Here is a 57,671-nt window from a genome sequence, read left to right on the forward strand (position 1 = left end):
TACTGCTGCCTCCCGTAGGAGTCTGGGCCGTGTCTCAGTCCCAGTGTGGCCGATCACCCTCTCAGGTCGGCTATGCATCGTCGCCTTGGTGGGCCATTACCCCACCAACTAGCTAATGCACCGCAAGGCCATCCCAAGGTGACGCCGGAGCGCCTTTCATCATCAGACCATGCGGTCTGAAGAACTATTCGGTATTAGCTCCGATTTCTCGGAGTTATCCCAATCCTTGGGGCAGGTTCCTTACGTGTTACTCACCCGTCCGCCGCTCATTCCCTTCACTTCCCTCCGAAGAGTTCCGTGAGCTTCCTGCGCTCGACTTGCATGTATTAGGCACGCCGCCAGCGTTCGTCCTGAGCCAGGATCAAACTCTCCATAAAGTGTTTGACTTGCTCGTTTTTGTGACCGGAGTCACGTTGACGAAGCTTGCGCTTCATTCATTGTTTGTATCCGAAGATACGTTTTTTGCCTCATCGTTCAGTTTTCAAAGTTCGTCCGCGCCTGTTTTGGCGACTCAATTAGAATACCAAGTCTGAAACAATAAGTCAACAACTTTTTAAAAGAAGTTTTTTTCTTGTTTCGTGCAGTGCGCTCGTCCTCTTAAGGACAAGAAATAATATACCATGGGATTTATTATTGTACAAGTGTTTTTTATAAAAAAAGAAAAACTCTTTTTTTCATCAGATTTATGACAAAAAAGAGAGTGTTCCTTCTATATATAATGCAGATGATACAGATCTTTAATCCATGAGCTGAATGATGTTCAGCTGCCGGTCCTCCATCAAATCTTTAACGATACGCCGGTTATGTTCTTCATACGCAATCACCGGGCGGTCAAATATACTGTTTTTTCGAAGGACTGTTGCAATCTTTCCATTACTCATCAAGACACGGTCACCCGGTTCAATCGGTAAGAGCAACTGTCCAAGGAGCATCACATATTTCGAATCATATTGCATAGGCCGCGCTTTTAAATGGCAGTATGCATCATATACCTTATATGCTTCACGGTACGGACGCCAACTTGTCATGGCTGCAAAGACGTCTGCCACGATGAACAATCTTGTATGATCCATGATTTTATCCCCTTTGACTTTCAAGGGATATCCGGAACCGTCCAACCGTTCATGATGTTGAACAATCAAGCGTTTGACTGTATCGGAAATGATGTTTTCCTTTTGTAAGGCTTGGAACGCCATTGCAGGATGACGGTGAAAGATTTCTTGTTGCATCGCTTCATAACGTTTTGTATGACGCCATTCCATGATTCGCGCTAATCCACAATCGGCAAAATAGGACGCGACCCATAAATCGTGAATCATCTTGCGCTCTTTTCCCGCTGCCTCTGCGAGCAGTTGCGCAATTGCCCCCCGGTAAATCGCATGTCGAACCGTATAAGCTTCTGTTCCGCGCTCTAGGAAATACGGTAAGATGTCGTCCCGACGCATCGTCTCCGGCATCGATTCCTTCACCCATCTCAATGCATCGTATACATTTGGAACCAATCCCTGCTCCCAGGAAGTGAACACCTGATTATAAGTCTCGATCAATGAATCAAATATACTGTCTTCTATCATGTCGTCCAGTTCTTGATCCATCATCGAAGCTTCGCTCATACCTTCAGGTCGTTTCTCGATGTCCACCTCTTTGATCAAAAATCGTTTGATTCGTCTTAACTCATCTGCCCCGATTTTTTTGCCTGCCTCGACGATTGGAATATCTGTATGTAAAAACAAAGACTCGGTTATCCGGTCACCAAGAATAAGTCGCTCACTTGCCACACGCATCGTTGTCTCGTCCCTTTCCCTAAATGATTTTTAGAAAAACAGCAGAGTAAAGACAAGTTGTCCCCACTCTGCTGTACGTCGTTCTGCTTCGTTTATTCTTCTGTCTGCTCAGATTCACTGTTCATCTCAGAAGTGGAAACCGGCTGTTCTTCCGAACCCGTTTCGCCTTCTTCCAGTACAATACCCTCTTCCTCGACAGCATCTTCTTTTTTCAGTTTCGCAACTGTTGCGACACGGTCGCCTTCTTCGATTCGAATCACTTTAACCCCTTGTGCATTACGTCCGACACTGGAGATATTTTGTGAATCTGTTCGAATGACGATGCCGCTTTCCGTCATGATCATGATGTCATCATCGACATCCACAATCCGGAGTGCCACGATTTGTCCGACCCGGTCCGTTACTTTACTAGCGATCAATCCTTTACCACCACGTGATTGTGTCCGGAACTCTGTCATTGGCGTCCGTTTACCGAAACCTTTTTCCGTAATGACGAGTACATCCTGTTCATCACGGGCAAGTTCCATTCCGATGACGATTGCGTCTGCCGATAAGTTCATCGCTTTGACACCGCGGGCACCACGACCCATCGAGCGCACGTTCGTAATCGGGAAGCGGATCGCTTTTCCGGTATTTGAGACAGTAAAGACTTCATCTTCTGTCGAAGCAAGACGGACAGATGTCAATTCATCATCTTCAAACAGACGAATCGCAATCAATCCATTTTTATTGATTCGGGCATAAGCAGATAACGGTGAACGTTTGACACGACCTTTACGCGTCATGAAGATCAACGATTTCTGTTCATCCTGCATCACTTCTTCTGCATCAAGCGCTTCTTCCGGTTCTTCAAGACCATCCGGTGCATCTTCTGCAGTGACTTCGACATCAATGATGTTTTCGGTTGCTTCCGCTGCCTCTTGTTCTTCGAGGTAACGTTTAAAGTTGACCGGAATCATCGTCTCGACCTTCTCATCACGTTCGATTTGAATCAAGTTGATGATTGGAACACCTTTCGACGTCCGGCTCATCTCCGGCACTTCATAGCCGCGAATCCGGTAGACTTTTCCGCGGTTCGTAAAGAACAGAATCGTATCATGCGTCGAACATGACAAGAGACGTGTTACATAATCCGCGTCGTTTGTACCGATTCCTTGGACACCACGTCCACCACGTCGTTGAGCACGGTACGAATCCGTCGTAAGACGTTTAATGTAGCCGCTGCTTGTCAACGTAATGATGATATCTTTTTCCGGAATCAAATCTTCATCTTCAAATTCGATGTGGTCCATCCGAATTTCGGTCCGGCGCTGGTCATTGAAGCGTTCTTTCACCTCTTCAAGTTCTGTCCGGATCAATTCGAGCAAGACTTCATCACTTTCAAGGATTCGTTTGAGTTCTGTAATCAATGCCATGATCTCATCGTACTCGGCATCGATTTTCTCACGTTCGAGACCAGTCAAACGCTGTAGACGCATATCAAGAATTGCTTGTGATTGTTTCTCGGACAATTCAAACCGTTCCATCAACTGTTCACGGGCAGCATCTGCTGTGCGGTTGGCACGGATGATCTTAATGACTTCATCAAGGTGATCAAGCGCAATCCGCAGGCCTGCAAGAAGATGTTCCCGTGCTTCTGCTTTCTCGAGATCAAACTGTGTCCGGCGACGGACGATTTCTTTTTGGTGCTCGAGATAGTGGTACAACATTTCCTTCAGCGTCAGGGTACGCGGACGTCCACTGACGATGGCAAGCATGTTGACACCGAACGTCGTCTGCATCGATGTCTGTTTGTAGAGATTGTTCAGGATGACACTCGCATTCGCATCACGACGGATCTCCATCACGACACGCATACCACGGCGATCAGACTCATCACGCAAATCGGTGATACCTTCGATTTTTTTCTCACGGACAAGATCGGCAATTTTTTCAACGAGACGGGCTTTGTTGACCTGGTACGGCAACTCCGTCACGATGATCCGTTCGCGATCTTTTTTTGTCTGTTCGATTTCGGCTTTCGCCCGGACGATGATTGATCCACGACCGGTTTCATAAGCGCGGCGAATTCCGCTGCGACCCAAGATTTCTCCAGCTGTCGGGAAGTCAGGTCCTGGAATATGCTGCATCAGTTCAGAAATCGTGATGTCCGGATTATGCGATAACGCAAGGACTCCATCGATGACTTCACCGAGCTGGTGCGGTGGGATATTCGTTGCCATCCCGACTGCAATCCCGCTCGAACCGTTGACAAGCAAGTTCGGGAAGCGGGACGGTAACACTTCCGGTTCCCGTTCTGATCCATCGTAGTTATCTTTAAAATTAACAGTGTTTTTATTGATATCACGTACAATTTCCATTGCGATTTTTGACATACGGGCTTCCGTATATCGCATGGCTGCAGCGGAGTCGCCGTCGACCGAACCGAAGTTTCCGTGACCGTCGACGAGCTCATACCGGTAGCTGAAGTCCTGTGCCATACGAACCATCGTGTCGTAAACAGCAGAATCACCGTGCGGGTGATACTTACCGATAACTTCACCGACGATACGGGCAGACTTCTTGTGCGGTTTATCCGCGCGGATCCCGAGGTCATTCATCGCATATAAAATACGACGATGACCCGGTTTTAAACCGTCACGGACATCCGGTAAAGCACGTGCGACGATAACGCTCATCGCATAATCCATGAAGGATGTACGCATTTCTTGACTGATGTTGATATCTTTAATGATTCCTTGTTGATCGGACATTCGTATGGCCACCCTCTCTATTCAACGTTAAATATCCAAGTTCTTCACATAGTGGGCGTGCGACTGGATAAAGTCACGACGTGGTTCTACCTGGTCTCCCATCAAAATGTCAAAGACCTCATCTGCTTCGATCGCGTCCTGTAATTCGACACGCAGCATTTGACGACCACTCGGATCCATCGTGGTTTCCCACAGTTGCTCCGGATCCATCTCACCGAGACCTTTATAACGCTGAATGTCGTATCGTGCGTTTTCCGGAAGTGCTGCCAGTGCTTCGTTCAACTCACGCTCGTTGTGGACGTACGTGATGTTTTTTCCTTGCTTGATTCCGTAAAGCGGCGGCTGGGCAATATAGACGTAACCGTGCTCGACCAGCGGACGCATGTAACGATAGAAGAATGTCAATAACAGTGTCCGGATGTGGGCACCATCGACGTCGGCATCGGTCATGATGATGACTTTATGATACCGGGCTTTCTCGATGTTGAATTCAGAACCGATACTCGTTCCGAGCGCCGTAATGATCGTCCGGATTTCGTTACTGCCGAGAATCTTATCAAGACGTGCTTTTTCGACGTTCAAAATCTTACCTCGAATCGGTAAAATCGCTTGGAAATGACGATCACGTCCAGATTTTGCTGAACCACCCGCCGAGTCACCCTCAACGATATAGATTTCAGAAATCGTCGCATCACGTGATGAACAGTCGGCAAGTTTCCCTGGAAGTGAGCTCACTTCAAGAACGCCTTTACGTCGTGTTAATTCACGGGCACGTTTCGCAGCCATCCGGGCACGAGACGCCATCATTCCTTTTTCGACGATGGCACGGGCACTTGTCGGATTCTCCATCATGAACTGTTCAAACGCAGACGAGAACAACGTATCCGTTGCTGTCCGTGCATCCGAGTTGCCGAGTTTCGTTTTCGTCTGTCCTTCGAACTGTGGATTCGGGTGTTTGATCGAGACGATCGCTGTCATCCCTTCACGTACATCTTCACCGGACAACGTACCATCGGCTTCTTTCATCAGACCGAATTTTTTCGCGTAGTCATTGATGACACGTGTCAAAGCCGTCTTAAAACCGGTTTCGTGTGTTCCGCCCTCATGGGTCGGGATATTGTTCGTGAACGAATAGATGTTGGCTGCAAAACCATCGTTATATTGCAACGCGACTTCGACTTCAATCCCGTCGCGGTTCCCGTGTACATAAACGGGTTCTTCATGGACGACTTCTTTCGAACGGTTTAAATGCTCGACGTAAGACTTAATTCCGCCTTCGTAATGGAAGCTGCGCGTAATCGGTTCATCCGCACGATCATCCGTAATTTCGATCGTCAGTCCCTTATTTAAAAATGCGAGCTCACGAAGACGTGTCGCCAGCAGATCATAATCGTATTCAAGAGTTTCCTGGAAGATTTCATCATCCGGGAAGAAACGGATCATCGTCCCGGTTTCTTCTGACGTGCCGATAATTTCTAAATCGGCAGCAGGTACACCGCGGTGATACGCTTGGTAATACAACTTTTCATTCCGTTTGACGAATACTTCAAGTTTCGTCGACAGGGCGTTAACGACAGATGCCCCGACTCCGTGAAGTCCACCGGATACTTTGTATCCGCCGCCGCCGAATTTACCGCCGGCATGAAGTACGGTCAAGATGACCTCAACTGCTGGACGTCCCATCTTCTCTTGGATATCGACCGGGATTCCCCGTCCGTTATCTTCGACCAGAATCGAGTTACCCGGTTCAATCGTGACTTTGATTGTATCGCAATATCCTGCAAGTGCTTCATCGATCGAGTTATCGACGATTTCCCACACCAAATGGTGAAGCCCCTTCGATGCAGTCGATCCGATATACATACCCGGACGTTTCCGAACGGCTTCTAGACCTTCAAGCACCTGAATTTGATCGGCACCGTACCCTTGTTCTAATTCCATATCTTCATGATTACTCATCGGTTTTCTCACCTACTATTTCTTTGTATGATGTCTCTTCCAAAATGACGGCCCCCTGTTTCACGTGGAACAACTTCGCCTGTTTGATCGTTTCATGTGCGATTCCATCGACACTCGTTGTCGTCAGAATGGTCTGCACCTTTTGTTGCATCGTATCGAGCAAATGGGTTTGACGATGATCATCGAGCTCGGATAAGACATCGTCTAGAAGTAGCAATGGATATTCCCCCACTTCTTCATGAATCAATTCAATCTCTGCTAATTTCAAAGAGAGTGCTGCCGTTCGTTGCTGTCCTTGTGAACCATAAGTCTGGACATTCCGACCGTTGACTTCCATTTCGAAGTCATCCCGGTGCGGACCGAACAACGTCACACCTCTTCGGATTTCGTTTGTCTTCATTTTACCAAACTTCTGCATGTAAGAAGCAGTCATTCCTTCAACATCGAGCAAATCATTGCTGAATGTATCCGAACGGTAAATAAGGACGAGCTGTTCCTGTCCGCGACTGATTCCTTCATGAATCGGACGTGCCCACTTTTCGAGCTGGGCAATGAAGTGATGACGGCGCTGAACGATTTTAACGGCAAGCGTAATCATCTGCTCCGTCAAGACATCGAGGAACGTCTCGTCCCCACCTTTCATCGATAACTGCTTAAGCAATGCATTTCGTTGTTTGAGGACTTTTAAATACTGACTTAATTCATGTAGATAGACCGGGCTGACCTGACCAATTTCCATATCCAAAAAACGACGTCTGATTTGAGGACTGCCTTTGACGATGTGTAAGTCTTCCGGTGCAAACAGCACGATATTCAACGCACCAACATAATCACTGAGCCGGCGCTGTTCGAGATGATTTAGCTTCGCTTTTTTACCACGGCTTGAAATCGCGATTTCCTGCGAGTGAGATCCTCTTTTTTTATGAATCCGTCCTTCGACACGAGCTGTCTCGGCATCCCACTGGATCAATTCTTTGTCATGCGTCGTCCGGTGAGACTTCGCAAGGGCAAGAACATAGATCGCTTCCAGGAGATTTGTCTTCCCTTGCGCATTCTCTCCAATCAGCACATTCGTCTTTTCGGAAAAAGATAATTCCAACGACTCATAGTTGCGATAGTGACTGAGCCGGACCGAATCTAGTCGCACGTTAGTTTCCCTCGTTCTTAATGATGAACTGACCGTAATCTTCTACGTCAATCACATCTCCATCCCGTAATTTACGACCGCGTCGCTGATCGACTTCACCGTTGACAAGAATGGGTACCTCGGCGAGGAACGGTTTAGCTTGTCCACCGCTCGAGATGATATCAGAAAGTTTCAGGAACTGACCTAATGTGACATATTCTGTTGAAATCTTGATTTGATTCATGGTTTGACTCCTCCTACCTACATATTATAAATGACGTACTCTTTATTGTACTAAAAAACTTACGATTTGGCAAAATGAACGAACGTATATACGGATTTCAAAAAAAGCCCAAGGAACATAGAGGGTTCCTTGGGTATGAATCATGCTGTCCGAACAGGAAGAATCAGTTGCAGGACGTTGTCTTGGTCAACCGGATGCAGGATGAACGGTCGGATCGAACCGGTGAACTGGATTTCGATATCCGTCGCATCGAGTGCCTTTAACGCATCCATCATATATTTCGAGTTGAAAGAGATTTTCAGTTCTTCTCCTTCAAGCGATAAGATACTGACTTGTTCCGACACTTTACCGACTTCCGGTGAGTGCGAAGAAATTTCGACTGCCGTCGTGCCTTCTGCTGCGAACTTGATGACGTTGTTGCGGTCTTCCCGTGCAAGCAGTGACGCACGATCGATTGCTTGAAGTAATTCCTTCGCATTCATGCGGACTGCCGTGCGGTACTCTTCCGGAATCAAACGGGATGTATCCGGATAGTTGCCATCAAGCAGACGCGAGAAGAATAAGACGTGTTTCATCTTAAACAGGATCTGTTGATTCGTAATCGTAATGTCGACGTGACCATCACTAAGTAATTTAGATAATTCGTTTAAGCTTTTTCCAGGTACGATGACGTTTTGGAACGAAATCTCATTGTCCGTCTCAAATTGTGCCCGTCGTAACGCCAGTCGGTGACTGTCTGTCGAGACGCATGTCAGGATGTCCTTGTCCGCCGAGAAGTTAACACCCGTCAATACAGGACGTGTTTCCTGTACAGCAACGGCAAAACTCGTTTGACGGATCATTGACCGTAACAAATCAGCCGGTAAACGGAACTGTTGTCCGCCGTCAACTTGCGGTAAGCGCGGGAATTCATCAGGATCAAGTCCGTTCAGATGAAATTCTGCCGTACCCGATTGAATCCGTGTCATGAAGTTTGGTGAAACTTCAAGGATCACTTCATCTGTGGGTAACTTCTTGACGATATCCCCAAAGAAGCGGGCATTCAAGACGACACTGCCTGCACGATGGACCGTGACATATGAAGTACCATTCTCTTCCGCATAGATCGTCCGTTCGATTGAGATTTCCGTATCGCTTCCTGTCAGCGTCATACCGTCTCCGTGGGCTTCGAGTTTGATTCCCGTTAAGATCGGAATCGTTGTCCGGGATGAAACAGCTTTTGCTACATCTTGAATTGCTTGGATTAAAGTATCCCGTTGAATTGTAATATGCATATTGTCGTTAAGCTCCTCTCAAAATGGGCGTTACATCATCATAACATAATAATATATTTTTTTAATAATAGTATTAGGGGCTGTGGATAGTGTGGATAAGTCGGTGGATAACTTGGTATAGAGCCAAAACGCGTGTGGATAACTTGTGGATAACTAGCCTCTTTTATCCACAGCTTATCCACAGGTTTACGAATGTTTCAATTCATGCTTGATTTGTTCGATGACTTTTCCCGTTTCTCCATCCGATTTGACAAGTGTACTGATTTTTTCGTGTGCATGAATGACGGTCGTGTGATCACGTCCCCCAAACTCCTCACCAATCTTCGGCAATGAGCTTTCTGTCATCTCCCGCGACAGGTACATGGCAATCTGCCGGGGGAAAGCAATCGACTTCGTCCGTTTTTTAGCTTTTAAGTCATCAAATGGCAGATTAAAGTGTTTACTGACCGATTCCTGAATATCACGAATCGTGACTTTCCGTGGTTCACTCGCAGGCATGATATTATGCAATGCTTCAGCGGCAACATTAGGATCAATGGTGCGTCCGACCAGGTTGGCGTAGGCAATGACGCGGGTTAAGGCCCCTTCGAGTTCCCGAATGTTCGTATCGATCTGGCTCGCGATATAGAGCATGACTTCATTGGAAACATCCAGTTGTTCCGCATTCGCTTTTTTACGAAGAATCGCAATTCGTGTTTCGAGATCCGGTGGTGTGATGTCTGTAATCAAACCCCACTCGAAACGGGAACGCAACCGGTCTTCAAGCGTCGGAATTTCTTTAGGTGGACGGTCACTCGAGATGATGATTTGTTTCTGATCGTTATGCAAGGCATTAAACGTGTGGAAAAACTCTTCCTGCGTCTGCTCTTTTCCGGCAAGAAACTGAATATCATCGATTAATAGAACATCGATGTTGCGATATTTATTGCGGAACTGAACCGTTTTATTATCCCGAATGGAGTTGATGAAGTCGTTCGTAAACTGTTCAGAGGAAACGTACGCGATTTTTGTCCCCAGCTTCTGGTCCTGAACATATTGACCAATCGCATGCATCAAGTGCGTTTTCCCCAGTCCGACGCCACCATAGATGAAAAGCGGATTGTACGCTTTAGCCGGGGCTTCCGCTACAGCTAACGAAGCAGCGTGTGCAAAACGATTCCCTGATCCGATGACAAACGTATCGAACGTATATTTTTCATTCAACTGTCCGAGTTCACTCATGACCAGTTCATCAGAGGACTTACGGGCCTTTTGTGTTTTAGTCTTCGCCGGTGCGACTTCGATCACTTCTTCTTCCTCATTTTGACGATCGAGCATATGTTTTGCTTGACCTTCCTCGATGAACTGAATATCAAGCCGGCTTCCTGTCACTTCTTCGACGGTATCTTCTAATAGAGATAAGTACTGACGTTCCAACCAGGTGACGGTAAATGCGGCTGGTGCCGAGACGATTAACGTCGTGCCGTTGAGCGTGACCCCTTCGGTAGACTTTAACCACATGTCGTAACTCGCTTTTGGGGTACGTTGTTCTTCCTCGATTACAGATAATACATTGTGCCAAAGTTCGGCAGCGTTTTTCATAAATACCCCCCTTTTTCTATCATGATATAAAAAACTATACACAGCTTTATGCACAGGACAAGGTTAATGAAGGAACAAGACTTATCCCCAGAACATAAAAACTGTGGATAACGTTATCCACAGGGGCTGATTTCTGTGTATAAAGTTATCCACAGGTTGTGTATAACTTGAAGAATCAATTTGTCTTACGTTCTTGTTATGCACAATTAGTGTATCAAATGAAATGAGGTCTGGCAATGCTTAGAACGATTTATCCACAAGTAAATCCACATATACACAGGCAGTTACCCACAGGCTGTGGACAGTGTGGATAAACTGTGGATAAGGTGTGTATAACTTTTCGAAAGAGGAAGCGTTCAGAAATAGTTATGCACAAAATGAAAAAAGTGGCGTTAAAAATTCTAAAAACAAACCTTGACGTTGATTTTAAAAAATACTATTGTAGACAAAGTGATGAGTTATCCACGGAAAGTGTGGATAGTGTGGATAAGTCTGTGGATAGTTTGAAAAAGGGATTGTTTGATTCGTTTTCCATTCCATCCGATCGACAAATCGTATCGTATGATATGAAACCGACTGGGGAATCCTATTTTCACGAATCCCGTCATTTTTTGCTGAAAATGCTTGTGATAATTCTTCTGAACTTTCATTGACAAGGTCACTTTTGCTTTATATAATGTACAAGACTGCCTTAAAGTAGAAAACGATGATTTTTATAGAGTAATTTTTAAAGGAGGTGCAGACTAATGAAACCAACTTTCAACCCAAACAACCGTAAGCGCAAAAAAGTTCACGGATTCCGTGCGCGCATGGCAACGAAGAGTGGCCGCCGGATCTTGGCTGCTCGCCGTCTTAAAGGCCGCAAAGCCTTGACTGTATAATCGAGCGATGATGAGATCACTTCTGGCGCTGCCTGAAGTGATCTTTTTTTTGTAGTTTTAAGGGATGTTCGTGCTTTTGTCACAAGACCCCTCTCGCAGAGCGGGTTTGTTCTATGATATGATGAAAGACGACGAATTTTCGTGATGACAGGATGGAGTGTGATCAAGGTGAAGAAGGAATACCGCGTCAAGAAAGACAAGGAGTTCCAAGCGGTGTTTACTCGGGGAGCCTCTGTCGCAAATCGGCAATTTGTCGTATATGCACTAAAGAAAGAGCAGCAAACTCACTTTCGGATTGGTTTATCGGTGAGTAAGAAAATCGGGAATGCCGTCGTTCGCAACCAGGTCAAACGGTATGTGCGTGAAGCATGTCAGCTTCATGAAGCCTCGCTTGCCCCGAATTATGATTTTGTGATCATCGCACGCAATCCGGCTGCGAAGATGACTGCTCAAGAAGTTGCTGACAGTTTACGCCATGTCTTTAAACGATCCGGTGTCTGGAAGCGACAGGTAAAATAAACGTGTAGTATATCCTGTTGATTTGTAGCGGCCACTCGCCTGCTTCTATATATAGATAGAACTTCGAGGACCGACCACGTGTAAACATTACTAGGAGGAATTATGAACAAGAGAACTAAGATTTGGCTGACTCTCGGATTGATGTCCGTACTCGCGGTCGTTCTATCCGGTTGTACACCTGGGACATACGGAACAGGTGAACCGATTACTGGTGACACAGAAGGCTTCTGGAAACATTACTTTGTTTGGCCGATGGCTTGGCTCATTCGTGAAATTTCGCATTTCTTTAATGGGGATTACGGAATCGGAATCATCGTCACGACGTTACTTGTTCGTCTCGTCATCTTGCCGTTGATGATCAAACAAACGAAAAGTATGGGTGGTATGCAAGTTATCCAGCCAGAAATGATGAAGCTTCGTGAGAAGTACAGTTCGAAAGATCAGGAAACACAGCAAAAACTGCAACAGGAAATGATGAAGCTGTACCAAGAGCACAATGTCAATCCGCTTGCCGGCTGTTTACCGATCTTGATTCAAATGCCGATTTTGATTGCCTTCTACAACGCAATCATCTATACACCGGCGATTTTCCAACATACGTTCCTCTGGTTCGATCTTGGAAAACCGGATCCGTACTTCATCTTACCGATCCTGTCTGCTATCTTTACGTATCTGCAGCAGAAACTCTCGATGGCGGGACAAGATGACAATCCACAGATGAAAATCATGTTGTACGTCTTCCCGATCATGATCTTCGTCATGGGTGTAACGTTACCATCTGCCTTGTCGCTGTACTGGGTCGTCGGTTACATCTTCTCGATCATCGTCACGATTGCCATCATGAAGCCAATGCGTGAGAAAATCAAAGCGCAGACGGAAGCAACGATTGCTTCAAAACGCGAACAAGAAGCGGCGAACGCTGCTCCTGCTCCGAAAAAACCGAAAAAGAAACGTTAACAATAAGTAAGAGCGATACTCCGTTTTACAGAGTGTCGCTCTTTTTCTTTTGCGCTATTTCGTGTATAGTTGTCACGTTATACCCATTTAAATAGTCCTGAACATTAAATATAGAAAAGATTGCAGAAAACGAGGTGTGAATAACTGATGATGGAATTTGATACGATAGCCGCGATTTCGACGCCGATGGGTGAAGGTGCAATTGCGATTGTCCGTTTGTCCGGTCCTAAAGCAGTCGAAACAGCCGATCGCGTCTACCGCGGTGCCAACCGATTGAACAAAGTCCCGACACATACGATTCATTACGGCAAATTGGTTGAACAGACGACAGAACAGGTCGTCGATGAAGTGATGGTCAGTGTCATGCGGGCACCGAAAACCTTTACGCGGGAAGATGTCGTCGAACTGAATTGTCACGGCGGAATCGTTGCCGTCAATCGGGTACTCGAACTGATTCTCGAACAACCGGATGTCCGGCTCGCAGAACCGGGTGAATTTACGAAACGGGCTTTCCTGAACGGTCGGATTGACTTGTCACAAGCAGAAGCCGTCATGGACTTGATCCGGGCGAAAACAGACCGGGCGATGACGGTTGCCGTCGGTCAAATCGAAGGACGCCTGTCAAAACTGGTCCAAGATTTACGGGAACAATTGTTGCAGACGATTGCTTCGATTGAAGTTAACATCGACTATCCGGAATATGATGCCGAAGAAATGACGCAGCAAATCGTCCAAAAAGATGCAGGCGAGGTCCGCCGGATTCTAACGGAACTGTTGTCGACAGCGCGACAGGGAAAAATCCTGCGGGAAGGCTTGTCGACAGCGATCATCGGACGTCCGAATGTTGGAAAATCGTCTTTGCTCAACACATTGGTGCAAGAAGCAAAAGCCATCGTCACCGATATCGCGGGGACGACACGGGATACGATTGAAGAATACGTCAACGTCCGCGGTGTCCCGCTGAAGTTAATTGATACGGCCGGCATCCGGGAGACGGAAGATATCGTCGAACGGATGGGTGTCGAGAAGTCCCGTCAGGCCCTTAACTCAGCGGACTTGATTTTACTTGTCTTAAACGGGAACGATGCATTGACGGAAGAGGATGTCTTGTTATTCGAAGCGATTCGGGGCATGAACGCCATCATCATCGTCAATAAAAGTGATTTACCGCAACAGATTGATCTCGAGCGCGTAAAACAGTTGGCAGATGACCGTCCGATTGTCACGACGTCCCTGCTGGAAGAAGCCGGAGTCATGGATCTTGAAGCGGCCATTGCGGCTCTCTTCTTTGAACAAGGGGTCGAGGGGCAGGATATGACGTACGTCTCGAATGCCCGTCACATTCAACTCATTAAACAGGCGAGCCAAATGATTGAAGATGCACTTGGTGCGGCAGAAGCATCGATGCCGATTGATATGGTCCAGATTGACTTACGCCGGGCGTGGGATACACTCGGTGAAATCAATGGCGATACGGCACAGGACAGTTTACTCGATAAATTATTCTCACAATTTTGTTTAGGAAAATAAATGTTGTCAGGTTGTTGATTTTTAAAAGGAGGAACCACAGTTATGGCTTATCAAGCAGGCGAATTCGATGTCATCGTCATCGGAGCCGGTCATGCAGGAATTGAAGCATCTCTTGCAGCCGCCCGTATGGGTTCAAAAACCGTCATGTTGACGATGAATCCCGACATGGTCGGATTCATGTATTGTAATCCGTCAATCGGCGGTCCGGCAAAAGGAATCGTCGTCCGGGAAATCGATGCCCTCGGCGGAGAAATGGCACGGGCAATCGACGCGACGTATATTCAAATGAAGATGCTCAACACATCAAAAGGTCCGGCTGTTCGTGCACTTCGGGCACAGGCGGATAAATTCGAGTATCAAAACCGGATGAAAAAAGCACTTGAAGACGAACCGAATCTGTTGTTACGTCAAGCACTCGTCGAGCGGTTAATCATCGAAGACGATACGTGTGTCGGCGTCGTGACGAATACAGGAGCCGAATACCGGGCAAAAGCGGTCATCATCACGACCGGAACTTTCATGCGTGGGAAAATCATCATCGGTGAATTGTCGTATGAGAGCGGTCCGAACAACCAGATGCCGTCAGTCAATCTTTCGAAACATCTGGAAGAACTCGGTTTCGAGCTCGCCCGTTTCAAAACGGGTACACCACCCCGGATCGACGGGAAAACGATTGATTATTCGAAAACGGAAATTCAACCGGGTGATGCTGTCGCATTGCCGTTCAGTCATGAAACGACACAGATGATCACGGAACAGATTCCATGCTGGTTGACGTATACGACTGAATATACGCACCAATTGATCGATGCGAATCTCCATCGTTCCCCGATGTTCTCGGGAATGATCAAAGGAACGGGTCCCCGTTATTGCCCGTCGATTGAAGATAAGGTCGTCCGGTTCAGTGATAAACCGCGTCACCAGATTTTCCTTGAGCCGGAAGGCCGTGATACGGAAGAAGTCTATGTCCAAGGACTGTCAACGAGTCTGCCGGAAGATGTCCAACACGATATTTTACGGTCGATTCCAGGACTTGAGAAATCAGAGATGATGCGTCCCGGTTATGCGATCGAATATGATGCAGTCGTTCCGACGCAACTCTGGCCGACACTGGAAACAAAACGGATCGCCGGACTGTTTACAGCCGGACAAATCAACGGGACAAGCGGCTACGAAGAAGCAGCCGGACAAGGCATCATGGCCGGAATCAACGCGGCACTGAAAGTTCAGGAAAGAGATCCGCTCATTCTGTCCCGTTCACAAGGGTATATCGGTGTCATGATCGATGATCTCGTCACAAAAGGAACAAACGAACCGTATCGTCTGTTGACGTCACGTGCCGAATACCGGTTATTGTTGCGTCATGACAATGCCGATTTGCGTTTATCGGATATCGGATACGATCTCGGATTAATCAACGAGACACGCCATGCGAAACTGGCTGAGAAAAAAGAAGACATCCAACGGGAAATGAAACGACTCGAAAAAGTCGTCATTAAAGCAACGAGTGAAGTGAACGAGCGCTTGACGGAAATCGGTGTTTCGCCGTTGAAAGAGGCATTACATGCGATCACGTTACTGAAACGTCCGGAAATCACGTATGCGATGATTGCCGACATGACACCGCCACCGGTCGCTTTGTCTCCGGAAGCAGCGGAGCAGGTCGAAATCCAGGTCAAATATGCCGGTTACATCGACAAACAGCTTGATCAAGTCGAACGGATGATGCGGATGGAGAAAAAACGGATTCCGGAACGTCTCGATTACGATGTCATCAGTGGTCTCGCAATTGAAGCAAAACAAAAACTAAACCAAGTGCGTCCGCTTTCGATCGGACAAGCATCACGGATTTCAGGGGTCAATCCATCTGATATCTCGATTTTGCTTGTTTATATCGAGCAAGGCCAATACGCATTGACTGCGGAGTGAAGAGAATGAACCAACAGCAATTCGTAACCGCATTAGCGGAGCAAGGATTAGACGTCTCAGACCATCAATTGCAACAGTTCCGTAAATACTATGAACTGCTTGTCGAATGGAATGAGAAAATGAATTTGACGGCGATCACGGATGAAGAAGGCGTTTATTTGAAACACTTTTATGATTCGATCACAGCGGCGTTCTATTTTGACTTCACAAAAGTCGAAACGGTGTGTGACGTCGGTGCCGGCGCCGGTTTTCCGAGTCTGCCGATCAAAATCATGTTCCCGCATCTGAAAGTGACGATCATCGACTCACTCAACAAACGGATCGGCTTCTTGAATATGCTCGCAACAGAACTTGGACTTGAAGGCGTTGCCTTCCACCACGGACGTGCCGAAGAATTCGGGAAAAATAAACAGTTCCGGGAACATTTTGATGTCGTGACGGCGCGTGCCGTTGCCCGGATGTCCGTTCTTGCGGAATACTGTTTACCGCTTGCCCGAGTCGGCGGCCAATTCGTCGCGTTAAAAGCAGCGAAGCTCGGTGAAGAACTCGAAGAAGGCGCGACAGCCTTGAAGGTGTTAGGTGGAAATTTGCGGGAAAGTTTCCAATTCCAATTGCCAGGTGAAGAAAGTGAGCGTAATATCGTAATTGTCGATAAAAAACGATTAACACCCGGGAAATATCCGCGTAAAGCGGGGACACCGGCAAAAGATCCACTGGGTTAAACACCGTTTCACGTGAAACGATGACTGATGAAGGCGAGGTACACCAACGTGAAGAATGCAATTGCCAAACTGCTCGGTAAGGGAGGACAACCCGTTTCCCTAGAGCTAGATCCACAAGATACTGTCCGTGAGTTGAAGTTAACGGAACTGGTCGCCAACCGGTTCCAGCCGCGGACCGTCTTTGACGGGGAACGGATTACCGAACTAGCGACCACGATTGAAGAACATGGTTTACTGCAACCGATTGTCGTCCGAAAACAAGGCGAAGGATATGAAATCATCGCCGGCGAACGCCGTTTTCGGGCAGTTCAATCGCTCGGATGGGAGACAATTCCCGCTATCATTAAAAAGATGACAGACGAGACGACGGCTGCCCTCGCACTCATCGAAAATCTACAACGTGAAGAACTGACACCAATCGAAGAAGCGGAAGCGTACGCGCGGTTGCTTGCGATGCAGGAAATCACACAGGAAGTGCTGGCACGCAGACTCGGACGGAGCCAGTCAACGATTGCAAACAAGCTTCGTTTGCTGCGGTTACCGGAAACGGTCCGGGAAGCCCTGAAACAACGGAAAATCACGGAACGCCATGCCCGGGCTCTCCTGCCGTTAAAAGCAGCTGATTTACAGCTTCAGGTTTTGGTTGAAATCATCGAACGCGAATGGAATGTCAAAGAGACGGAACAACGTGTCGAACGGTTATTGACCCCAAAAGTTCCGAAAAAGCGTCACAAAAGTTTTGCCCGGGATACACGGATCGCTTTAAATACGATCCGTGATTCTGTCGATATGATTGAACGGACCGGTTTGACGGTCGAAAAAGAAGAAGTTGATTGTGAAGAATATGTCGAGGTGCGGATCCGCATCGTGAAGGCACGTCCGTAAACTAGCGGTCGTGCCTTCCGCTACGTTTAGGAGAGATACGTATGAATGAAATACCGATTGGAGCCATCCGGCCGAACCCGGGGCAGCCACGCAAACAGTTCCACGAGAAGGCACTGACTGAACTGGCCAATTCCTTGACGCGGCACGGAATGATTCAACCGATTGTCGTCCGCCCGCGCGAGGGATTTTATGAAATCATTGCCGGGGAGCGTCGTTATCAGGCAGCAAAACAAGCGGGATTCAGTCGTGTTCCGGTCTTGATTATTGAAGCGAACGAAACCCGTGTCATGGAACTGGCACTGATTGAAAACATTCAGCGTGCGGATTTGAGTGCAATTGAAGAAGCCATGGCCTATGCCGAGATGTTAGAGGAATTTAACATCACACAGGCAGAGCTTGCGAACCGTGTCGGAAAAAGTCGTTCCCATATTACGAACAGTCTCCGTTTATTACAGTTACCGGTTGAGGTCCAACAAGCCGTCATGGAAGAACGGTTATCGATGGGTCATGCCCGGGCCTTGTTGGCGTTAAAAAATCCATTGAAAATCGAACGGATGGCGGAACGTGTTATGCGTGAAAATTGGAATGTCCGTCGTCTCGAACAAGAGTTACGTGAAAAAAAACAAGTCCGTCCGGCCGTCAAACAGTCAACGGAGCTGGATTTCATCGAAGAAACGTTACGGGAACGAATCGGAGCGACTGTCCGGATCAAAACCACAAAACAAGCCGGGAAACTCGAAATTGATTTTACGGACGAGGCCGATTTGAATCGGATTCTCGAACTGCTTTTACCGGAAGAAGAGTAACAGCAAAGGATCCATTCCAGTGTCAGACTTGAAATGGATCCTTTTTTGACAGGTGCAGGATAAAAGAAAGGAAAAAAGTTGCCCTTAAATCGAGCGTGGTGTGAAGGAGATGGTCGTACGTGTCGTTTCAGCCGCAAGCTTCGTATCGAGCAAGGCAAAACTGTCGGCGACGAGTTCCGCCAACTCATAAACGAGGTGGAGCCGTGTATTTTGAAGAATCATCATTTCCATGAAGCCGCTGACGTTCACGACCGCTTTAATATTAAAGTCACCGACAGCCGGTAATTCTTTTTGGACACCGGCACCAGGAGCAAGCGGACCTTCGGAGAAGAAGACATGACCGACACTGGACAGACGGCCGAGACAGGCGTCAATGGCGATGACAAGCGGACGGTAATGTGTCGTTTGAATCGAATGAATCGTTTCCGCTAGATTCAAGGCATGAACTGGTTTGGCTAATGTCCCGTAGACATGCATGTTCGAAGGACGGTTTTTTTCTAAAAAGGTCCCGACAAGCGGTCCAAGTGAGTCGCCGGTCGACCGGTCGGAACCGATACAGACAAGAACGACAGGACGATTTTCTTTCATGGCACTGACTTGTTCATGCAACTGTTCAGCCAGCCGTTCCTTGGCGAATGGTTCCGTATATTCTAAAAAGAAAGAATAGGGCTTTTTTTCGTGAGAATGAAAACGGAAATTCATCTGGATCATCCTTTCTTCTCCTGGTGTCAGCATCCTGGTGTCATGGTGAGAGTGAAGGCATTCTGTAATGATTTTCCTTTCCCGGTTTTTGTGAAAATCTAACGTCGAAATTGGTTCTTTGGTTGAAAGTCATTTAAAATCACGTATACTGTCGTAATAGAGAGAAGTCGAAAGGATGGAGAGAATGGCTACCAATAAAGACGTACAGGATTCAGTCGCTCAAGTGGATCGGATTTTTGCACAAGTCATGGACGCAGACATGTGGATCCGCTTTGGGCTCAAGCTATTAATCGCCCTGATTATCATCGCCGGTTTTTATATACTGATGCGTATTTTAACAGGCGCGGTTTCACGACTATTTACGATTCGAAAGATTAATGAACACGATTCCCTGGCGCAACGCCAAAATGAAACGTTGCTGAAATTACTTCAAAATGCGATCCGTTACGTTCTTGGTATCGTCATGCTTCTGACGGTCCTCAGTCAGTTCGGGATCAACATCACGGGATTGGTCGCCAGTGCCGGTATCGCTGGTCTTGCCATCTCGTTTGGGGCAAAGAACCTGGTTCAGGATATCATTACCGGGGCCTTCATCATCTTTGAGCGTCAGTTCAAAGTCGGTGACTTCGTCCGTGTTGGTTTGATTGAGGGTGTCGTCACGGAACTCGGAATCCGGACGACGAAGTTAAAAGGATTGAATGGAGAAATCCATATCATTCCGAACGGACAAATCCTGCAGGTGACGAACTTCTCCGTCGACAACAGTTTTGCGTTGGTCGATGTGCAAGTTTCGTACGAAGAAGATTTGGAACGGGTCGAACAGGTCTTGCATCAAATCGCGAATGCGACGACTGAAAAATATACAGATATGTTTATCGAGCCGATTCAAATGCTTGGCGTTCAGACACTTGGACCTTCGGAAGTCGTCTATCGTCTGATGGCGGAAGTGCCGCCGATGCAACATTTCCAGGCCGGACGATTGATCCGGAAAGAACTCAAGCAAGGACTCGAACTGGAAGGAATTAAGATTCCGTATCCACGGATGGTCATGATGAATACAGAACAAGGGAATGGTGGTCAAGCCGATGGTGCCAAAAACATACAATCTTCATGATTATGTCGAAATGAAAAAACAACATCCTTGCGGAACGAACCGTTGGCAAATTATCCGTGTCGGGATGGATATCCGGATTAAATGTCAAGGATGTGGCGCCAGTATCTTGATGCCGCGTCGTGACTTCGATAAGCGTTTGAAAAAAGTTTTACCTGAGTGAATATAGACAAATCCCTGGCGACCGTTACCGGTTGCCGGGGATTTTTTACTAAAAATAAAACGATTGCGTTGAATTACGGCCAAACCTGCGTGAAACAATCTTGTCTGTAAAAAAAGAAGACGCATCTCCTTGCTTAAAAAAATTGAACTATCTATAATTGTGAAAGATGTGCTGACGTGGTGTAATCATTCTACCCACTGCGGCCGCTAGCACGGATTTCCTAGGAAATACCGAAAAGGAGGAATTCCAAGTGGGATTAACAGCCGGAATCGTTGGCTTACCAAACGTAGGAAAATCAACACTTTTTAACGCAATTACACAAGCAGGTGTCGAGGCGGCGAACTATCCGTTCGCAACGATCGACCCGAACGTCGGTGTCGTCGAGGTGCCGGATGCACGTCTTCGTAAATTGACGGAACTCGTCAATCCGAAGAAAACAATCCCGACGGCATTCGAATTCACGGATATCGCCGGAATCGTCAAAGGAGCTTCAAAAGGAGAAGGGCTCGGAAATAAATTCTTGGCCAACATCCGTGAAGTGGATGCGATTTGTCAGGTCGTCCGTTGTTTCATCGATGAGAACATCACACACGTTTCAGGAAAAGTCTCACCAATCGATGATATCGAAACAATCAACCTTGAATTGATTCTTGCGGATCTCGAATTGGTCGAAAAACGGATTCAACGTGTTCAAAAACAAGTCAAGTCACGCGATAAAAATGCAGCGGGTGAACTCGAAGCACTTGAAATCGTTTTGGCATTACTGGAAGACGAAAAGCCGGCACGTCTTGCCGAGTTAACGGAAGATCAGGCAGCAATCGTCAAGCATTTCCAATTGTTGACGATGAAACCGATGCTGTATGTCGCAAACGTCGGCGAAGATGAAGTCGCAGATGCAGACAGTAACGAAAACGTTCGTCTCGTTCGTGAATTCGCAGCAAAAGAAGGCGCGGAAGTCATCATCATCTGTGCCCGGATTGAAGAAGAAATTGCTGAACTCGAGCCGGAAGAACGCCAAGAGTTCCTCGTTGACCTCGGAATCGAAGAATCGGGTCTTGATCAGTTGATCCACGCAGCATACAACACGCTTGGTCTTGCGACATACTTCACAGCAGGCGAAAAAGAAGTCCGTGCCTGGACGTTCAAAAAAGGTATGAAAGCGCCGCAATGTGCCGGTGTCATTCATTCGGACTTCGAACGCGGATTCATCCGGGCGGAGGTTGTCGCTTACGAGGATTTGGCAGCAGCCGGAAACATGGCAACTGTTAAAGAACAAGGGCGCTACCGTTCTGAAGGAAAAGAATATGTCTTCCAAGACGGCGATGTCGTCACATTCCGCTTCAACGTTTAAGCGAAGCGAACGAATGGTTATTGCATAAACCAAAATACTTTGATAGTATTAACAAATGTGAGTAATGAATTATTGCTCCTTGCTCGATGAATCGAGCCGCCAGTCCAAGAGGAGGTGACAGATATGCGTAAATACGAAGTACTTTACATCATCCGTCCGGAAGTTGATGAGGAAGCACGAAAAGCTCTAGTTGAGCGTTTCAACAAAGTCCTTACTGACAACGGTGGTACAGTTGAAAAAACAACTGAAATGGGTAAACGTCGTTTTGCTTACGAAATCAATGATATGCGTGAAGGTTTCTACGTTCTTCTTAACGTGACTGCTGAACCAGCAGCTACTAAAGAACTTGACCGTCTCATGAAGATCAGTGACGATATCGTTCGCTTAATGATCACAAAAGACGAGAAATAAGCTGAAACAGGAGAGTGATTCTGATGATTAACCGCGTCGTTTTAGTCGGTCGGTTAACTCGTGACCCTGAAATGCGTTATACGCAGAGCGGGATTGCGGTAACGCGATTCACACTCGCTTGTGACCGTCCGTTTACAGGACAAGATGGGAAGCGAGAAGCTGACTTCATCGATTGCGTCGTATGGCGCAAGCAAGCAGAGAACGTTGCTCAGTATTTGAAAAAAGGGAGCCTTGCAGGAGTTGAGGGTCGCCTTCAGATTAGTAGCTATGACGATAAAGATGGTCAACGTCGTTATCGTGCAGAAGTCGTCGCGGATAGTGTTCGATTCCTTGAATCACGCAATGCAAGCCGTTCTTCCGATAGTGATAGCTACTCTTCGAATTCAAATACAGGTGGAAACGGAAATGCTGCAGGATGGGGTTCACAGCAACAGCAGAACAACTCTTCCTCGCCAGCACCCGCTTCATCTTCATCGAATTCGGGCTTCGGCGCTGATCCGTTCAGCGGCGGCAGTTCGATCGATCTTTCAGACGACGATCTTCCATTCTAATGGAAACGTCGGACTGAAAAATTTACTCTAAAAAGGAGGTTAATCACATGGCACGTCGTCCAGGTGGAAAACGTCGTCGTAAAGTATGTTACTTCACGTCGAACCACATCACTCATATCGATTATAAAGACGTAGAACTTCTCAAACGTTTCATTTCGGAACGCGGTAAGATTCTTCCACGTCGTGTGACTGGTACTTCAGCGAAATACCAACGTCCACTTACAATCGCAATCAAACGTTCACGTCAAATGGCTTTAATTCCATACGTAGCTGACTGATTACGGTCCAGCGCTTTTCCTTTTCGAAGGAAAGGCGCTTTTTTTCGCTTCGCTTTCAACCGGTCCGCCTTTTCGGTTATAATATACAAGTTACCGAATTTTTCATACGAGTATATTTAGTATACAAGGAGGACGCGATGGGGTTAGGTCAGCAAGTATCACCTGAGCGAGAACAGCGCTTTTTTCGCTTCGTTCCGTATCTGTTAATCGTGGCTCTACTTTTTGTCATTGCCGTCGATCACCCAATCATCGCAGCGGTTGGAGCCGTCTTGACGACGGCACTGTTTGTCCTTCATCTGCTGGAGGAACGACGTGGTCGGAAGTCTTGGGAAAGCTACGTCGCCGGTATATCGATTCAAGTCGAAGACACCGGTCAAGATGCTTTGACGAACATGCCGATTGGAATTTTACTTTATGATGAAGAAGCACGTGTCACCTGGTTCAATGATCCGATGCGTGAAATTTTCGGAGATCTGGCCATGGGACACGTTTTGACGGATCTTGATCCTTTGTTCGTGGAAATGATCGGTGTCGATGAAGATCAAGCGACACTTGAAATCGGCGAATCGGTTTACCGTGTCTTTTCAAACAGCGAAAACCGGACCTTCTACTTGTTCGACATGACAGAAGAAGCCCAGGTCGAGCAGCAACTGGTCGATAATCAAACGGTGATCGGCGTCATCTATCTCGATAACTATGACGAGATGACACAAGGGATTGAAGATCAGCTTCGCAGCGAACTGAACAGCCGCGTCACCCAATTGTTGAATCACTGGGCCGCGGATCACGGCACGTATATCAAACGGACTGCTTCCGACCGTTACTTCATTGTGACGACGGAAGAGAACTTACGGATTTTGGAACGGTCGAAATTTACGATTCTCGATACCGTCCGGGAAGAAACGAGCCAACGCGGTGTCCAGTTGACGCTCTCGATCGGAATCGGATGCGGCAGTGATCCGATTCCGGCACTTGGTTTGATGGCTCAATCGAGTCTCGATCTGGCCTTAGGTCGCGGGGGCGATCAGGTCGTCATCAAACGGGACGGGAAAGTTCGTTTTTACGGCGGAAAAACCAATCCGACCGAAAAACGGACCCGTGTCCGGGCCCGTGTCATTGCCAATTCCTTGCGTGATTTAATGCAGGAATCAAGCCGTGTCCTTATCATGGGACACCGGAATCCGGATATGGATTCCCTCGGCTCCTCGATTGGAATTTTAAAATTAGCCGAGATGAACGATAAAGAAGCTCATATCGTTCTACCGGAAGCCGATATCGGACAAGGGATCCGGCGGATGATGAATGAAATCAGCCAGGAACCAAAACTCGAGACCCGTTTCATCAATGCATTCCAAGCCGATCAGTTGATTGATGATCAGGCACTTCTGATTATCGTCGACACTCATAAACCGTCGCTCGTCGTCGTCCCGGCATTGCTGGAGCGTTTTGAACGCCTGGTCGTCATCGATCATCACCGGCGGGGCGAAGACTTTATTGAAGAACCGGTTCTCGTGTATCTCGAACCGTATGCGTCATCGACGTCAGAACTGGTCACGGAACTGATTGAATATCAGCCGACGAATCAGAAACTGGCGATGCTTGAAGCGACGGCCTTACTTGCCGGAATCATCGTCGATACGAAAGGCTTTACGTTACGGACCGGTTCCCGGACGTTCGATGCGGCATCGTATTTACGTTCGCAGGGCGCCGATACGGTCCTCGTGCAAGAGTTTCTCAGTCAGGACCTCGAGACGTACGTCGAGCAGTCGCATATCCTCGAGCGGACAGAAGTCTACGCTGCCGGGATGGCGATTGCGACGGCCGAGCCCGGTGTCATTCATGATCAGGTCCTGATTGCCCAAACGGCAGATCAGCTGTTATCGCTCCAAGGCATCCGTGCCGCGTTCGTCATTGCGGAATTACAGGACGGCAGGACGGCGATCAGTGCCCGTTCACTCGGTGAAGTGAACGTTCAACTGATTATGGAGACACTTGGCGGCGGCGGTCATTTAACGAATGCAGCGACACAGATGACCGAATCGGTCCTGACCGTCGCAACCGAATTAAGAAAAGCGATTGACCACTATTTAGAAGATGAGACAAAAGGAGAGGAAACAGAATGAAAGTTATTTTCTTACAAGATGTAAAAGGCCAAGGTAAAACAGGAGACGTCAAGGACGTCGCTGACGCATACGCAAATAACGTATTGTTCAAAAAGAAATTGGCACGTCCGGCTACAACGGGAAACCTCAAGCAGCATGAAGCACATGAGCGTAAAGCGGCAGAAGAAGCGAAACAAGCATTACAAGATGCGCAAGCATTAAAAGAAAAGATTGAAAAAGAAACGATCATCGTTTCAACAAAAACAGGTGAAGGCGGTCGTGTCTTCGGTTCTGTCACAAGCAAACAGATTGCAGATGAGTTGAAACAGATGGGGTACAAAATCGATAAACGTAAAATCGAACTCGAGCACCCGATCAAGACACTCGGCGTCACGAAAGTACCACTAAAACTGCACAATGAAGTCACAGCAACGTTAAATGTCCAGGTTAAAGAAGCGTGAGTAGAAAAGGGGACCGGTGATGAGTGATGTAATGCAAAATACGCCCCCCCAGAGCATTGAGGCGGAACAAGCCGTCCTTGGGGCGATCATGATCGATGCGGATCGACTGATCAGTGCGTCCGAACGATTATTGCCACAAGATTTTTATCGTGCGGCCCATCAACGGATTTTTGAAACGATGCTTGTGTTGTCGGATCGCGGAGAAGCCATCGATCTCGTAACCGTTACGGCGGAACTGAGTACGCTTGGCATCCTCGAGGAAGTCGGCGGTTTGCCGTATCTCGGTGAACTGGCGGAAGGAGTTCCGACTGCCGCAAACATCAATTATTACGTCAATGTCGTCGATCAAAAGTCGACCTTGCGCCGATTGATCCGGACCGCCAATGAAATCGTCACGGATGGTTATGAACGGCAAAATGAGGTCGACGTCCTGCTGAATGAAGCGGAACGGAAGATTCTCGAAGTATCACAAGGAAAAGGCAGTGCCAGTTTCATTCCGATTTCGGATGTCCTGACGAGTGCCTATGCGACGATTGATAAATTGCACAAACAGAGCGGCGAGACGACCGGAATTCCAACCGGCTTCCGTGATCTCGACAAAGTGACGGCCGGATTCCAGCGCAATGATTTAATCATCGTGGCCGCCCGTCCGTCTGTCGGGAAGACGGCGTTTGCCTTGAATATCTCGCAAAACGTCGCGACCCGTGCTGATGAGAATGTCGCCATCTTCAGCCTTGAGATGGGTGCGGAGCAGCTCGTCATGCGGATGCTCTGTGCAGAAGGCAATGTCGATGCCCAGCGTCTCCGGACCGGACAACTTGAAGACGAGGACTGGGGTAAGTTATCGCTTGCGATGAGCAGTCTGTCACAAGCCGGCATCTACATCGACGATACACCGGGTATCCGTGTCAACGACATCCGGGCGAAATGCCGCCGTTTGAAGCAGGAACATGGTCTCGGGATGATCATGATTGATTACCTCCAACTGATTCAAGGGAACGGCCGTTCAAGCGATAACCGGCAACAGGAAGTCTCTGAGATTTCCCGGTCCTTGAAGTCGCTCGCCCGTGAACTTGAAGTCCCCGTCATTGCGTTATCGCAGCTGTCACGGGGAGTTGAGAGCCGGCAGGATAAACGACCGATGATGTCCGATATCCGGGAATCCGGAGCAATCGAGCAGGATGCCGATATCGTCGCTTTTTTATACCGCGATGATTATTACAACAAAGAAACGGAAGATGCGAACACGATTGAGATCATTATCGCGAAACAGCGGAATGGTCCGACCGGTACCGTCAAACTCGCTTTCCGGAAAGAGTTCAACAAGTTCGTTGACCTCGAACCGAATAATTCGTATGCCCCACCCGCCTAAACGGGTTCAAAACGCTTCTGTCTTCCCGGACAGAGGCGTTTTTTCAATCATTATGTTTGAATATCTTGAAGAGAAAGGAAAAAAATGAATTAAAAACGTCTTTTAAACGAACGAAAAAGAAATGTAACATTTAATTGTTCGGTATTTGGTTGACTTCTTTTTTTTTCCGCGTTACACTTAGTCGTGGTTTTGAATCGTACGTGGAGGTGGATGAGAATATGTCATCAGTAGTAGTAGTCGGAACACAATGGGGCGACGAAGGAAAAGGAAAGATTACCGATTTTCTTTCGAAAAAAGCCGATGTCGTTGCTCGTTATCAAGGTGGAGACAATGCCGGACATACAATCGTATTTAATAATGAGACGTATAAGTTACACCTGATTCCATCTGGAATTTTTTACTCGGACAAGAAATGTGTCATCGGGAACGGACTCGTCGTTAACCCGAAATCGCTCGTCAAAGAACTGAAGTATCTGCACGATCGTGGTGTTTCAACGGATAACTTACTGATTTCGAATCGTGCGCATGTCATCTTGCCGTACCACCAGTTGCAGGATCAGCTCGAAGAAGAAGCAAAAGGCGATGCAAAAGTCGGAACGACGCTCAAAGGAATCGGACCGTGCTACATGGATAAAGCAGCACGGATCGGAATCCGGATGGCTGATTTACTCGACAAAGAAACATTCGCTGAAAAATTAAAAATTGTCCTCGAACAGAAAAACCGGATGTTCACGAAGATGTATGACGCGGAAGCGATTGCGTTTGACGATATCTTCGAAGAATACTACGCGTACGGTCAAGAGTTCGCGAAGTATGTCTGCGATACATCGGTCGTCGTCAACGACAGCCTCGATAAAGGGGAAAAAGTCCTCTTTGAAGGCGCACAGGGCGTCCTGCTCGACCTCGACCACGGAACGTACCCGTTCGTCACGTCATCGAACGCATCAGCCGGTGGTGTCGCTTCAGGTGTCGGCGTCGGTCCAGCCCGGATCGATCACGTCGTCGGTGTCTGTAAAGCGTACACGTCACGTGTCGGTGATGGTCCTTTCCCGACAGAACTGTTTGACGAAATCGGTCATCAGATTCGTGAAGTCGGCCGTGAATACGGTACGACGACAGGCCGTCCGCGCCGTGTCGGCTGGTTTGACTCGGTTGTCGTGCGTCACTCACGCCGCACAAGCGGTTTGACGGATCTTTCACTCAACTCGATCGATGTCCTGACAGGAATCGAAACACTTAAAATCTGTACGTCGTACGAATTCAACGGCAAACAGATTGATGAGTATCCGGCAAGCTTCCGTGATCTCGAAGCATGTGTCCCGGTTTATGAAGAGTTACCGGGCTGGAAAGAAGACATCACGCATATCCGTAAGTTTGAAGATCTGCCGATCAATGCACAGAACTATGTCAAACGGATTGCGGATTTGACAGGGATTTCGCTTGTCACGTTCTCGGTCGGACCGGGTCGTGAACAAACGGTCGTTCTCCGTGATTTATACGAAGAAGCTTAATGTTTTAAAGACGGCAACTCCGGATTTTTTGAATCTGGAGTTGCTTTTTTCATCTCTGATTAAGCGAAATCATTCACAAGATCGATGGAACGGGCGTATAATGAAGATAATGTTTCACGTGGAACGCATGACGTGAACGTATGATGAAGTCAACAGAGTGGCGTCGGGAGTTTCCGTCGCCACCTTTCTATATGCCTGAAAAACAGGTAAAATAGATTGAATAGAAATTATTAAGGGGGAACACCCAGTGACGGAACGTAAAATCCTCGTCGTCGATGACGAGCAACCGATTGCCGATATATTAAAATTTAAATTAGAAAAAGAAGGTTATAGTGTCGCCGTAGCAAATGATGGAGTGGAAGCACTCGAGAAAGTCGAAGAGTTCAATCCCGATTTGATTTTGCTGGATATCATGTTGCCCTTGATGGATGGCATGGAAGTTTGCCGGGAAGTCCGGAAAACTTCAAAAGTTCCGATCATCATGCTAACAGCAAAGGATTCCGAAATCGATACGGTCCTTGGCCTTGAGCTTGGTGCCAATGATTACGTCACGAAGCCATTCAGCTCACGCGAATTATTAGCACGCGTGAAGGCACATTTGCGGAACGTCAATACCGTCGAAGCGGCACCTGCCAATGCAGGACCGGGTCCGCTCAAAGTAGGAGAACTGTATATCGATACGAATTCTCATACCGTTACACGACAAGATCAAAAAATCGAGCTGACGCAACGTGAGTTTGAACTGTTGCATTACTTGGCAAAAAATATCGGGCAAGTCATGACCCGGGAACACTTGCTTCAAACAGTCTGGGGATACGACTACTTCGGTGATGTACGGACCGTCGACGTCACAGTGCGCCGTCTGCGTGAAAAAGTCGAAGACAACCCGAGTACACCAATCTATATCATGACCCGCCGCGGTGTCGGCTACTATCTCCAAGACGGGGAGAATGAATAACGATGTTAAAAGGAACGAACTTCTTTAAATCGATCCAGTGGAAGCTTGTCGTCATTTATGCGTTGTTGATTTTAGTCGCGATGCAAGTCATTGGGGTTTACTTCGTTCGTTCTCTTGAAAAACAGTACATTACGAACTTCTCAAAATCTGTTGAAGACCGGGCCGGACTTGTCGCGTACAATGTCGGGAAGGAATTCGATAAGACAGGCGATGATGAGGCCTCCAAACGGCAGTTGTCTGAATCTCTTGGACAGCTGCTGTCTGAGTTTAGTAGTGGCTCGACGTCAAGGAACGATATTCTCGAAGTACAAATCATTGATCAGGACTCGATCATTCAAGCGACATCCGACGAAGACAATCAGTCAGCGGTCGGACAACGGGCAACAAATTCACTGATAAAAAAAGCACAGGCCACGAGTTCGTCTCGTGTCGATACCGTCCTTGATCCGACGACGGAAGACAAGATCCGCATCTTTGCCGTCCCTGTCACCTCCGAGCGGACCGGGGCGACGACCGGCATGATTTATGTCCGGGCGTCGATGGAGTCGATCTATTCTCAAATGCAACAAGTCACACGGATCTTGGCAACGGGGACAGTGATTGCACTTGTCATCACCTCGATTCTCGGTGTCCTGTTATCGCGGACAATCACCCGTCCGATTTCGGACATGCGGCGTCAAGCGATCGAGATGCGGCGCGGGAACTTCTCGCGGAAGGTTAAAGTATATTCCGACGATGAAATCGGTCAGTTGGCGCGTTCCTTCAACGAACTGACGGATGAATTGCTCGAAGCGAACGCGACGACGGAAGCCGAGAGGCGGAAATTGACGAGCGTCCTCGAAAATATGACGGATGGCGTGATTGCGACAGACCGGACATTACGGGTTATCCTGATGAACGACCAGGCGAAGGATATCGTCGGTGTCGATGAATCTGGTATCGTCGGGACGAACTTAAAGGATCTCCTCGCACTTGGAGACGACTTCATGATTCCGGAAGACGGAACGATGCCGCCCCGTCTGCTCGATTTCAGCAGTGAGGATGAACTGTTCCTTGTCCGGGCCTTCTTCTCGCCGGTCAAAAAGCACAGTGGTCCGATTACCGGGATGATCATCGTCCTGCATGACGTCACGGAGCAGGAACAGGTCGAGCAGGACCGACGCGAATTCGTCGCGAACGTCAGCCACGAACTCCGGACACCGCTGACGACGATGCGGAGTTATCTGGAAGCCCTGGCGGAAGGCGCATACCAGGATGAAGAACTGGCACCTCGTTTCCTTGAAACGACACAAAACGAAACGGAGCGGATGATCCGCCTCGTCACCGATCTGTTGCAACTGTCGAAAATGGACAGCAAGGAATATAAGATGAACAAAGTCCGCTTTGATTACATTCAATTCTTAAACGATATTCTGGACCGTCACGATATGACAAAACCGGAACGGATTCGGTTCCGGCGCAAGATCATGAAGCGGAAAGTCTACATCCGCGGGGACCAGGATAAATTGATCCAGGTCGCGGACAATATCCTGACGAATGCCATCAAGTATTCACCGGAAGGCGGTACGATTACCGTCCGGACGATGTTACGGGCAAAACGAATCGTCATCAGCATCAAAGACGAAGGTGTCGGGATTCCAAAAGCGAACTTACAGAAAATCTTTGAACGTTTCTATCGGGTTGATAAAGCACGGGCCCGGAAGATTGGCGGAACCGGACTCGGTCTCTCGATTGCCAAAGATGTCGTTTCGGCGCATGGCGGTGACATTTGGGCAGAAAGCGAGTGGGGACGCGGCACGACGATTTACTTTACGCTTCCGTATGAGGTGATCGAAGAGGTGGACATCGGATGACGAAACAGCGACTGAAATCCATCGCGTTGATTCTTCTGGTCAGCGCTTCGATTGTCCAGACGGCGATGTTATGGACGTATCATCCAAGCAGTGAGTCGATTGAGCAGGAGCAGGTGTCGTTTAATGAAATCGATGCCTCGAAGACGGTTGAAGGAAATCAGCTGATTAATCCGGAACTTGTCGTCTACTCGAACGGTGAAAGTGCCTATCAGACCCAGATCATCGGTCGAACGATTCTAAACCGGATCGGCGCCTCGTTTGATGTCGGTGTTCTTGTTTTGACCGATAAGGCATCCAACATTCCGGTCAGTAAACGGAGTGTCGAGATGATTTTCCCGACGCCGATCAGTTCGAAGATGCTCGAGGAATTACTCGGGGAAAAACAAATTGCGATGTCTGAACCAATCAAACGGCTTTATCTGCTCGATTATGAAGGACCGATCCTTCGGCTGGAGTCGACGACCGGACGATTTAAAGACTTTAAGTTAATCGGCGATGAAACGGTCTTAAAACGGTTATTCGCCTATGACAAGAAAAAACCGATGACGAAAGTCGAGCTCAAGGGCGGTGACTATACGTATGTCCCGAGCGGTGCAACAAAACTGGAAGAAGTCTTCGTCTACGATGACATCGCACAGGATCCGAAACCGCTGAGCCGGATCGAGAGTGCGTTCTTTACGGAAAACTCGAACGTGCAGCAAATCAAAAGCCGGGATGATCTCGACGTTCTGACGGACGGTGTCAGTGTCTCGACCTATGACCGGGATTACAATGCGTTCCGTTTCAATACGTTGTCGCCGAACACCCAGACCTCGTCCATCGATTACAGTACTATCGTGAGTTATATCAACATCCATGGCGGATGGCTCGATCCTGTAACGCAACGCAGCGGCTTCCGGTATTACTTTGATCAGATGTCGAAAACGGATGAAGAACAGGCGGCGACGTTCCGCTTGTATTTGAACCGGTATCCGATCTTCGGTGAAACAGGACCGTTGCTCGAACAACCGGACTTCGATCTCGCGACCATTAAGGTCACGTTCGAAGAAAATCAAATCCGTTCGCTCAGCCGCAGCATGATTCGGGCGGATCGGAAGTTGTTGCTTCGGGAAACGACCTTGCCGTCGATTGATCAAATCGAAAAGCAGCTTCAATCCGCTGATCTGTTGGATGAGATTTCCGGTATCCGGATGGGGTATGAGATGACGTACGAAATTGAAACGAGTCGTTATGCCTTGTTTAAGCCGGCCTGGTTCGTCAAACACAACGGGAAATGGACGACGGTCGATCAAGCTATCGGAAAAGAGGGGTAAGGATTCATGGATTGGAGTAAAGCAAAAACGTTACTGATTTTGACGTTCCTGATCCTGAACGCCTATCTTGCCGTTCAGTTGATGGACCGAATGATCGATCCCCGAATCGTCACGACGAACGCGGACGGGAAAACTGTTTTGAAAGAACGAAAAATTGATGAAAAGAAACTGCAGACCGTCTCGAAAGACATCGGTTATTTGACGGCGGAAGTCGATACGAGTTCATTGGCACCGAAATCAGGTTCACCGATCCAGGATGCCGTCACGTCTGTCAAAAATCAAATCGAGTGGTCGGTTCGTCTGACGAAACCGTTCCCGCTCGAAGCGAAAGCGATGCGTGATTCGGCGACATCGTTTGTCCGGTCATCGGCTGCGTACGGGACCGACTATACGTTTTGGAAATATGACAGTAAACATAACGAGATGACGTTCGTTCAGACATACAAGGAGCAACCGCTGTACTCGACACCGCAACAGTCGCGCGAAGATGACGCGATGATCGGTCCGTCCCTGCTCGTACTGCAGTTGAACGAGCAGAAGGAAATCATCAGTTACAAACAACGTCACTTAAACAAAGTCGTCCGTCAGGCACAGGATGTCACGTTATTATCGGCGAGTGAATCCGTCATCCAACTGTCGGAGCAGGGTCTGTTCCCCGCTTCGAAACGAATGACGAGCCAAAAACTCGGTTACTTCTGTCTCGTGACGGAAGGAACGAAATCGGTGCAGATTTTACCGCCGACATGGCAGATTGAACTGAACGGAGAAGAACTGTATTTCGTCAATGCAATCGACGGCGGAGTCCAGACCATCGAACGGCTTGATACCGTTTCAGAGAAATGAGGAATGCACGATGAGCCTACACTACAGCGTCCTTGCCAGTGGCTCGACGGGGAATGCCCTCTATATCGAAAGTGAACAGACCCGCCTGCTCGTTGACGCCGGCCTGACCGGGAAAGCGATGCTCGCGCTGTTTGACCAGATTCACCGGTCACCGGAAAAAATCGACGGCTTGTTCGTCACACACGAACATTCCGATCATATTAAAGGTGTCGGCATCATGGCCCGGAAGTACAACATTCCGCTCTACGCGAATGAAAAAACGTGGGCGGCGATGGAAGCGAAGATCGGAAAGATTGATCCCGCACTGAAGTTCCTCTGGGAAGTCGGCGAGGTCAAACAGTTCGGCGATATCGAAGTCGAATCGTTTAACGTCAGTCATGACGCGGCCGATCCGATGTTCTTCCAGTTTGCACACGAAGGCAAACGGCTGGCCCACATCACGGATACCGGCTACGTGTCGGACCGGATGAAGAGTTTCATCCGCGGAGCCGATGCCTACATCTTTGAAGCGAACCACGATATCGGAATGCTTCAGATGGGGCATTATCCGTGGAGCGTCAAACGGCGGATTCTCGGCGATTACGGACACGTTTCAAACGAAGATGCCGCCATCGCGATGAGCGAAGTGCTCGACGACCGGACGAAACGGATCCACATGGCCCACTTGAGTAAGGACAACAACATGAAGGAACTGGCCCGGATGAGTGTCTCACAGACGCTCGCAAGCCGCGATGTCGACCTCAGCAAAATCCAGTTGCTCGACACGGATCCGGTCATTCCGACACCGCTTTTGAAGCTTTGATTATGGGAAATTACTGAATATGCTCAAAAGACCCCCACATTTGGCTAACTCGCCACGTGATGGGGGTATACTTGTGTAAAGAGAGTCTAGAAGGAGGCGTGTGTCGATGGATCGACCAGAAGAACCACGGAATGAATCAGATCAGCCTTACGCATCGACCGATGAGACAGGCGGCTTTCCGCCAAGACGGCCCAGTGAAGACGAGCCGGTCAGTCCCTATCGTGAACCATATGAAGAAGAACCGCAGGAACCAAAACGCCGCGGCGGCGGGAAGGCCTTTTTTGTTGGCCTGATCGGCGGGATTATCGGTGCGCTGTTGATTGCCCTGATTGCCTGGCCGTTCGTCCGTGACGAAATGACAAGTCCGACGCCGGTCTCAAACGCGACGCCGGAACAGGCGGCGACGAAAGCAACGGAATCGGAAAACGATATCGTCAGTGCCGTCGGTCAGACGAAGGAAGCGGTCGTCAGCGTGACGAACCTGCAAAGCTCGTTCCAGGGTGCCGATCAGGAGACCGGAGCCGGATCGGGTGTCATCTATAAAAAAGACGGCAACAAAGCGTATGTCGTAACGAACTATCATGTCGTCGAAGGTGCAAGCCGGCTGTCGGTCACGTTGTCCGACGGAACGGCACTCGAAGCGAAAGTGCTCGGGGAAGATCCGACATATGATTTAGCCGTGTTGTCGATCGATTCATCAAAAGTGACACAAGTCGTCAAACTTGGAGATTCGGATACGTTACGTGCCGGGGAGACGGTTCTTGCAATCGGAAATCCGCTCGGAATCTTTGCGAACTCGGTCACACGTGGTGTCATCAGTGCCCAGGAGCGGACGGTGCCGGTCGATACGAACAAGGACGGTCAGCAGGACTTCAACACCGAAGTCATTCAGACCGATGCCGCAATCAATCCAGGTAACTCAGGCGGAGCGCTCATCAATACATCCGGTCAATTGATTGGAATCAACTCGATGAAGATTGCGGAAGCCAGCGTCGAAGGGGTCGGCTTTGCGATTCCAATCAACGAAGCCTTGCCAATCATGCGTGATCTCGAACAAAACGGTGAAGTGATTCGCCCGCAACTCGGGATTCAGATCCGGGACGTTCAGGAATTCCCAAGCGGGTTCCGGGAAGATCGTCTGAAGTTACCGAGTGACGTCAACCGCGGGATTGTTGTCGTCGGTTTGACGAAAAACAGCGGAGCAGCAAAAGCGGGGATGAAAGAAAATGATGTCATCGTTGAGATCAACGGAAAAGACATCCGATCATTTGCTGATTTAAAAAGTGTGCTGTATCGTGACGCTAAAGTCGGCGACAACGTCAAAGTGACGTTCTACCGGGGCGGCGAGAAGCAGACACTCGATGTCAAACTGTCGGCGCAAGCGGCGACGGTACAATAACAGATTCAAATCAACTACTCGTATGCGTGCGGGTAGTTTTTTTGTGCACAGAAAAGATGGTGTCTCCGGTTCTCATCGTGATTCGCTGTCACGCGCTTTCCTCAGGCGAGGAGCAAGCCGCGGGCTTCTTGCCTGTCGGCGTCGATGCCCGGGTCTCGTTTTCCTCTGACAGCGCGGGCGAGCCGCGCTTTTTCCTGTAGGAGTCGCGTGCAGCGGACACGATGAGTGGGAAGCCGATCAAGGAAGTAACTCCAAAGAGGAGGTGTGGATAACTTTTTTCAGTGAGAGAAGTCAATTTTTGTTATACTGATAGCGGATAAATGTGGATAACTTAAAAGGAGGAAAAGACCTGTGGATAAATATGTCTGTTTAGAACACGTCGAGTTAGCGCTCGACGAAGTAGTCGATGAAACGGAAGAGTACCCGATTTTGGAAGAGGTGCCGGCAGAGAAAAACGTCACGTGTGAGTACTGTGACCAGCCCGCGACATATCTTGTGTCAAGCAAAAAATAATTATCAACATGTGGACATGTGGATAACTCTGTGGATAACTCCTGAATTTTCTGTCAGAAAGCGAGAAAAATGATGCAAATTACCATTATCACGGTCGGAAAGCTGAAAGAGAAGTACTTGAAGCAAGGGATTGCCGAATATACGAAACGTCTTGGCGCCTATTGTTCGATTCAAGAAATCGAGGTGCCGGACGAAAAAGCACCGGAACAACTAAGTGACGCGGAGATGCAGCAAGTGAAGAAAAAAGAGGGCGAACGGATTTTAGCGAAGATTGGACCGGACGTTCACGTCTACGCACTTGCTATCGAAGGAAAGCAACGGACGAGTGAACAGTTTGCGACAGAACTCGATCGACTGGCGACGTACGGCAAAAGTAAAATCGCGTTTGTCATCGGCGGATCGCTTGGCCTGGCACCGGAAGTCATGCAGCGGGCGAACGATACGATCTCGTTCTCGAAGATGACATTTCCCCATCAATTGATGAAGATGATTCTGTGTGAGCAGATTTATCGGGCATATCGGATTAATCGGAATGAGCCGTATCATAAATAAATCAGGTTAAAAAGCAATCAAGTTGATTGCTTTTTTTGTGTTAAAAACAAATAATACGTTATTTATAGTAAAATGTTGGAAAGTGGGACTAAGGAGGATATTACATTGTATTTAAAAAAGATAAAGATTTGGAACTTTAGAAAGTTTGGAGAAAAAGAAGATAATAAACCTGGAGTTGAAGTTGAGTTTAGTAAAAAATTTAACATAATAATTGGAGAAAATGATGCTGGAAAAAGTTCAATTATTGATGCTATATATTTAACCTTAGGAACAATAAGTGCAGAAAATCCAAGAATAACGGAGAAAGATTTTTATTCAGATTCTGATGGAATAAAAGATAATTTGAAAATAGAGTGCATATTTGCAGATTTAACGGAAGAAGAAGCAGGAGTATTCCTGGAGTGGCTATCATTTAATAACATGAATGAATATGAGTTGGAAGTCAGATTAACTGCAAAAATATTAGATAATGATTATATCGGGAAAAAAATAGAAAAAAATATCAAAGCTGGACCTTTAGATGCAGACTTTGTTCTAGAAAGAATTCCAAAAGAGTTGTTAAAGACAACATATCTTAAGCCGCTACGTGATGCTGAAAATGAATTAAGACCTGGTTTTAAATCACGCCTCGCTCAAATTTTAAGAGGACATTCAGCATTTCGAGTAGATAAGAATGAAACACATGTATTAGAAGAAATTGTATCAGAAACAAATCAAAAGATTGAAGATTTTTTTAAAACAACTTATAAAGACGAAAAAACAATTATTGGTGAAATTACATTTTATCTAAACGAATTTTTTAATAAGAGTAGAAAAGATAGTGCTAGTGTTTATCAACCAAGGTTTCAAGTTACTCCTGCTAAACTAAGCGATATTTTAAAGAAATTAAGTTTAGATTTAGATGACAATGTCTCTGGTCTCGGGAGTTTAAATTTATTATTTATTGCTGCTGAACTTCTTTTATTAAACGAAGGAAAAAAAATAGGTCCATCATTAACATTAATCGAAGAAATAGAAGCACATCTTCATCCTCAGGCTCAATTAAGATTAATCAAATTTCTCCAAGGGATACTTGAGGATGGAAATGAGAGTAATGGTCAATTTATTATATCGACACATAGTACCACTTTAGCAGCGTCAACTCCTCTAGAGAATATTATTTTAATTCACAATAACAATGCGTATCCTATGAATTTTGAAAATACAGAATTAGAAAAAGAAGATTATGAGTTTTTAGAAAGGTTTCTCGATACAACAAAGGCTAATTTATTTTTTGCGAGAGGAGTAATCTTGGTTGAAGGAGATGCGGAGAATTTATTATTACCTGCATTAGCTGAAGTTATCGATCGTCCGCTTCATAAGTATGGAGTTTCAATAGTTAATTTAGGAAACACTGCATTCAAACGATATGCCAAGATATTTTCAAGATCTGAAGAATGGATCAAAAGAGGTCTACCGCCATTAGAGCTTCCAATTTCATTAATTACAGATGTAGATGTAAAACCTTATATTTACTATGAGATAGAAGAAAAAGAATTAGAGGTATATTCACTTGAAAATGAAGAACAACTACGTAAAGTTCTTGATCTTTATGAATTGAAAGATGATGAATTATCAACAGATATTTTAGGAAAAGAATTTTCTACATTGAAAAAAATTAAAGATGCGTTAGAAGACAATTTATTAATTTGTGATGATAAAGATGAAGTACTAAGAGAGCTAACCTTAAAAAAAATCGATGATCAGTATATTTCAATGCTTGAGAAAGATAAAAAAGAAAGACTAGAAAGTTATTATAAAAGTGAGACTTCAAATATTAAAATATTTATTGCTCCTCATTGGACACTAGAATATGTACTAGCTTTAAGTTCTTTGAAAAAAGAATTAGCTGTTGCAATCCATTACAGCAGATATAAAAATCCTGAGAGCAAAAGTAATATGACTAAACTACAGACTAAGATTAAAGAACTGAGCAAAGAAGAAAATATAGTAAAAGACGCATATACTTTGTTTAAGCCTATAAACGAAAAAGTAGTATCTAAAGCAATAGTAGCTCAACAACTAGCTAAAAACTTACTAATAAAGGGCGATGAAATAAAAGAGGCCATAGAGAATGATCCTTATTTGAGATATCTAGTAAATGCTATTTATCATGTAACTGAACCAAAAGGAGAAAGATAGAATGGTAGAAAAACATGAAACTCTAACTCACTTCGAACAAAAATTATTACCTGAAAGCAATAATTTTTCAGAGGAACAAAAAAGAGTAATCTTTTCTGAAAGTGATAGGAATATAGTTGCCGGACCGGGAAGTGGTAAAACGACTGTACTAATGGCAAAAATAGCAATGTTACTTAATGAACAAACAGAAGATTTTAAAGGAATATGTATTATTACTCATACGAATGTGGCTGTTGACGAAATAAAAACTGGTTTAATGAACATGGGTATAACTGAATTTGAATACCCGAATTTTGTTGGGACGATTCATGAATTCTTTAATTATTTTTTTGCATTTAAGGCATACAATGAGATTTTTCCAGGTATTGTTCCTTCATTTCGGGACGAGGAATTGTTTAAAGAAAGATTTAAAGACGTTTTTATTAAGTACAAGCCTTCCTCATATACAACATCACCTCCGACTACTAAAGTTGAGAAAATTCATTTGCTGATAAATGATGACAAAGAGATTCTCTTAAGAGAAGAATGTCCTGATTTCTATAAAATTGCTTTGATAAATACCTTAGAGGAAATAATTAAATTAGGTGAACTTAGACATAATGATTCTTTATCGTTGTCACACTGGTATATAAAAAAGTATGAGAGAAAGATAAAACGGGGATTTGAAGAAAGGTTTTCATGGGTGTTTTTAGATGAGGCTCAAGATACAAGCATCTTTCAATACGAGTTACTGAAAACGCTGTTTAATGACTCTTCAATTACTTTTCAGAAGTATGGTGATCCTTACCAAGCGCTCTATACTCTTTACGATAATAGTCCAGATGCATGGTTACCTCATCAAGAAATAGCAGAGGGTGTTATACTCGACTCGATTTCTCAGAGTACTAGATTTGGTGAAAGCATAGCAAAAATATTAAGAACAACTTGCATAAAAAAGTATGAAATTTTAAGAGGAAGCACTAGAAGAAATTCATTTAAACCACATATGTTTTTATATAACACAGAAAGTGAAGTTGTAAATAAATATATTGAAGTCGTTGATAATTTAAAAGAGCATCATGAAGAATTTAAAAAAAGTGATAAAAAGATAGCTGTTGTGGGGTTAACGCATGGAGATTTATCGAGGTATAAAAATGGATACAAAAAAGTTAAATCAGTTAAAACAAGATCAGAAAGTATTATCAAAAATTATTATGAATTACTTTTGAAGAGTATTTTAGAGATAATCAAAGAAGCTGATGAATCTACATTACCAAATCCAAAACTTTCTTATAACATATCTTTGTTAAAAAAAGAAATAGAAAATAACGATGTGAATATTAAATCTAAAATGAGCAGTTTAATTGTTTCAATTGTAAATGATAGAGGTAAGATAAGCGAAAACTCAGAACGATTGATTCTTTGTATACTTAAAGAGTTTTGTGAGAATCATTTTATAGGAAATCCAAAACTTCTCGATTATAGTAAGTATCGGGATTATTTTAGTGAAAATTTAGAAAGAATTTATCTCAGTTATTCTGTAACAGACAAAGAATACTCTATTGAAAAAAATACAATTGAGAATAAAATTTATTTTGGTACGGTTCATTCTGTAAAAGGAGAAACACACAAGGCGACTCTACTTCTTGAATCTATATTACCTGAAGGACCTTACAGAAATCCTACTTTCTTTTACGACTGTTATCTCATTTCTAATTACTTAATCGGAGAGTTTGAGGACTATAATCGATTTGAAGATCCATTAAAAAAAAATGCTACTAGAAAAGCTCTGAAAACTGCTTATGTCGCATTAAGTCGACCAACACACTTTGCAGGAGTTGCGATAAAAAAATCGCAAATTGGAGCTGACTTAAGACAATTTATTGAAAAAGCTACCAATTATGGATGGGAAATTATTGATGTAGAGTAGTTTTTAAATATTGCAAATATACCTCATTTAGATGTGATATGGAGAGCCGAATCACAATTAAGTATCTAATTATTATTTTTTGAAGCGTCAAAGTACAACTAGATACATTTAACGCTCCTTTCAGTAAATGAGTAACCCTTTTCAATGGTAATTTAATTAATAATTGTATGAAGTAAATCCTTGTATTTTTCTTCTTTTTCAATCCGATTCTTAACTTAATTAGAACAAATGAACCTAGCATATGTATGATTCGTAATAAAAGAAAAAAACTTATAGAGGAGTTAATCATGTACGGTACAGTTATTCAAGATGCATACAAACAGAATGAAATTAAAGAAATCGCATTTGCGTTAGATGAATTATGTAGTCCTAATGATACTTATGGATGGGCTTCAGCAGGAATATATTGCTATTGGGACTACTACACTAGAGAAGTACTATACATTGGATTGGCTGTGGATTTAACCGAAAGATTCAAGCAACATAATGGACTCGTTTCAATGAATTTAAATGCTTGTAAATACGGTCAAATACTAGAATATTTTAAGTTGAATGAAAAACTTGGATATTCTATATTTGTTCAGTCTCCACTAAGTCAACCTGTAACTAGTAAGAACATTTATAAATGGTTTAATTATAATCCAAGTGAATTTTCTGTAGCCGATTTTACACATGAACAAGCTAAGAATGATTTAAAAATGGTAGAAGGAATTTTAATAGAAATCTTTCGACAAAATCATGGTACTATACCAAAGTGGAATAAGATTTCTGGGAGTATACAAGGTCAAAAAGCTACTTTAAAAGGGAACTATGAAATTATAAAAGATATGACTTCTCAAAGGTTATCTCCTCTTCTTTCACGTTCTACTTTACGTGAATTGGCTAGCAATCCTACTTATGCACATTTTGAAAATTATCTACACGGAGTTAGACAAATGATGTTGGGGTTTGGAATGTCTTTTCATGAAGCACTTCCTTATGTAAGGAAAAATGATATTTTAAATATATTTGAAAGAATACAAAAAGAAAATTATTTAAATAAACAATTAATTTTATAAAACATCTGTAAACTATTCGTTCGCTTTTGATGTTAAAAATTGTAAGTATTTTGTTTCAGTCTTGAACAGTTCATTCACGATTAAATCCGGTGAAATCAAATAGATTACGGCATATTCACCATGCTGAACCTTTCCCGTGATACTATTGTCAAAATGGTTTGACCTTGCTGATTAGTTAAAGATACGACAATTGATTGATCAGCTTGAATCAATATTAAGAGGTCTTTGTCTTGTAAACCTAATGGATTGACTTGAGCGAGGATTGGGTCGGCATACTTGGCGACAAAAGTACCAATCGTAGATATCCTCATGACTGGATATATTAATTACTCCGACTTTTCTTTCGTGATGATACCAATACCACAACCAAACAGCATGATGACGCCTGTGACGAGTAAAGCCGGTACATGACCATCCAGTGCCATGAAGAGGCCCGCACTACTTAAGATGACACCAGATGGAATCAGAACGTTTCGCATGAGATATTCCTCCCTGAAGTATAATGACTTTGTTCTCACTATAACGAATGGAGAGTCTGATGAGAATGCACTATTTAGTAAATAATGACAATCTAATTCTTAATAGTTGAGAATGAGACAGACGCTGCCCATCGATTGGACAGCGTCTGTTTCATTATGTTCGTTCCAGCACCGTCGCGAGCATCCGGTGCACGACTTCGTGGTCGCGGATATCATGCAGCTGATAATCCTTGCCGGGTAACGTGTAAACGTCGGTTGAGCCGACGTAGGAAATAGCGAGCTCAAGTGTACCGTCTTCCTGGCAGGTCGTCCGTAATTCCAGTTCGCCACTGATGACGCCGACTTCATTTGTCATCACACCATGCGTGGCGGTAAAATTAGAGGTTTTCGTTTCCATCGAATCGACTCCTTCTTAGTAGGTACAGGTGTTCAGCATTGTTTGCAATGCTGTTTTTTCAGAGGATTGGAGACTTAAGCCCCAACGGCTTTTCGTGTTGATCCACATCTTCGAGTACGCACAGCTTGCGCCGGCACGAGTCGGTTTCCATGTCGATGGATCCTGGTCACCCTTTGAACGGTTCGAGCTTGCGGAGACAGCAATCAATTGCGGACCGTTGAGGTCGTTTGCGAATGCCTGACGTGTCGTTGTCGTCCAGCTGCTTGCACCCGAGCGCCATGCTTCCGCGAGCGGCACGACATGATCGATGTCGAGATCGGACGGGTTCGTGAATGTCAGTCCATCATAATAACTGTACCATGAGCCGGACGTGACCGGACAGCTGCCGACGTAAGAATCCGCATCGCGTTTCAAGACGACTTGACGCGTGTCACAGCCGCTTCCCTGGCTGCTCCAATGCGGGAAGAGATCACGGGAATAACCGGTCATCGTGCTTTCGGTCTTGACTGTCAAAGCGTTGAGCTCAGATTGAGCCGTCGCTTTTGACGGAATGCCGGACGGTAGTGCGGAAACGGGTGAGAGGTCGAACTGAAACGCAGTGAGAAACAAAACAAACGATACGGCGAGTAACTTGAGTTTCTGGAACATGAACTGCCTCCTCTTATGTAAGTGTGATGAGAGAATTCTCTCACCTCACTCAGTATGCCATCGAATATTTTGGATAGGGTTAAAATCATGTAAACATTACAAAAGTTGAATACTTTTGATTAAAAATATTTTTTTGGAATTAGTCCCAAAGTAATAGAGAAATGAAGTACTTAAAAAAATAAAACCGATATTAGATAAAAAAACAAAATGAATGATTTAAAATTGCGAGGACTTTTAACATAAAAAAATGCAACTCTTGTATAGTAAAGGGGTACCTCTGTTCGATTTGAACAGCAGGCACTCCTTTTTTAGGAGCCACGAGGAATTCAAACGCCAAGGAGCTGAGACCGTACCATGAACAAACAAGACATCAGTGATATCCGTCGCCATTTTAAGGTCGACTCGGAACTACTTAAAATCAACGAAATTTATAATGTATATATCCGCAAAGAAACGAGTGAAATCTTCTATGAGGAAAGCCGACCGTTCGCCTTTCTCGAGCTTGAGCAACAGGAGCTGTTCCTCGCGAACTTCAAGAAAGTCCTGACCGGGAAACTCGACATCAAACTGTTTGAGGTCAAGTTCCAGCAGCCTGAAGAAGGCGCGACCGGACATACGCAACAACTGTTGTACGAAGGCCTGTACACGGAAGAGACGGAAGACTGGACGGAGCAGATGCAACAGATTGCGCTGAAGATGGTCCAAGACGTGCAGTACGAAAACGATATCGTCGTCACGTTCATCCGGGGACAGTATTACAAAACGACGAAACGGCAGGCAGACGAGACGGAAGTGGATAAGAACGATGAAGTCTATACGACACCGTTTATTCTCAGCAGTCTCAACCAGACGGAATTGCCGAAACAGTCACTTGTTTTTGACTATGTCGATCTCGAGTTCAAGTCGAACCTAGTGATCAATCCGGTCATCAAACTGGCGTCACCAATTGGCGGCTTTTTATTTCCATGCTTCACGGACAATGCGGCGGACGTCAACCGTGTCCTTTACACAGCAAGCAAACCGAATAAACCAGACCTGCTGTTCATCGAAAATGTCCTGAACGGTGATCAGATCGTGACGGCGGAAGAAGACAAAGCGGTATTTGAAGAGATCGTCAAACTGGTCATCGGCGAATCAGTCGATTCAAAAACGCTCGCGGGTGTCTATGAGGAAGTCAATCACTTGCTCGTCGTAGAAGACGAAAAGGAAGACGAGCCGGAAGATACTCCGATGCTGGACGTCAAAGAAGTCGAACGGGTCTTAAAAGCGAGCGGCATCGAAGACGTCAGTACGGAACAGGTCGAACGTGCCTTTAAGACGGTCATCGATGATACGGCGTACGAAATGAAGGCGAGTAACATCGTCCCGAACTATGAAGCGAAATCGATTAAAATCAATACGAAAGTTGCAAATATCTCCGTCAGTGCTCAAGACTTGAAGTACATTAAGCAGGTCAATTACAACGGCAAACAATGTCTGTTGATCGAAGTCGAGGAAGACACGGTCATCGACGGATTCACGCTCGTTTCAGAAGAAAATATCTTAAGCTAATTTAAAAAAGCCACTCGTTTCACGTCATTCCGACAAGGAAAACACGTGAAAGACAAGTGGCTTTTTTTGAATCATCCAGAATGATTGATTAATCGGATAAAGATGCGTATGATTGGTTTTGTAAGCGGTATCTTTTAAGAAAAAGAGATATCGGACATTTTTTTAATTATTTACGAAAGCGGTTTCGATACTTATTTTTACAAATGAATGATTTCTTATAAACAAGTGAACGATTCGGTTAAAGGAGGAATAAGCATGGGACAGGATTATCAGCAATGGGTCGACCGGTTAGCACAAAAAAAGACCGGTGAACGGCAGGATGGTGTTGAAGTCGTGATCAAGCCGGTACCGGACCGGACGGAAAGCGGCGTACTTGATCCGCGCGTCTTGGAAGTCATGATGCAGCAACAGCAGGACAGTTCACCGGTCGGCCCTTTTTCACTCGAAGCAGCGCGGGCCGGGATGGGGTGGATCAATACCGACCTGACGACGACAGACATCACGACGGAAGACATCATGATTCCAAGTGCCGAACAACCGATCCCGGCGCGGATCTATCGTCCCCGGTCGACGGAACCGTTACCGGCGGTTGTCTATTTTCACGGCGGCGGCTTTTTCGGCGGAACGCTTGAACCGGTTGAACATCCTTGCCGGTTGTTGGCGGAGCGGGTGAACGTCGTCGTGATTTCGATCGATTACCGACTCGCACCGGAACATCCATTTCCAGCCGGTCTGAACGACTGTTTTACGGCCGTCAAATGGGTTTATGAACAGGCGGAAGCACTCGGCATCAATAGTGAACAACTGGCTGTCGCCGGCGACAGTGCCGGCGGGAACTTAGCGACGGTTTGTGCCCTGCTTGACCGCGAACAACAGACTGAGATGATCCAGTACCAAGTCCTGCTCTATCCGGTCGTCAATCTCGCGGCTCTGTCGACGGATGATTTCAAATGGCGTCTTGACGCGTACGAGATGAATGAAAACCGGAAACTCCTTGAAGGAATCGTCACAGCCCTTGAAGACACGGATGGACTGTTAAATCGGTTGTACCTGCAAGGGACGACGGACGTCCAGGATCCACATGTCTCTCCGCTCTTCAGCGACAAGTTGGCAGGACTGCCTGACGCATTGATCATCACGGCGGAATACGATTATCTTCGTCTCGAAGGCGAAGCCTATGGGCGGAAACTCGCGCGGTCAGGCGTGAAGACAAAACGGATTCAATACAACGGCATGGATCATGCCTTTATCGAAAAGCTCGGGCAGTATCCGCAAGCGGAAGACTGCATCACGGAAATTGCAAACGGTCTGAAGAAACGGTTTGCGACTACACAACCAACAGGAGGATAAATCGATGACGACATATACATTAGATTGGAACGCCTATACGGCACTGGCAAGGCAGACGGTCGCAGAAGGGGCGGTCCTGCTGAAAAATGACAAGCAGACGTTGCCGTTGCCTGCAGGAACAACAGTCTCGGTGTTCGGACGTAATCAGTTCAATTATTATAAAAGCGGAACAGGGTCCGGCGGAATGGTCAACGTCACGCACGTGACAAGTCCGCTCGAAGCGTTGCAACAACATCCGGATGTGACGGTAAACCAGTCGTTGCTCGACGTCTATGAAGTCTGGCTGAAAGATCATCCGTTTGATAAAGGCGAAGGCTGGGCGGCGGAACCATGGTCACAGGAAGAAATGCCGGTTACGGATGAAGTCGTCGCAGACGCAGCGTCGCAATCGGACGTTGCCATCATCATGATTGGCCGGACGGCCGGTGAAGACCGCGATAATACAGCGGATCCCGGCAGTTACCTGCTGACGGACGTCGAATTGACACTGATCGAAAAAGTCTCGGGAGCGTTCCCGAAGACCGTCGTCTTATTAAACGTCGGCAATGTCATCGACATGCAGTGGGCGCTTGATTTCAATCCGAGTGCAATCCTGTACGGATGGCAAGGCGGGATGGAAGGCGGTAATGCGTTGGTTGATCTCTTGACGGGAGCAGTCACACCATCCGGGAAACTGCCGGATACGATTGCCCGTTCACTCGACGCGTATCCGTCGACGCCGTACTTCGGTCACGAAGACCGGGCGATCTACAAGGAAGACATCTACGTCGGGTATCGTTACTTCGAGACGTTTGCGAAAGACGATGTTCTTTATCCGTTCGGATTCGGCTTATCGTATACGACATTTGATGTCGTAACTGACAAGGTCGACATGACGGAGCAACAGGTCACGTTAACGGTCACCGTCATGAACACGGGGACGCATAGCGGGAAAGAAGTCGTCCAGGTGTATCTTGAAAAACGGCAGGGACAACTCGGCAATCCGGCACGCGGACTTGTGACGTTTGCGAAAACGCAACAGCTTGAACCGGGCCAACAGGAAACGTTAACGCTGACCGTTCCGCTGACGGAATATGCAAGTTACGATGATTCCGGTGTGACGGGACATAAATCGTCTTACGTCATCGAAGCGGGTGCTTATCATCTATACGCCGGCACAGACGTCCGGACAGCGGCGCATGTTGCGACACAAACGATCGAGACATTACGTGTCATTGAGACGTTAAGTGAAAACATGGCACCGGTCACGGCATTCGACCGGTTAAAGCCGCAACAGACGGAGACCGGGTATGACGTCACGTACGAAGCAACACCACTGCGGACGATTGATCCGGAAGCTCGTCGCTTAGCCGAACGACCGGCAGCACGAACGTATTCGGACGACCAGGGACTGACCCTGAAGGATGTCTACGAAGAGAAGACGTCGCTCGACGTGTTCCTCGATCAGTTAACAGATGAAGATCTGGCAGCGATCGTCCGCGGTGAAGGAATGAACTCCCCACGCGTTACTCCGGGAACAGCGGCTGCCTTTGGCGGTGTCACCGACCGGTTGACAGCGTTCGGGATTCCGGCAGCCTGCTGTGCCGACGGTCCGTCCGGCATCCGGATGGATATCGGAACCAAAGCCTTCTCTCTGCCGAACGGAACGCTCGTCGCCTCAACGTTCAACCTCGATTTAGTTGCGGACTTATTTGAAATGACAGGGCTTGAACTCCGGAAAAACGGCATCGACACGTTGCTTGGACCTGGCATGAACATCCACCGTCATCCGCTCAACGGCCGGAACTTCGAATACTTCTCGGAAGATCCGCATTTAACGGGGATGATGGCCGTCGCCCAGCTCGACGGGATGCACCGGGTCGGGGTGACGGGAACACTCAAACACTTAAGTGCCAACAATCAGGAATTCCATCGTCATGATCTCGATTCGATCGTCTCGGAGCGGGCGTTGCGTGAGATTTATCTGAAAGGATTTGAGCATGCCGTCAAACGGGGGCAGGCGTATGCCGTTATGACGACCTACGGTGCCGTCAACGGTCTGTGGACCGCTGGCTTGTATGATCAGAATACCCGGATTCTCCGTGATGAGTGGGGCTTTGATGGTGTCGTCATGACCGACTGGTGGGCGAAGATCAATACCGAAGAAACAGAAGCCAACCGGCAACAGACGGCGACGATGGTTCGTTCGCAAAACGATCTCTATATGGTCGTCGGAGAACCGGGTGCGAATCCGTTTGAGGATGATACGCTGTCGTCGCTTGCAGAAGGGACGTTGACACGGGCGGAGTTGTTACGAAGTGCGGCGAATATCTGTCAGTTCATCCTGCGGTCACCGGTCATGGAGCGGACGCTTGGTCAGGAAGTAACAGTCGACGTCACCGGATTACCGGAAGAAACGGATGATCTCAACGAACAAGCCGTGACGCATCAGCAACTTCAGAGTGGTGTTCCGATCGTCTTCGACGAACTCGATACGTCGACCGGAAGCAGTCATGTCTTCGCCGTCACGGCGGAAGAAACCGGGATGTACCACGTCACGTTTGAAGCCCGGTCCTATGCCGGTGACGTTGTTTGCGAACAACATGCCGGTCGCGACGTTTACGTTTAACGGGACAAACGGCGAATGGGTGACGCAGACGAAAGACGTCTTCGTCTTTAATCCGCACAACTACTTCAAGCTGTACTTTGCACTTGGCGGGCTTGAGCTCAAAAACATCACCTTTACGTTAACGGAATCGTTCCATATGAAAAACGGGTAAACTTAAACACCAGGCAGTCAGTTGCTGCCTGGTGTTTAACGCGTTTTAAAGGAGGACCCGATGCAATTCTCAAAAATGAAAAAGCAGATATTATCGTTCGTCGCGCCGTCACTTCGACCGCGTCTCGATTTGTATGCCACAGTTGACCGGCATTTTCATGACGGCGAAGCCCGAGTCTGGATGACACTGGACGGGGAAGAAATTTTCCGGGCGGAGGATTTGCGGTTTACGTTCGAAGCGGACCGTCGTTATGAGCTGGCGAAGGCTCAATTGCCGGAAAAACCGGAGCGCATCACGTTGGAGATTTTTCAATCGGACTGGTTCAACACATCGCGTGCATTATATAAGCAGATTGAACGTGAGTTGGAGGAAGAAGGGTGGCACGCCAATTATGACGTGCAACAGGATTTGCTGCTGTATCCGACGCTCTCGATTGAAGAAGCGTTAACGCATCCGCATGCCTTTATCCGCGGCTTTGCGTTGCTCGATCGACGGGTCGGGAAACGCCGCTTGGAGCGTGTCACGTGCGACACACCGTTTGAATTGACCTGTTTAAAGATTCGATTGGAAGCGGAAGCGAACTAACTCCAAAAAAAGAGCAAGGCGCGGGGCCTTGCTCTTTTGCATGATTAAGTTAAATCGAAAACGAATTGACGGCGTGAATGCCTTCCTGTTCGACGAACTCGTCAAGGAGTGCCCGAACATCATCCGTTGAATTCGTGTCCATCAAACGGGCACGCAATTCGCTGGCACCGCGGAAACCGCGGACATAAATCTTGAAGAACCGGCGGAGCGGCTTGAAAAGACGCGGTTCGAATTCAGCTGAATACTGATCGTGTAGGTCGAGTTGCAGACGTAACAGATCAAGTAATTCTTCACTCGAATGATCTTTCTTTTCAACTTCGAACGCAAACGGGTTATGGAAAATTCCGCGTCCGATCATGACGCCGTCGACACCATACTGCTCGACGAGTTCAAGCCCATGTTGGCGGTCGTTGATGTCTCCATTGATCGTCAAGAGCGTTTGCGGTGCCACTTCATCGCGAAGTTTCTTGATTTCCGGAATCAGTTCGAAGTGGGCCGGGACCGCACTCATTTCTTTACGCGTCCGCAGGTGAATCGACAGGTTGGCGATATCCTGCTCGAGGATATGGCGTAACCAGTCGTGCCACTCCTCGACTTTCGAGTAACCGAGACGTGTTTTGACGCTGACGGGCAAACCGCCGGCTTTTGCTGCTTGAATCAGTTCAGCGGCGACATCGGGACGGTTGATCAGCCCCGATCCCTTTCCGTTGACGGCGACGTTTTGCACCGGGCAGCCCATGTTGATATCGATACCTTTAAAGCCCATTTCCGCCATCCCGATACTCATCTCACGGAAATATTCCGGCTTGTCGCCCCAGATGTGGGCAACCATCGGCTGTTCATCTTCCGTGAACTCGAGTCGTCCGCGGACACTCTGTTTGCCTTTCGGATGACAATAACTTTCCGTATTCGTAAATTCAGTAAAGAAGACATCCGGTCGCGCTGCTTTCGCAACGACGTGACGGAAGACGACATCGGTGACATCTTCCATTGGTGCAAGTACAAAAAATGGTCGTGGCAGGTCCTGCCAAAAGTTGTTTTTCATCGTATATAAAACCCTTTCCTTAAGGTAATTCGTTTTGCTCAATTAAAATTTCATCAACTATATACTTTAAGCGTATTGGACAAAAAGTGCAAGGAGACAAGCTTTGCAGGCGGGAATGTTGAAGCCGTTTGGCGAAACCACATAAAGGAAAGCAGAAATGAATCTTTTAGTCCGGTTATGTCGTAATAGGTGTAACACAGTCGCCAGGAAAGGATGAGTTCTCCATGCATACACTGTACATGAAACAAAAAGCACTCAGTTTACGAGGCCGTTTTTCGATCAAGAATGAACAGGAGCAGGATCAGTATCTCGTCGAAGGCAGCTTCATGAAAATTCCGAAGTCGTTTTCGATTACGACGACGGACAGGAAAGAAATTGCAACGATCACGAAAAAAACGCTCAGTCTCCGACCGAAGTTTTTTGTTGAGGTTGATGGACAAACGATGACGATTGAAAAGGAATTTTCGTTGTTCAAAGCCCGTTATACGATTGACGCAGCCGGAATCGAGATTGACGGAAACTGGTGGGACATGGATTTCCAGGTCAAGCGGCAAGGGGAAGTCGTTGGACAGGTTGAGAAAAAGTGGTTGTCGTTTGGCGACAGCTATGAAATTCAGGTAATCGATGCCGCGATGGAGACGATTCTGATTGCACTCGTCGTTGCAATTGATTGTGTGAAGGCAGATGATGCGGCAAACGCATCATCTTAACAGAACAGGAGAGAAGCATGAAATCACTTTTGATGAAGCAGACGATGGAGTTGAAACGACGTTTTACAATCCAAGACGAAGCCGGACACGTCACGCATGAAGTGACCGGACAGTTGTTGCAAATGCAGAAAAACTGGCAACTCGTACAGGAAGAAGCCGAGGTCGGCCGCGTAACGAAACAGACATTCAGCATGTTGCCGCATATCCTTGTGGAAGTCGACGGGCGTGTCGTTGCGACCATTCAAAAAACAGGATTTTTGATGTTTGCGGATTATCGGATTGACAGTCGGGACCTGCAAATCGACATCAACTGGGCGACGATGACGTTTAGTGTCACGTATCAGGGAAATAAAATCGGGCAAGGCAAAAGACGGTGGGTCCGTTTCGGAAAACAGTACGAACTGACACTGTTTGATGAGGCGGCGGAGACACTGTTTTTAAGTGTCGTCCTCGGACTCGATCGGGCGAAAGCAGACAAAACTGTCGCGACGCTGTTTGCGGACAATTGGGCAGGGGGGAAGAAGTAAATGGAACGATGGGATATTTATACGGCAGACCGCGAAAAAACAGGGCGGACCTGGCCGCGCGGAACAGAATTAAAAGACGGAGATTACCATCTTACTGTCCACATCTGCTTGTTCAATAAACAAGGACAGATGTTGATTCAGCACCGTCAGCCGTTCAAAGAGGGCTGGCCAAACATGTGGGACCTCAGCGTCGGCGGCAGTGCGACAGCGGGCGATACAAGTCAAACGGCGGCGGAACGCGAATTGTTTGAGGAACTCGGATTGTCCCTTTCGTTCGCCGGACGGCGTCCGCAGTTGACGGTTCCGTTTGAAGTCGGGTTTGACGACTATTACTTAATCGAAACAGACGTTGATCTGACGACACTGACGTTACAGGAAGAAGAAGTCCAAGCCGTCAAGTGGGCGACGGAAGACGACATCATTGCCGGCATACGGGAAGGAACGTTCATTTCGTACCATGAACCGTTGATCCGGTTGTTATTCATACTGCGCCATCAATACGGCGCCCACCAAAAATAAACGATCCCCAGGTCGCGTGCGACACTGGGGATCGTTTGCAATCAGGCTGTTTTTTTCGAAGCCGGAACCGATTGTTTCGGTTTGGTTTCCGGTAAAAAGAAACTAAAGATCAGGTACGTCGAACAGCTGAGGAAAACGACGACCATCGAGCCCCCAAGTCCGATGATCATCCGGGCTGCCGTATACGCCCAGTAGTTTAGAAGATAGGTGGCGATGATTGACATCATCAGGCACAACAGGGCCAGCATCGGTGCTTTTTTTTGGTCCGAGCTTCATCAGGATGAGTGCCGTCAAGATGTTCGCGAAGACACGTGCCGTCGTAATCGAATATTTGACGAGTTGCGAAATCAACGGATTGACGGTCCGGTCATCGAAAAAATGGACCGTGATCTGTGGTGTCAAGGAAGACCCGGCGACCCAATTCATGGTGAACGTCGCATAAGCGAACCAGAGAACGGCCATCATCAAATACCCTTTTCGTGCATGATTAGATTGTGTAGACTAATGTACGCCTTCTTTTCTTAAGATAAATCCCTGTCTGACAGGGATTCGAACTACTTCACTTTGTTATCAATTCGTTAAATGTAGTCGAGTTCGAAGGGGAAGTAAAATAGATAATTCTTATGTTTTCCATAAGTTAAAAGAATAGATCAAAAGTAATTGTATGCGTTTATCGAATACTTGAAAAAATGTCTGTCACTTGTTTACGTTTTGGTTTGATGAAGCGTCATCTGTTCACAGGTCATCCCGTCGGCAGTCTGAACGAGACGGTACACATCAGGGTTCTGCAATTGCTGCCAGTCATCGTAGCCAAAGGTTGAATCGATGGTGTGCAACAATAAAGCCATTGCGTTTCCATGTGTCACAAGCACCGTATGACGGGCCGGATGCAACGATGCTTCTTTCAGAGCAGACGTCATCCGCTCCATCACTTCACGACTCGATTCACCGCCGGGAAAGCGGAGATCGAAATCGACAAACGTTTCTTGTAAAGCGGAACACCAATCGCTTAATGGCGAGGTGCTGAGGATTCGTTCTTGGAGCTGATCCTTGATTTCAACCGGACAATCCTGGAGAGCGGCGACAGGTAAAATCGTTTCCTGTGCCCGGCGGAACGGACTGGATAAAATCCGGTCGACTGGGATGGTTTTGAAAAAACCGGTGAGTGCGTCTGCTTGTTTGTAACCTTGTTTCGTCAACGGAGCATCATGTGCTTGTCCGGTTGCTTCGCAATGGCGGATGACATAATATGTCTTCACGATCAGTTCCTCCTCCTGCTGTAGTCTTTGTAGGAGACTTCTGGAAAACGTACGCAAAGTCCTGTTTCACGTTATGAAACAAGAAATGAAAGAATTACACAAAATGGTTGACAAACAATCATAAGATTACTAGTATTAAAAACAATTCAGGTGATTATGTCACCTCAGCAACCGAATAAAAAGAGAAAGCTATGATTGTCATGGGTCACACTATGGCAGGAGCAGCTTCTGGAGAGACCGTGTAAACGGCGCCGAAGGGTTCACAATCTCAGGCAAAAGGACAGAAGAGTACTAAATCTTTATTTTTTGTGTTGGCTTTGCCGACCGGAAAATGATTATTTGCTATTCTGATGATTTTTTTGAGATTGGACACCCGTCCAGTCTCTTTTTTTGTTGGACTGACAGAACAGTCTGACCGGGGGAAACAGAGAGATTATCAAAGGAGGAGTTCAGGTTTGGAACAGCAAGGATTAAAGCGGGATTTATCGAATCGTCATGTCCAATTGATTGCGATTGGTGGAACGATCGGAACGGGGTTGTTTTTAGGGTCGGGGAAAGCGATTCAGTTGGCCGGTCCATCGATTGTATTTGCTTATCTGCTTGTCGGGATTGCGATTTTCTTCGTCATGCGGGCACTCGGAGAGTTACTGTTGTCAAAAGCCGGTTATCAGTCCCTGACGGATATCGCGGAAGATTATCTCGGACCGCGCGCCGCGTTCGTAACCGGCTGGACGTATTGGTTCTGCTGGATCATGACAGCGATGGCCGACGTGATCGCCGTTGGTGTTTACGTCAAATACTGGTTTGATATCCCGCAATGGATTCCGGCCGTTATCGCCCTGTTGATCTTACTCGGCTTTAATCTCCTGACGGTCAAACTGTTTGGAGAACTCGAGTTTTGGTTCGCCTTGATCAAAGTCGTCACGATTTTGGCCTTGATCGGCGTCGGAATCGTCCTGCTTGTGATCGGCTTTAATACGGATGCAGGACCGGTCACGGTCAAGAACTTGTGGCAGCACGGCGGGATGTTCCCGAACGGTGTCACCGGATTCCTGTTGTCGTTCCAAATGGTCGTCTTCGCCTATGTCGGTGTTGAACTGGTCGGTGTCTCGGCCGCTGAGACGGCGGATCCGAAAAAGAACATTCCGTCCGCAATCAACAAGATTCCGTTACGGATTCTCTTCTTCTACGTCGGTGCCTTATTGGTCCTTCTAATGATCAATCCGTGGACCGGACTGAACGCAACGGAAAGCCCGTTCGTCAAAACCTTTAGTCTGATCGGGATTCCGGTCGCGGCCGGAATCATTAACTTCGTCGTCCTGACGTCGGCTGCATCTGCTTGTAACAGCGGGATGTTCTCGACGAGCCGGATTCTCTATAATCTCGGAAATCAAAAACAGGCACCGGCATCGTTTTCGAAGCTCAACAAAAACCACGTGCCGGCGAATGCGTTGTTCGTTTCGACATTGGTTGTCTCGGGTGGAGCTCTGTTGAGTAAACTACTTCCGGGACAAGCGTTCAGCATCGTCACAACGATCAGTGCAATCTGTTTCATTTGGGTCTGGGGTGTCATTCTCGTCTGTCACTTGAAATACAAGAAAACACAGCCGGAATTGCATGCCGCCTCAACATTCAAAGCGCCGTTGACACCGTTCGTCAACTACCTCGTGCTCGGTCTGTTTACACTGATTTTAATCGTCATGCTTGTCGCGGACGAAACACGTCCGGCCTTGCTCCTGACACCGGTCTGGTTCATCGGATTGTTTATCCTGTATCAGCTGCGGACGAAAAAACATCAAAAAGCAGAGCGTCACAGTGCGTAATGCATCAAGGAAATAAACCAAGACCCGATTCCCCGCCAAGTAAGGCAGGGAACCGGGTCTTATTTGTTGAGACGATACTCAGCTGTGAAACGCTCCATCCGTCAGCTGTTTCTTCAAGGCGGTCGCCTTTTTGCGAATCGCCTGCTGATCCGCTTTGTCCCGTTTTGCCCACTGCCGGTACATCATCGACATCCGTTGGTTGCCGGAGAACCGTTCCTCGTGCCGGGCGATGAAGTCCCAGTATAAGGCGTTGAACGGACAGGCGTTGTCGCCAAGCGCATCCTTCTGATTAAAGGGACAGTTCCCGCAGTAATCGCTCATCTTATGGATATAGTTCGCTGAGGCAATATACGGTTTCGTCGACAGGAGACCGCCGTCGGCATGCAAGGCCATCCCGAGCACATTCGGTAGGACGACCCAGTCATAGGCATCGATGTACATTTCGTTGAACCAATCCGCCGTCTGCTGCGGGGAAATCTCAAACAGATTGGCAAAGTTCCCGAGTACCATCAGCCGCTGAATGTGGTGATTGTGCGCATTTTCGATGACAGGTCGCAGCGACTCCGCGACACACGTCATCGTTGTCTCACCATCCCAGAAGAAGTCCGGCAAGTCACGGTTGTGTTTGAGGACATTGACCTGTTCGTACCCCGGCATTTCACTTAAATAAACCGCCCGCATGTATTCGCGCCAACCGAGAATCTGCCGGACGAATCCTTCGACGGCATTGAGAGGTGCGTCCTGCTCTTCCAGTGCGGCGGCCGCCGCTTTGATGACTTCGTTAGGTGACAGTAACCCGATATTGATGGATGAAGAGAGCAGGGAGTGCGATAACGTATCCTCTCCCGTTAGCATCGCATCCTGATAAGTGCCGAATGTCTCTAGCCGTTCCTCAATGAACCGGGCGAGCGCGCGCTGGGCTTCTGTTCGGGTGACCGGCCAGTGGAACGTTTTAATCTGACCTGGATGATCGGCAAACGTCGTCTCGACTTTGTGGATGACATCACGCGTGATCTGATCCGGTCGGAATCGGATCGGTGCTTTAAAATCCACACCATCCTTCGCCGATTTCCGATTCTCCGCATCAAACGACCACTTTCCGCCGACCGGTTTATTTCCATTCATCAACAAGCGATGGTCTTTGCGAAGCTGCCGGTAAAACCGGTCCATCTTCCACGGTTTATCCCCTAGCAGTGCGATGGCTTCGTCCTGCGTCAATAAAAAGAGCGGAACGTCGGAACAGACGTCGACGGTGATCGTTTTCGCGAGAGTATCCTGAAATTTTTGCAGGGCACGGCGCATCGGTTCGTCTGTGATAGCTGTATACAGGAGATGCGTCGGTTGGTACGTCTTTTGGTGCTGCTTCCACGCTTCGTCAAACGAGTCCGCTTCCCGGTAATCGACCGTAAATCCTTTGTCCCGAAGTTCGTCTGCGAAATGACGCATCGCTGAAAAAATCAGCACCAGTTTTTGTTTATGATACGCTTTCCAGGTCGAGCGGGACGTTGCTTCGACCATCAGGATGATGTCCTCTTTCGGATCGGCTTCCGTCAGAAGCGGTAAGCTGTGACTGAGTTGATTGCCGAAAATCCAGCGTGTCGCCATGAATCGTTCCCCCTTTTTCTTCTATAAGAGTATATATCCGCTTTCCCTGAAAGTATGTCTTAGGATGTGC

The 57,671-nt window shown here is 46.9% G+C and carries 54 protein-coding genes, 1 rRNA gene and 1 riboswitch; of the genes, 39 read left to right on the forward strand and 16 right to left on the reverse strand.

Annotated features, from left to right (window positions below; translation table 11 throughout):
• The 8 genes from ABIC15_RS10360 to dnaA form a co-directional block, all read right to left on the reverse strand.
• Positions 1 to 377: ribosomal RNA gene (locus tag ABIC15_RS10360) — 16S ribosomal RNA — on the reverse strand; the annotation flags it as partial.
• A gap of 360 nt (positions 378 to 737) precedes the next feature.
• On the reverse strand, positions 738 to 1,784 hold the full coding sequence (locus ABIC15_RS10365) for an HD-GYP domain-containing protein (RefSeq protein WP_012368921.1): 1,047 nt from the start codon (positions 1,782 to 1,784) through the stop codon (positions 738 to 740).
• A 92-nt stretch (positions 1,785 to 1,876) separates the two neighbouring features.
• On the reverse strand, positions 1,877 to 4,537 hold the full coding sequence (gene gyrA / locus ABIC15_RS10370; RefSeq protein ID WP_354020638.1) for a DNA gyrase subunit A: 2,661 nt from the start codon (positions 4,535 to 4,537) through the stop codon (positions 1,877 to 1,879).
• Positions 4,538 to 4,564: 27 nt separating this feature from the next.
• Positions 4,565 to 6,478 (reverse strand): DNA topoisomerase (ATP-hydrolyzing) subunit B, encoded by a 1,914-nt coding sequence (gene gyrB / locus ABIC15_RS10375; protein ID WP_200868725.1) that lies wholly within the window; start codon positions 6,476 to 6,478, stop codon positions 4,565 to 4,567.
• A gap of 10 nt (positions 6,479 to 6,488) precedes the next feature.
• Complete coding sequence (gene recF, locus ABIC15_RS10380) at positions 6,489 to 7,643, reverse strand: DNA replication/repair protein RecF (RefSeq protein WP_354020639.1); 1,155 nt, start codon at positions 7,641 to 7,643, stop codon at positions 6,489 to 6,491.
• Position 7,644: 1 nt separating this feature from the next.
• Entirely contained in the window at positions 7,645 to 7,866 is a 222-nt protein-coding gene (gene yaaA / locus ABIC15_RS10385; RefSeq protein WP_012368917.1) for a S4 domain-containing protein YaaA, read from the reverse strand.
• 140 nt (positions 7,867 to 8,006) lie between these two features.
• Complete coding sequence (gene dnaN, locus ABIC15_RS10390) at positions 8,007 to 9,140, reverse strand: DNA polymerase III subunit beta (RefSeq protein WP_012368916.1); 1,134 nt, start codon at positions 9,138 to 9,140, stop codon at positions 8,007 to 8,009.
• Positions 9,141 to 9,326: 186 nt separating this feature from the next.
• On the reverse strand, positions 9,327 to 10,721 hold the full coding sequence (gene dnaA / locus ABIC15_RS10395; protein WP_114596780.1) for a chromosomal replication initiator protein DnaA: 1,395 nt from the start codon (positions 10,719 to 10,721) through the stop codon (positions 9,327 to 9,329).
• A 746-nt stretch (positions 10,722 to 11,467) separates the two neighbouring features.
• Between dnaA and rpmH the strand changes: the two genes are divergently transcribed.
• From rpmH to ABIC15_RS10435, 8 genes are all read left to right on the forward strand, one after another.
• On the forward strand, positions 11,468 to 11,602 hold the full coding sequence (gene rpmH, locus ABIC15_RS10400; protein WP_012371910.1) for a 50S ribosomal protein L34: 135 nt from the start codon (positions 11,468 to 11,470) through the stop codon (positions 11,600 to 11,602).
• Positions 11,603 to 11,770: 168 nt separating this feature from the next.
• On the forward strand, positions 11,771 to 12,121 hold the full coding sequence (rnpA, locus tag ABIC15_RS10405; protein ID WP_012371909.1) for a ribonuclease P protein component: 351 nt from the start codon (positions 11,771 to 11,773) through the stop codon (positions 12,119 to 12,121).
• 102 nt (positions 12,122 to 12,223) lie between these two features.
• Positions 12,224 to 13,078 carry a membrane protein insertase YidC gene (gene yidC / locus ABIC15_RS10410; RefSeq protein ID WP_114596777.1) on the forward strand — a complete coding sequence of 285 codons (855 nt, stop codon included), beginning with the start codon at positions 12,224 to 12,226 and terminating at the stop codon, positions 13,076 to 13,078.
• A gap of 150 nt (positions 13,079 to 13,228) precedes the next feature.
• The gene (mnmE, locus tag ABIC15_RS10415; protein ID WP_354020723.1) at positions 13,229 to 14,608 is read left to right on the forward strand and encodes a tRNA uridine-5-carboxymethylaminomethyl(34) synthesis GTPase MnmE; all 1,380 of its coding nucleotides are present in this window, start codon (positions 13,229 to 13,231) and stop codon (positions 14,606 to 14,608) included.
• A gap of 42 nt (positions 14,609 to 14,650) precedes the next feature.
• Positions 14,651 to 16,537: a tRNA uridine-5-carboxymethylaminomethyl(34) synthesis enzyme MnmG gene (gene mnmG, locus ABIC15_RS10420; RefSeq protein ID WP_114596775.1), complete on the forward strand. Its 1,887-nt coding sequence runs from the start codon at positions 14,651 to 14,653 to the stop codon at positions 16,535 to 16,537.
• 5 nt (positions 16,538 to 16,542) lie between these two features.
• Positions 16,543 to 17,259 (forward strand): 16S rRNA (guanine(527)-N(7))-methyltransferase RsmG, encoded by a 717-nt coding sequence (gene rsmG, locus ABIC15_RS10425; protein ID WP_354020640.1) that lies wholly within the window; start codon positions 16,543 to 16,545, stop codon positions 17,257 to 17,259.
• A gap of 27 nt (positions 17,260 to 17,286) precedes the next feature.
• Complete coding sequence (gene noc / locus ABIC15_RS10430) at positions 17,287 to 18,144, forward strand: nucleoid occlusion protein (RefSeq protein WP_251139532.1); 858 nt, start codon at positions 17,287 to 17,289, stop codon at positions 18,142 to 18,144.
• A 41-nt stretch (positions 18,145 to 18,185) separates the two neighbouring features.
• On the forward strand, positions 18,186 to 18,950 hold the full coding sequence (locus ABIC15_RS10435) for a ParB/RepB/Spo0J family partition protein (protein WP_214766762.1): 765 nt from the start codon (positions 18,186 to 18,188) through the stop codon (positions 18,948 to 18,950).
• Between the two features lie 84 nt (positions 18,951 to 19,034).
• On the opposite strand, the gene yyaC is transcribed toward ABIC15_RS10435, so the two are convergent.
• Positions 19,035 to 19,652 (reverse strand): spore protease YyaC, encoded by a 618-nt coding sequence (gene yyaC / locus ABIC15_RS10440; protein WP_041262072.1) that lies wholly within the window; start codon positions 19,650 to 19,652, stop codon positions 19,035 to 19,037.
• A 184-nt stretch (positions 19,653 to 19,836) separates the two neighbouring features.
• Here yyaC and ABIC15_RS10445 point away from each other — a divergent pair, with 184 nt between their 5' ends.
• From ABIC15_RS10445 to ABIC15_RS10545, 21 genes are all read left to right on the forward strand, one after another.
• Entirely contained in the window at positions 19,837 to 20,766 is a 930-nt protein-coding gene (locus ABIC15_RS10445) for a mechanosensitive ion channel family protein (RefSeq protein ID WP_354020641.1), read from the forward strand.
• Positions 20,738 to 20,926, forward strand: coding sequence for a DUF951 domain-containing protein (locus ABIC15_RS10450; protein WP_214766766.1), 189 nt, complete (start codon positions 20,738 to 20,740; stop codon positions 20,924 to 20,926). Before ABIC15_RS10445 ends, ABIC15_RS10450 begins: the two co-directional genes overlap by 29 nt.
• A gap of 250 nt (positions 20,927 to 21,176) precedes the next feature.
• Entirely contained in the window at positions 21,177 to 22,277 is a 1,101-nt protein-coding gene (ychF, locus tag ABIC15_RS10455) for a redox-regulated ATPase YchF (RefSeq protein ID WP_012371899.1), read from the forward strand.
• A 123-nt stretch (positions 22,278 to 22,400) separates the two neighbouring features.
• Positions 22,401 to 22,688, forward strand: coding sequence for a 30S ribosomal protein S6 (gene rpsF / locus ABIC15_RS10460; RefSeq protein ID WP_012371898.1), 288 nt, complete (start codon positions 22,401 to 22,403; stop codon positions 22,686 to 22,688).
• 23 nt (positions 22,689 to 22,711) lie between these two features.
• Entirely contained in the window at positions 22,712 to 23,239 is a 528-nt protein-coding gene (locus tag ABIC15_RS10465; RefSeq protein WP_012371897.1) for a single-stranded DNA-binding protein, read from the forward strand.
• A gap of 47 nt (positions 23,240 to 23,286) precedes the next feature.
• Positions 23,287 to 23,517 (forward strand): 30S ribosomal protein S18, encoded by a 231-nt coding sequence (gene rpsR, locus ABIC15_RS10470; RefSeq protein ID WP_012371896.1) that lies wholly within the window; start codon positions 23,287 to 23,289, stop codon positions 23,515 to 23,517.
• A 137-nt stretch (positions 23,518 to 23,654) separates the two neighbouring features.
• Positions 23,655 to 25,640: a DHH family phosphoesterase gene (locus ABIC15_RS10475; protein ID WP_012371895.1), complete on the forward strand. Its 1,986-nt coding sequence runs from the start codon at positions 23,655 to 23,657 to the stop codon at positions 25,638 to 25,640.
• Positions 25,637 to 26,080 (forward strand): 50S ribosomal protein L9, encoded by a 444-nt coding sequence (gene rplI / locus ABIC15_RS10480; protein WP_012371894.1) that lies wholly within the window; start codon positions 25,637 to 25,639, stop codon positions 26,078 to 26,080. Before ABIC15_RS10475 ends, rplI begins: the two co-directional genes overlap by 4 nt.
• Positions 26,081 to 26,099: 19 nt before the next feature.
• Positions 26,100 to 27,452 carry a replicative DNA helicase gene (gene dnaB / locus ABIC15_RS10485; RefSeq protein WP_012371893.1) on the forward strand — a complete coding sequence of 451 codons (1,353 nt, stop codon included), beginning with the start codon at positions 26,100 to 26,102 and terminating at the stop codon, positions 27,450 to 27,452.
• 218 nt (positions 27,453 to 27,670) lie between these two features.
• Positions 27,671 to 28,963 carry an adenylosuccinate synthase gene (locus ABIC15_RS10490; RefSeq protein ID WP_012371892.1) on the forward strand — a complete coding sequence of 431 codons (1,293 nt, stop codon included), beginning with the start codon at positions 27,671 to 27,673 and terminating at the stop codon, positions 28,961 to 28,963.
• Between the two features lie 247 nt (positions 28,964 to 29,210).
• On the forward strand, positions 29,211 to 29,921 hold the full coding sequence (gene yycF, locus ABIC15_RS10495) for a response regulator YycF (RefSeq protein WP_012371891.1): 711 nt from the start codon (positions 29,211 to 29,213) through the stop codon (positions 29,919 to 29,921).
• A gap of 2 nt (positions 29,922 to 29,923) precedes the next feature.
• Positions 29,924 to 31,774, forward strand: coding sequence for a cell wall metabolism sensor histidine kinase WalK (gene walK, locus ABIC15_RS10500; RefSeq protein ID WP_012371890.1), 1,851 nt, complete (start codon positions 29,924 to 29,926; stop codon positions 31,772 to 31,774).
• Positions 31,771 to 33,087: a YycH family regulatory protein gene (locus ABIC15_RS10505; protein WP_354020642.1), complete on the forward strand. Its 1,317-nt coding sequence runs from the start codon at positions 31,771 to 31,773 to the stop codon at positions 33,085 to 33,087. Before walK ends, ABIC15_RS10505 begins: the two co-directional genes overlap by 4 nt.
• Before the next feature lie 6 nt (positions 33,088 to 33,093).
• Positions 33,094 to 33,930: a two-component system regulatory protein YycI gene (locus ABIC15_RS10510; RefSeq protein WP_354020643.1), complete on the forward strand. Its 837-nt coding sequence runs from the start codon at positions 33,094 to 33,096 to the stop codon at positions 33,928 to 33,930.
• Between the two features lie 10 nt (positions 33,931 to 33,940).
• Entirely contained in the window at positions 33,941 to 34,732 is a 792-nt protein-coding gene (locus ABIC15_RS10515) for an MBL fold metallo-hydrolase (RefSeq protein ID WP_354020644.1), read from the forward strand.
• A gap of 106 nt (positions 34,733 to 34,838) precedes the next feature.
• On the forward strand, positions 34,839 to 36,131 hold the full coding sequence (locus ABIC15_RS10520; RefSeq protein ID WP_354020645.1) for a trypsin-like peptidase domain-containing protein: 1,293 nt from the start codon (positions 34,839 to 34,841) through the stop codon (positions 36,129 to 36,131).
• A 351-nt stretch (positions 36,132 to 36,482) separates the two neighbouring features.
• Positions 36,483 to 36,644, forward strand: coding sequence for a CxxH/CxxC protein (locus ABIC15_RS10525; protein ID WP_012371885.1), 162 nt, complete (start codon positions 36,483 to 36,485; stop codon positions 36,642 to 36,644).
• Between the two features lie 72 nt (positions 36,645 to 36,716).
• Entirely contained in the window at positions 36,717 to 37,196 is a 480-nt protein-coding gene (gene rlmH, locus ABIC15_RS10530; protein WP_012371884.1) for a 23S rRNA (pseudouridine(1915)-N(3))-methyltransferase RlmH, read from the forward strand.
• A 105-nt stretch (positions 37,197 to 37,301) separates the two neighbouring features.
• Positions 37,302 to 39,377 carry an ATP-dependent nuclease gene (locus ABIC15_RS10535; RefSeq protein ID WP_354020646.1) on the forward strand — a complete coding sequence of 692 codons (2,076 nt, stop codon included), beginning with the start codon at positions 37,302 to 37,304 and terminating at the stop codon, positions 39,375 to 39,377.
• Position 39,378: 1 nt separating this feature from the next.
• Complete coding sequence (locus ABIC15_RS10540; protein WP_354020647.1) at positions 39,379 to 41,286, forward strand: UvrD-helicase domain-containing protein; 1,908 nt, start codon at positions 39,379 to 39,381, stop codon at positions 41,284 to 41,286.
• Positions 41,287 to 41,573: 287 nt separating this feature from the next.
• Complete coding sequence (locus ABIC15_RS10545) at positions 41,574 to 42,344, forward strand: GIY-YIG nuclease family protein (RefSeq protein ID WP_354020648.1); 771 nt, start codon at positions 41,574 to 41,576, stop codon at positions 42,342 to 42,344.
• Positions 42,345 to 42,670: 326 nt separating this feature from the next.
• On the opposite strand, the gene ABIC15_RS10550 is transcribed toward ABIC15_RS10545, so the two are convergent.
• From ABIC15_RS10550 to ABIC15_RS10560, 3 genes are all read right to left on the reverse strand, one after another.
• Positions 42,671 to 42,823, reverse strand: a complete 153-nt coding sequence (locus ABIC15_RS10550; RefSeq protein ID WP_354020649.1) for a hypothetical protein — start codon at positions 42,821 to 42,823, stop codon at positions 42,671 to 42,673.
• Positions 42,824 to 42,977: 154 nt separating this feature from the next.
• Positions 42,978 to 43,220, reverse strand: a complete 243-nt coding sequence (locus tag ABIC15_RS10555) for a hypothetical protein (protein WP_354020650.1) — start codon at positions 43,218 to 43,220, stop codon at positions 42,978 to 42,980.
• A gap of 15 nt (positions 43,221 to 43,235) precedes the next feature.
• Positions 43,236 to 43,868, reverse strand: a complete 633-nt coding sequence (locus ABIC15_RS10560) for an HNH endonuclease family protein (RefSeq protein WP_354020651.1) — start codon at positions 43,866 to 43,868, stop codon at positions 43,236 to 43,238.
• A 354-nt stretch (positions 43,869 to 44,222) separates the two neighbouring features.
• On the opposite strand from ABIC15_RS10560, the gene ABIC15_RS10565 reads away from it, so the two are divergent.
• The 5 genes from ABIC15_RS10565 (at position 44,223) to ABIC15_RS10585 (ending at position 50,113) form a co-directional block, all read left to right on the forward strand.
• On the forward strand, positions 44,223 to 45,419 hold the full coding sequence (locus ABIC15_RS10565; RefSeq protein WP_354020652.1) for a DUF4317 domain-containing protein: 1,197 nt from the start codon (positions 44,223 to 44,225) through the stop codon (positions 45,417 to 45,419).
• 255 nt (positions 45,420 to 45,674) lie between these two features.
• The gene (locus tag ABIC15_RS10570) at positions 45,675 to 46,769 is read left to right on the forward strand and encodes an alpha/beta hydrolase (RefSeq protein ID WP_354020653.1); all 1,095 of its coding nucleotides are present in this window, start codon (positions 45,675 to 45,677) and stop codon (positions 46,767 to 46,769) included.
• Positions 46,770 to 46,773: 4 nt separating this feature from the next.
• Positions 46,774 to 49,377: a glycoside hydrolase family 3 protein gene (locus ABIC15_RS10575; protein ID WP_354020654.1), complete on the forward strand. Its 2,604-nt coding sequence runs from the start codon at positions 46,774 to 46,776 to the stop codon at positions 49,375 to 49,377.
• Positions 49,325 to 49,528 (forward strand): hypothetical protein, encoded by a 204-nt coding sequence (locus ABIC15_RS10580; RefSeq protein ID WP_354020655.1) that lies wholly within the window; start codon positions 49,325 to 49,327, stop codon positions 49,526 to 49,528. The genes ABIC15_RS10575 and ABIC15_RS10580 overlap by 53 nt, the downstream gene beginning before the upstream one ends.
• Before the next feature lie 60 nt (positions 49,529 to 49,588).
• The gene (locus ABIC15_RS10585) at positions 49,589 to 50,113 is read left to right on the forward strand and encodes an SF0329 family protein (protein ID WP_354020656.1); all 525 of its coding nucleotides are present in this window, start codon (positions 49,589 to 49,591) and stop codon (positions 50,111 to 50,113) included.
• 49 nt (positions 50,114 to 50,162) lie between these two features.
• On the opposite strand, the gene ABIC15_RS10590 is transcribed toward ABIC15_RS10585, so the two are convergent.
• On the reverse strand, positions 50,163 to 51,158 hold the full coding sequence (locus tag ABIC15_RS10590; protein WP_026827057.1) for a tRNA dihydrouridine synthase: 996 nt from the start codon (positions 51,156 to 51,158) through the stop codon (positions 50,163 to 50,165).
• Between the two features lie 224 nt (positions 51,159 to 51,382).
• Here ABIC15_RS10590 and ABIC15_RS10595 point away from each other — a divergent pair, with 224 nt between their 5' ends.
• The 3 genes from ABIC15_RS10595 to ABIC15_RS10605 are packed head-to-tail and all read left to right on the forward strand — an operon-like array spanning position 51,383 to position 52,914.
• Positions 51,383 to 51,868, forward strand: coding sequence for an LURP-one-related/scramblase family protein (locus ABIC15_RS10595; RefSeq protein WP_354020657.1), 486 nt, complete (start codon positions 51,383 to 51,385; stop codon positions 51,866 to 51,868).
• Between the two features lie 17 nt (positions 51,869 to 51,885).
• Entirely contained in the window at positions 51,886 to 52,395 is a 510-nt protein-coding gene (locus ABIC15_RS10600) for an LURP-one-related/scramblase family protein (protein WP_012371868.1), read from the forward strand.
• Positions 52,396 to 52,914: an NUDIX hydrolase gene (locus tag ABIC15_RS10605; RefSeq protein WP_026831620.1), complete on the forward strand. Its 519-nt coding sequence runs from the start codon at positions 52,396 to 52,398 to the stop codon at positions 52,912 to 52,914.
• 41 nt (positions 52,915 to 52,955) lie between these two features.
• On the opposite strand, the gene ABIC15_RS10610 is transcribed toward ABIC15_RS10605, so the two are convergent.
• Positions 52,956 to 53,162: a hypothetical protein gene (locus ABIC15_RS10610; protein ID WP_354020658.1), complete on the reverse strand. Its 207-nt coding sequence runs from the start codon at positions 53,160 to 53,162 to the stop codon at positions 52,956 to 52,958.
• 47 nt (positions 53,163 to 53,209) lie between these two features.
• Here ABIC15_RS10610 and ABIC15_RS10615 point away from each other — a divergent pair, with 47 nt between their 5' ends.
• On the forward strand, positions 53,210 to 53,356 hold the full coding sequence (locus tag ABIC15_RS10615) for a hypothetical protein (RefSeq protein WP_354020659.1): 147 nt from the start codon (positions 53,210 to 53,212) through the stop codon (positions 53,354 to 53,356).
• Between the two features lie 262 nt (positions 53,357 to 53,618).
• On the opposite strand, the gene ABIC15_RS10620 is transcribed toward ABIC15_RS10615, so the two are convergent.
• Positions 53,619 to 54,173: a histidine phosphatase family protein gene (locus ABIC15_RS10620; RefSeq protein WP_354020660.1), complete on the reverse strand. Its 555-nt coding sequence runs from the start codon at positions 54,171 to 54,173 to the stop codon at positions 53,619 to 53,621.
• A 218-nt stretch (positions 54,174 to 54,391) separates the two neighbouring features.
• Positions 54,392 to 54,467: riboswitch (glycine riboswitch) on the forward strand.
• A gap of 161 nt (positions 54,468 to 54,628) precedes the next feature.
• Here ABIC15_RS10620 and ABIC15_RS10625 point away from each other — a divergent pair.
• Positions 54,629 to 55,996 carry an amino acid permease gene (locus tag ABIC15_RS10625; RefSeq protein ID WP_354020661.1) on the forward strand — a complete coding sequence of 456 codons (1,368 nt, stop codon included), beginning with the start codon at positions 54,629 to 54,631 and terminating at the stop codon, positions 55,994 to 55,996.
• Between the two features lie 78 nt (positions 55,997 to 56,074).
• Here the strand turns inward: ABIC15_RS10625 and ABIC15_RS10630 are convergent, their stop codons facing one another.
• Positions 56,075 to 57,601 carry a cryptochrome/photolyase family protein gene (locus ABIC15_RS10630; protein WP_354020662.1) on the reverse strand — a complete coding sequence of 509 codons (1,527 nt, stop codon included), beginning with the start codon at positions 57,599 to 57,601 and terminating at the stop codon, positions 56,075 to 56,077.
• Positions 57,602 to 57,671 lie beyond the last annotated feature (70 nt).

It is taken from the genome of Exiguobacterium sp. PvP048 (assembly GCF_040549175.1).
GTDB classification, from domain to species: Bacteria; Bacillota; Bacilli; order Exiguobacteriales; family Exiguobacteriaceae; genus Exiguobacterium_A; species Exiguobacterium_A artemiae.

Excerpts from the sequence above, each read along its gene's own strand:
- ABIC15_RS10610 (WP_354020658.1), bottom strand. The coding sequence starts at position 53,162 with ATGCTGGCCCTGTTGTGCCTGATGATGTCAATCATCGCCACCTATCTT.
- ABIC15_RS10605 (WP_026831620.1), top strand. The coding sequence starts at position 52,396 with ATGGAACGATGGGATATTTATACGGCAGACCGCGAAAAAACAGGGCGG.
- ABIC15_RS10450 (WP_214766766.1), top strand. The coding sequence starts at position 20,738 with ATGGTGCCAAAAACATACAATCTTCATGATTATGTCGAAATGAAAAAA.
- rplI (WP_012371894.1), top strand. The coding sequence starts at position 25,637 with ATGAAAGTTATTTTCTTACAAGATGTAAAAGGCCAAGGTAAAACAGGA.
- gyrA (WP_354020638.1), bottom strand. The coding sequence starts at position 4,537 with ATGTCCGATCAACAAGGAATCATTAAAGATATCAACATCAGTCAAGAA.
- ABIC15_RS10465 (WP_012371897.1), top strand. The coding sequence starts at position 22,712 with ATGATTAACCGCGTCGTTTTAGTCGGTCGGTTAACTCGTGACCCTGAA.
- ABIC15_RS10490 (WP_012371892.1), top strand. The coding sequence starts at position 27,671 with ATGTCATCAGTAGTAGTAGTCGGAACACAATGGGGCGACGAAGGAAAA.
- ABIC15_RS10565 (WP_354020652.1), top strand. The coding sequence starts at position 44,223 with ATGAACAAACAAGACATCAGTGATATCCGTCGCCATTTTAAGGTCGAC.
- rsmG (WP_354020640.1), top strand. The coding sequence starts at position 16,543 with ATGAACCAACAGCAATTCGTAACCGCATTAGCGGAGCAAGGATTAGAC.
- dnaN (WP_012368916.1), bottom strand. The coding sequence starts at position 9,140 with ATGCATATTACAATTCAACGGGATACTTTAATCCAAGCAATTCAAGAT.
- dnaB (WP_012371893.1), top strand. The coding sequence starts at position 26,100 with ATGAGTGATGTAATGCAAAATACGCCCCCCCAGAGCATTGAGGCGGAA.
- ABIC15_RS10615 (WP_354020659.1), top strand. The coding sequence starts at position 53,210 with ATGTTCGCGAAGACACGTGCCGTCGTAATCGAATATTTGACGAGTTGC.
- ABIC15_RS10595 (WP_354020657.1), top strand. The coding sequence starts at position 51,383 with ATGCATACACTGTACATGAAACAAAAAGCACTCAGTTTACGAGGCCGT.
- ABIC15_RS10515 (WP_354020644.1), top strand. The coding sequence starts at position 33,941 with ATGAGCCTACACTACAGCGTCCTTGCCAGTGGCTCGACGGGGAATGCC.
- ABIC15_RS10630 (WP_354020662.1), bottom strand. The coding sequence starts at position 57,601 with ATGGCGACACGCTGGATTTTCGGCAATCAACTCAGTCACAGCTTACCG.
- walK (WP_012371890.1), top strand. The coding sequence starts at position 29,924 with ATGTTAAAAGGAACGAACTTCTTTAAATCGATCCAGTGGAAGCTTGTC.
- ABIC15_RS10505 (WP_354020642.1), top strand. The coding sequence starts at position 31,771 with ATGACGAAACAGCGACTGAAATCCATCGCGTTGATTCTTCTGGTCAGC.
- ABIC15_RS10575 (WP_354020654.1), top strand. The coding sequence starts at position 46,774 with ATGACGACATATACATTAGATTGGAACGCCTATACGGCACTGGCAAGG.
- ABIC15_RS10570 (WP_354020653.1), top strand. The coding sequence starts at position 45,675 with ATGGGACAGGATTATCAGCAATGGGTCGACCGGTTAGCACAAAAAAAG.
- ABIC15_RS10475 (WP_012371895.1), top strand. The coding sequence starts at position 23,655 with ATGGGGTTAGGTCAGCAAGTATCACCTGAGCGAGAACAGCGCTTTTTT.
- mnmG (WP_114596775.1), top strand. The coding sequence starts at position 14,651 with ATGGCTTATCAAGCAGGCGAATTCGATGTCATCGTCATCGGAGCCGGT.
- ABIC15_RS10435 (WP_214766762.1), top strand. The coding sequence starts at position 18,186 with ATGAATGAAATACCGATTGGAGCCATCCGGCCGAACCCGGGGCAGCCA.
- noc (WP_251139532.1), top strand. The coding sequence starts at position 17,287 with ATGAAGGCGAGGTACACCAACGTGAAGAATGCAATTGCCAAACTGCTC.
- ABIC15_RS10445 (WP_354020641.1), top strand. The coding sequence starts at position 19,837 with ATGGCTACCAATAAAGACGTACAGGATTCAGTCGCTCAAGTGGATCGG.
- ABIC15_RS10560 (WP_354020651.1), bottom strand. The coding sequence starts at position 43,868 with ATGTTCCAGAAACTCAAGTTACTCGCCGTATCGTTTGTTTTGTTTCTC.
- rpsR (WP_012371896.1), top strand. The coding sequence starts at position 23,287 with ATGGCACGTCGTCCAGGTGGAAAACGTCGTCGTAAAGTATGTTACTTC.
- ABIC15_RS10585 (WP_354020656.1), top strand. The coding sequence starts at position 49,589 with ATGCAATTCTCAAAAATGAAAAAGCAGATATTATCGTTCGTCGCGCCG.
- ABIC15_RS10510 (WP_354020643.1), top strand. The coding sequence starts at position 33,094 with ATGGATTGGAGTAAAGCAAAAACGTTACTGATTTTGACGTTCCTGATC.
- ABIC15_RS10590 (WP_026827057.1), bottom strand. The coding sequence starts at position 51,158 with ATGAAAAACAACTTTTGGCAGGACCTGCCACGACCATTTTTTGTACTT.
- yyaC (WP_041262072.1), bottom strand. The coding sequence starts at position 19,652 with ATGAATTTCCGTTTTCATTCTCACGAAAAAAAGCCCTATTCTTTCTTT.
- rpsF (WP_012371898.1), top strand. The coding sequence starts at position 22,401 with ATGCGTAAATACGAAGTACTTTACATCATCCGTCCGGAAGTTGATGAG.
- ABIC15_RS10540 (WP_354020647.1), top strand. The coding sequence starts at position 39,379 with ATGGTAGAAAAACATGAAACTCTAACTCACTTCGAACAAAAATTATTA.
- ABIC15_RS10555 (WP_354020650.1), bottom strand. The coding sequence starts at position 43,220 with ATGGAAACGAAAACCTCTAATTTTACCGCCACGCATGGTGTGATGACA.
- rlmH (WP_012371884.1), top strand. The coding sequence starts at position 36,717 with ATGCAAATTACCATTATCACGGTCGGAAAGCTGAAAGAGAAGTACTTG.
- gyrB (WP_200868725.1), bottom strand. The coding sequence starts at position 6,478 with ATGGAATTAGAACAAGGGTACGGTGCCGATCAAATTCAGGTGCTTGAA.
- yidC (WP_114596777.1), top strand. The coding sequence starts at position 12,224 with ATGAACAAGAGAACTAAGATTTGGCTGACTCTCGGATTGATGTCCGTA.
- rpmH (WP_012371910.1), top strand. The coding sequence starts at position 11,468 with ATGAAACCAACTTTCAACCCAAACAACCGTAAGCGCAAAAAAGTTCAC.
- ABIC15_RS10545 (WP_354020648.1), top strand. The coding sequence starts at position 41,574 with ATGTACGGTACAGTTATTCAAGATGCATACAAACAGAATGAAATTAAA.
- dnaA (WP_114596780.1), bottom strand. The coding sequence starts at position 10,721 with ATGAAAAACGCTGCCGAACTTTGGCACAATGTATTATCTGTAATCGAG.
- ABIC15_RS10520 (WP_354020645.1), top strand. The coding sequence starts at position 34,839 with ATGGATCGACCAGAAGAACCACGGAATGAATCAGATCAGCCTTACGCA.
- ABIC15_RS10365 (WP_012368921.1), bottom strand. The coding sequence starts at position 1,784 with ATGCGTGTGGCAAGTGAGCGACTTATTCTTGGTGACCGGATAACCGAG.
- mnmE (WP_354020723.1), top strand. The coding sequence starts at position 13,229 with ATGGAATTTGATACGATAGCCGCGATTTCGACGCCGATGGGTGAAGGT.
- ABIC15_RS10600 (WP_012371868.1), top strand. The coding sequence starts at position 51,886 with ATGAAATCACTTTTGATGAAGCAGACGATGGAGTTGAAACGACGTTTT.
- yaaA (WP_012368917.1), bottom strand. The coding sequence starts at position 7,866 with ATGAATCAAATCAAGATTTCAACAGAATATGTCACATTAGGTCAGTTC.
- ABIC15_RS10580 (WP_354020655.1), top strand. The coding sequence starts at position 49,325 with ATGCCGGTGACGTTGTTTGCGAACAACATGCCGGTCGCGACGTTTACG.
- ABIC15_RS10550 (WP_354020649.1), bottom strand. The coding sequence starts at position 42,823 with ATGCGAAACGTTCTGATTCCATCTGGTGTCATCTTAAGTAGTGCGGGC.